The organism is Paracoccus fistulariae (genome assembly GCF_028553785.1).
GTDB lineage: Bacteria > Pseudomonadota > Alphaproteobacteria > Rhodobacterales > Rhodobacteraceae > Paracoccus > Paracoccus fistulariae.
The window spans coordinates 967093-1023475 of sequence record NZ_CP067136.1; the positions used below are offsets into that span (position 1 = coordinate 967093).

Annotated in this window: 57 protein-coding genes and 1 tRNA gene (2 of these 58 running past the window's edge); 27 read left to right on the top strand and 31 right to left on the bottom strand. The window is 63.6% G+C overall.

What is annotated here, in order from left to right:
- Positions 1-40, top strand: partial view of a DUF1476 domain-containing protein gene (locus JHX87_RS04805; RefSeq protein ID WP_271882780.1) — the final stretch only. The gene continues 281 nt to the left of window position 1, outside the view; 40 of the gene's 321 nt are visible here — the last part of the coding sequence; its start codon lies off the left edge, out of view; it ends in the stop codon at positions 38-40.
- 53 nt (positions 41-93) lie between these two features.
- Here the strand turns inward: JHX87_RS04805 and JHX87_RS04810 are convergent, their stop codons facing one another.
- From JHX87_RS04810 to JHX87_RS04820, 3 genes are read right to left on the bottom strand one after another with little or no spacing between them, the layout of a single operon-like run.
- A complete protein-coding gene (locus JHX87_RS04810) occupies positions 94-1452 on the bottom strand; it encodes an MATE family efflux transporter (RefSeq protein ID WP_271882782.1) in 1359 nt (452 codons plus the stop codon).
- 3 nt (positions 1453-1455) lie between these two features.
- Positions 1456-1956 carry a PaaI family thioesterase gene (locus tag JHX87_RS04815; RefSeq protein WP_271882784.1) on the bottom strand — a complete coding sequence of 167 codons (501 nt, stop codon included), beginning with the start codon at positions 1954-1956 and terminating at the stop codon, positions 1456-1458.
- A 13-nt stretch (positions 1957-1969) separates the two neighbouring features.
- A complete protein-coding gene (locus JHX87_RS04820; protein ID WP_271882785.1) occupies positions 1970-2413 on the bottom strand; it encodes a PaaI family thioesterase in 444 nt (147 codons plus the stop codon).
- Positions 2414-2574: 161 nt separating this feature from the next.
- Between JHX87_RS04820 and JHX87_RS04825 the strand changes: the two genes are divergently transcribed.
- The 6 genes from JHX87_RS04825 to JHX87_RS04850 all read left to right on the top strand — a co-directional run bounded on the left by JHX87_RS04825 (position 2575) and on the right by JHX87_RS04850 (position 9588).
- On the top strand, positions 2575-2955 hold the full coding sequence (locus tag JHX87_RS04825) for a MerR family transcriptional regulator (protein ID WP_271882787.1): 381 nt from the start codon (positions 2575-2577) through the stop codon (positions 2953-2955).
- Between the two features lie 121 nt (positions 2956-3076).
- Positions 3077-3475 (top strand): MerR family transcriptional regulator, encoded by a 399-nt coding sequence (locus JHX87_RS04830; RefSeq protein ID WP_271882789.1) that lies wholly within the window; start codon positions 3077-3079, stop codon positions 3473-3475.
- A gap of 3 nt (positions 3476-3478) precedes the next feature.
- Positions 3479-5254: an acyl-CoA dehydrogenase C-terminal domain-containing protein gene (locus JHX87_RS04835; RefSeq protein WP_271882791.1), complete on the top strand. Its 1776-nt coding sequence runs from the start codon at positions 3479-3481 to the stop codon at positions 5252-5254.
- 285 nt (positions 5255-5539) lie between these two features.
- On the top strand, positions 5540-6166 hold the full coding sequence (locus JHX87_RS04840; RefSeq protein WP_271882793.1) for a glutathione S-transferase family protein: 627 nt from the start codon (positions 5540-5542) through the stop codon (positions 6164-6166).
- Between the two features lie 11 nt (positions 6167-6177).
- On the top strand, positions 6178-7389 hold the full coding sequence (locus JHX87_RS04845) for an acetyl-CoA C-acetyltransferase (RefSeq protein ID WP_271882795.1): 1212 nt from the start codon (positions 6178-6180) through the stop codon (positions 7387-7389).
- 15 nt (positions 7390-7404) lie between these two features.
- Positions 7405-9588, top strand: coding sequence for a 3-hydroxyacyl-CoA dehydrogenase NAD-binding domain-containing protein (locus JHX87_RS04850; protein WP_271882797.1), 2184 nt, complete (start codon positions 7405-7407; stop codon positions 9586-9588).
- 17 nt (positions 9589-9605) lie between these two features.
- On the opposite strand, the gene JHX87_RS04855 is transcribed toward JHX87_RS04850, so the two are convergent.
- On the bottom strand, positions 9606-10043 hold the full coding sequence (locus JHX87_RS04855) for a helix-turn-helix domain-containing protein (RefSeq protein WP_271882799.1): 438 nt from the start codon (positions 10041-10043) through the stop codon (positions 9606-9608).
- Between the two features lie 67 nt (positions 10044-10110).
- Here JHX87_RS04855 and JHX87_RS04860 point away from each other — a divergent pair, with 67 nt between their 5' ends.
- The 6 genes from JHX87_RS04860 (at position 10111) to JHX87_RS04885 (ending at position 17193) form a co-directional block, all read left to right on the top strand.
- Positions 10111-11316 (top strand): MFS transporter, encoded by a 1206-nt coding sequence (locus JHX87_RS04860; protein ID WP_271882800.1) that lies wholly within the window; start codon positions 10111-10113, stop codon positions 11314-11316.
- A 168-nt stretch (positions 11317-11484) separates the two neighbouring features.
- Positions 11485-12663, top strand: a complete 1179-nt coding sequence (locus JHX87_RS04865) for a toxic anion resistance protein (protein ID WP_271882801.1) — start codon at positions 11485-11487, stop codon at positions 12661-12663.
- Positions 12664-12670: 7 nt separating this feature from the next.
- On the top strand, positions 12671-13711 hold the full coding sequence (locus JHX87_RS04870; protein ID WP_271882802.1) for a DUF2927 domain-containing protein: 1041 nt from the start codon (positions 12671-12673) through the stop codon (positions 13709-13711).
- Positions 13712-13861: 150 nt separating this feature from the next.
- Complete coding sequence (locus JHX87_RS04875) at positions 13862-14995, top strand: SPFH domain-containing protein (RefSeq protein WP_271882804.1); 1134 nt, start codon at positions 13862-13864, stop codon at positions 14993-14995.
- Positions 14996-16255 (top strand): TFIIB-type zinc ribbon-containing protein, encoded by a 1260-nt coding sequence (locus tag JHX87_RS04880; RefSeq protein ID WP_271882805.1) that lies wholly within the window; start codon positions 14996-14998, stop codon positions 16253-16255.
- A 20-nt stretch (positions 16256-16275) separates the two neighbouring features.
- Positions 16276-17193 (top strand): carbohydrate kinase family protein, encoded by a 918-nt coding sequence (locus tag JHX87_RS04885; protein ID WP_271882806.1) that lies wholly within the window; start codon positions 16276-16278, stop codon positions 17191-17193.
- A 105-nt stretch (positions 17194-17298) separates the two neighbouring features.
- On the opposite strand, the gene hflX is transcribed toward JHX87_RS04885, so the two are convergent.
- Entirely contained in the window at positions 17299-18627 is a 1329-nt protein-coding gene (gene hflX / locus JHX87_RS04890) for a GTPase HflX (protein ID WP_271882808.1), read from the bottom strand.
- A complete protein-coding gene (gene hfq, locus JHX87_RS04895; RefSeq protein WP_271882810.1) occupies positions 18628-18861 on the bottom strand; it encodes an RNA chaperone Hfq in 234 nt (77 codons plus the stop codon).
- 61 nt (positions 18862-18922) lie between these two features.
- On the opposite strand from hfq, the gene JHX87_RS04900 reads away from it, so the two are divergent.
- Complete coding sequence (locus JHX87_RS04900; RefSeq protein WP_271882812.1) at positions 18923-19147, top strand: hypothetical protein; 225 nt, start codon at positions 18923-18925, stop codon at positions 19145-19147.
- Positions 19148-19154: 7 nt separating this feature from the next.
- Here JHX87_RS04900 and JHX87_RS04905 read toward each other — a convergent pair whose 3' ends face one another.
- Together JHX87_RS04905 and trkA are read right to left on the bottom strand one after the other, a co-directional pair.
- Positions 19155-20783, bottom strand: coding sequence for a TrkH family potassium uptake protein (locus JHX87_RS04905; protein WP_271882814.1), 1629 nt, complete (start codon positions 20781-20783; stop codon positions 19155-19157).
- 12 nt (positions 20784-20795) lie between these two features.
- Positions 20796-22172: a Trk system potassium transporter TrkA gene (gene trkA, locus JHX87_RS04910; RefSeq protein WP_271882815.1), complete on the bottom strand. Its 1377-nt coding sequence runs from the start codon at positions 22170-22172 to the stop codon at positions 20796-20798.
- A gap of 146 nt (positions 22173-22318) precedes the next feature.
- On the opposite strand from trkA, the gene JHX87_RS04915 reads away from it, so the two are divergent.
- Positions 22319-22858, top strand: a complete 540-nt coding sequence (locus tag JHX87_RS04915; protein WP_271882816.1) for a hypothetical protein — start codon at positions 22319-22321, stop codon at positions 22856-22858.
- On the opposite strand, the gene ntrX is transcribed toward JHX87_RS04915, so the two are convergent.
- The 5 genes from ntrX to dusB form a co-directional block, all read right to left on the bottom strand.
- Entirely contained in the window at positions 22859-24253 is a 1395-nt protein-coding gene (ntrX, locus tag JHX87_RS04920; protein WP_271882818.1) for a nitrogen assimilation response regulator NtrX, read from the bottom strand. It lies immediately after the preceding gene.
- Complete coding sequence (locus JHX87_RS04925; RefSeq protein ID WP_377776006.1) at positions 24250-26514, bottom strand: sensor histidine kinase NtrY-like; 2265 nt, start codon at positions 26512-26514, stop codon at positions 24250-24252. Before JHX87_RS04925 ends, ntrX begins: the two co-directional genes overlap by 4 nt.
- Before the next feature lie 76 nt (positions 26515-26590).
- A complete protein-coding gene (locus JHX87_RS04930; RefSeq protein WP_271882822.1) occupies positions 26591-28018 on the bottom strand; it encodes a response regulator in 1428 nt (475 codons plus the stop codon).
- 11 nt (positions 28019-28029) lie between these two features.
- Complete coding sequence (locus JHX87_RS04935; protein ID WP_271882824.1) at positions 28030-29148, bottom strand: two-component system sensor histidine kinase NtrB; 1119 nt, start codon at positions 29146-29148, stop codon at positions 28030-28032.
- Positions 29145-30161 carry a tRNA dihydrouridine synthase DusB gene (gene dusB, locus JHX87_RS04940; protein WP_271882826.1) on the bottom strand — a complete coding sequence of 339 codons (1017 nt, stop codon included), beginning with the start codon at positions 30159-30161 and terminating at the stop codon, positions 29145-29147. The genes JHX87_RS04935 and dusB overlap by 4 nt, the downstream gene beginning before the upstream one ends.
- A gap of 230 nt (positions 30162-30391) precedes the next feature.
- Here dusB and JHX87_RS04945 point away from each other — a divergent pair, with 230 nt between their 5' ends.
- From JHX87_RS04945 to JHX87_RS04960, 4 genes are all read left to right on the top strand, one after another.
- Positions 30392-31774, top strand: coding sequence for an L-serine ammonia-lyase (locus JHX87_RS04945; protein ID WP_271882828.1), 1383 nt, complete (start codon positions 30392-30394; stop codon positions 31772-31774).
- Positions 31775-31892: 118 nt separating this feature from the next.
- Positions 31893-32747, top strand: a complete 855-nt coding sequence (locus tag JHX87_RS04950) for a COG3650 family protein (RefSeq protein WP_271882830.1) — start codon at positions 31893-31895, stop codon at positions 32745-32747.
- A 151-nt stretch (positions 32748-32898) separates the two neighbouring features.
- Complete coding sequence (locus JHX87_RS04955; RefSeq protein ID WP_271882832.1) at positions 32899-35064, top strand: YjbH domain-containing protein; 2166 nt, start codon at positions 32899-32901, stop codon at positions 35062-35064.
- Positions 35061-35720: a YjbF family lipoprotein gene (locus tag JHX87_RS04960; protein ID WP_271882834.1), complete on the top strand. Its 660-nt coding sequence runs from the start codon at positions 35061-35063 to the stop codon at positions 35718-35720. The genes JHX87_RS04955 and JHX87_RS04960 overlap by 4 nt, the downstream gene beginning before the upstream one ends.
- Before the next feature lie 48 nt (positions 35721-35768).
- Here the strand turns inward: JHX87_RS04960 and JHX87_RS04965 are convergent, their stop codons facing one another.
- The 5 genes from JHX87_RS04965 to JHX87_RS04985 all read right to left on the bottom strand — a co-directional run bounded on the left by JHX87_RS04965 (position 35769) and on the right by JHX87_RS04985 (position 39030).
- On the bottom strand, positions 35769-36419 hold the full coding sequence (locus JHX87_RS04965) for a LysE family translocator (protein ID WP_271882836.1): 651 nt from the start codon (positions 36417-36419) through the stop codon (positions 35769-35771).
- A 149-nt stretch (positions 36420-36568) separates the two neighbouring features.
- Positions 36569-36772: a hypothetical protein gene (locus JHX87_RS04970; protein WP_377776007.1), complete on the bottom strand. Its 204-nt coding sequence runs from the start codon at positions 36770-36772 to the stop codon at positions 36569-36571.
- 198 nt (positions 36773-36970) lie between these two features.
- The gene (locus tag JHX87_RS04975) at positions 36971-37753 is read right to left on the bottom strand and encodes a metal ABC transporter permease (protein WP_271882838.1); all 783 of its coding nucleotides are present in this window, start codon (positions 37751-37753) and stop codon (positions 36971-36973) included.
- Between the two features lie 12 nt (positions 37754-37765).
- A complete protein-coding gene (locus JHX87_RS04980; protein WP_271882840.1) occupies positions 37766-38539 on the bottom strand; it encodes a metal ABC transporter ATP-binding protein in 774 nt (257 codons plus the stop codon).
- On the bottom strand, positions 38536-39030 hold the full coding sequence (locus JHX87_RS04985; protein WP_377776021.1) for a Fur family transcriptional regulator: 495 nt from the start codon (positions 39028-39030) through the stop codon (positions 38536-38538). The genes JHX87_RS04980 and JHX87_RS04985 overlap by 4 nt, the downstream gene beginning before the upstream one ends.
- Positions 39031-39125: 95 nt before the next feature.
- On the opposite strand from JHX87_RS04985, the gene JHX87_RS04990 reads away from it, so the two are divergent.
- Both JHX87_RS04990 and hemP read left to right on the top strand, forming a co-directional pair.
- A complete protein-coding gene (locus JHX87_RS04990) occupies positions 39126-40067 on the top strand; it encodes a zinc ABC transporter substrate-binding protein (protein WP_271882843.1) in 942 nt (313 codons plus the stop codon).
- 116 nt (positions 40068-40183) lie between these two features.
- A complete protein-coding gene (gene hemP / locus JHX87_RS04995; RefSeq protein WP_271882845.1) occupies positions 40184-40360 on the top strand; it encodes a hemin uptake protein HemP in 177 nt (58 codons plus the stop codon).
- Positions 40361-40434: 74 nt separating this feature from the next.
- Here hemP and JHX87_RS05000 read toward each other — a convergent pair whose 3' ends face one another.
- The gene (locus JHX87_RS05000) at positions 40435-41949 is read right to left on the bottom strand and encodes a pseudouridine synthase (RefSeq protein ID WP_271882846.1); all 1515 of its coding nucleotides are present in this window, start codon (positions 41947-41949) and stop codon (positions 40435-40437) included.
- A 119-nt stretch (positions 41950-42068) separates the two neighbouring features.
- Here JHX87_RS05000 and JHX87_RS05005 point away from each other — a divergent pair, with 119 nt between their 5' ends.
- From JHX87_RS05005 to JHX87_RS05015, 3 genes are all read left to right on the top strand, one after another.
- Positions 42069-42521: a nucleoside deaminase gene (locus tag JHX87_RS05005; protein WP_271882847.1), complete on the top strand. Its 453-nt coding sequence runs from the start codon at positions 42069-42071 to the stop codon at positions 42519-42521.
- Between the two features lie 3 nt (positions 42522-42524).
- Entirely contained in the window at positions 42525-43130 is a 606-nt protein-coding gene (locus JHX87_RS05010) for an HAD family hydrolase (protein WP_271882849.1), read from the top strand.
- A gap of 40 nt (positions 43131-43170) precedes the next feature.
- Positions 43171-43244 (top strand) — tRNA-Gly (locus JHX87_RS05015).
- Positions 43245-43348: 104 nt separating this feature from the next.
- Here JHX87_RS05015 and JHX87_RS05020 read toward each other — a convergent pair.
- Together JHX87_RS05020 and pheT are read right to left on the bottom strand one after the other, a co-directional pair.
- The gene (locus JHX87_RS05020) at positions 43349-44101 is read right to left on the bottom strand and encodes an alpha/beta fold hydrolase (RefSeq protein ID WP_271882851.1); all 753 of its coding nucleotides are present in this window, start codon (positions 44099-44101) and stop codon (positions 43349-43351) included.
- Positions 44102-44321: 220 nt separating this feature from the next.
- Complete coding sequence (gene pheT / locus JHX87_RS05025; RefSeq protein WP_271882852.1) at positions 44322-46709, bottom strand: phenylalanine--tRNA ligase subunit beta; 2388 nt, start codon at positions 46707-46709, stop codon at positions 44322-44324.
- On the opposite strand from pheT, the gene JHX87_RS05030 reads away from it, so the two are divergent.
- The 3 genes from JHX87_RS05030 (at position 46708) to JHX87_RS05040 (ending at position 48718) form a co-directional block, all read left to right on the top strand.
- On the top strand, positions 46708-46920 hold the full coding sequence (locus JHX87_RS05030; protein WP_271882854.1) for a hypothetical protein: 213 nt from the start codon (positions 46708-46710) through the stop codon (positions 46918-46920). The two genes, pheT and JHX87_RS05030, sit on opposite strands and share 2 nt — an antisense overlap.
- A 17-nt stretch (positions 46921-46937) precedes the next feature.
- Positions 46938-48284 (top strand): hypothetical protein, encoded by a 1347-nt coding sequence (locus JHX87_RS05035; RefSeq protein WP_271882855.1) that lies wholly within the window; start codon positions 46938-46940, stop codon positions 48282-48284.
- 119 nt (positions 48285-48403) lie between these two features.
- A complete protein-coding gene (locus JHX87_RS05040; RefSeq protein ID WP_271882857.1) occupies positions 48404-48718 on the top strand; it encodes a TM2 domain-containing protein in 315 nt (104 codons plus the stop codon).
- 56 nt (positions 48719-48774) lie between these two features.
- On the opposite strand, the gene JHX87_RS05045 is transcribed toward JHX87_RS05040, so the two are convergent.
- From JHX87_RS05045 to pyk, 10 genes are all read right to left on the bottom strand, one after another.
- Positions 48775-49131, bottom strand: a complete 357-nt coding sequence (locus JHX87_RS05045; RefSeq protein ID WP_272833846.1) for a DUF6173 family protein — start codon at positions 49129-49131, stop codon at positions 48775-48777.
- 121 nt (positions 49132-49252) lie between these two features.
- A complete protein-coding gene (locus JHX87_RS05050; RefSeq protein ID WP_271882860.1) occupies positions 49253-49516 on the bottom strand; it encodes a YrhK family protein in 264 nt (87 codons plus the stop codon).
- A 140-nt stretch (positions 49517-49656) separates the two neighbouring features.
- Positions 49657-50196 carry a hypothetical protein gene (locus tag JHX87_RS05055; protein WP_271882862.1) on the bottom strand — a complete coding sequence of 180 codons (540 nt, stop codon included), beginning with the start codon at positions 50194-50196 and terminating at the stop codon, positions 49657-49659.
- On the bottom strand, positions 50193-51272 hold the full coding sequence (pheS, locus tag JHX87_RS05060; RefSeq protein WP_271882863.1) for a phenylalanine--tRNA ligase subunit alpha: 1080 nt from the start codon (positions 51270-51272) through the stop codon (positions 50193-50195). The genes JHX87_RS05055 and pheS overlap by 4 nt, the downstream gene beginning before the upstream one ends.
- Before the next feature lie 106 nt (positions 51273-51378).
- Complete coding sequence (locus JHX87_RS05065) at positions 51379-52860, bottom strand: alanine/glycine:cation symporter family protein (RefSeq protein ID WP_271882865.1); 1482 nt, start codon at positions 52858-52860, stop codon at positions 51379-51381.
- Positions 52861-52962: 102 nt separating this feature from the next.
- The gene (locus tag JHX87_RS05070; RefSeq protein ID WP_271882867.1) at positions 52963-54306 is read right to left on the bottom strand and encodes a cytochrome P450; all 1344 of its coding nucleotides are present in this window, start codon (positions 54304-54306) and stop codon (positions 52963-52965) included.
- 142 nt (positions 54307-54448) lie between these two features.
- Positions 54449-54808, bottom strand: coding sequence for a 50S ribosomal protein L20 (gene rplT / locus JHX87_RS05075; RefSeq protein WP_271882869.1), 360 nt, complete (start codon positions 54806-54808; stop codon positions 54449-54451).
- 15 nt (positions 54809-54823) lie between these two features.
- On the bottom strand, positions 54824-55024 hold the full coding sequence (gene rpmI / locus JHX87_RS05080; protein WP_187793478.1) for a 50S ribosomal protein L35: 201 nt from the start codon (positions 55022-55024) through the stop codon (positions 54824-54826).
- 110 nt (positions 55025-55134) lie between these two features.
- A complete protein-coding gene (locus tag JHX87_RS05085; RefSeq protein ID WP_271882871.1) occupies positions 55135-55362 on the bottom strand; it encodes a hypothetical protein in 228 nt (75 codons plus the stop codon).
- 37 nt (positions 55363-55399) lie between these two features.
- Positions 55400-56383 carry the 3' portion of a pyruvate kinase gene (gene pyk / locus JHX87_RS05090; RefSeq protein ID WP_271882873.1) on the bottom strand. 462 nt of this gene lie beyond the right edge of the window, so only the last 984 of its 1446 coding nucleotides appear in the window; the start codon falls outside the window, past its right edge; it ends in the stop codon at positions 55400-55402.

Consider the following 56383-nt stretch of genomic DNA (forward strand, 5'->3'; position numbering starts at 1 on the left):
TCTGGCCCGCCGTCAGGTGATCGACGAAAAGGAAGGCTAAGGCCGTTTCGCAACAGAAATCGGGGCGGGGGCCACGCGGTCCCCGCCCTTTTTCTATGCCGCGGCGTGCGGGATCGGTGCCGCCGCAGCCTCGGCCCGCGGATAGCGGCGCGCCATGGTGATGCCGCGCGCGACGAACAGGATCATCAGCGCGGCCCACAGCCCGTGATTGCCGAAGATCGGCAGCAGCAACAGCAGCGCCGCCAGATAGACCACCACCGACTGGAACATCGCGATGCGCATGTCGCGGGTCAGCGTGGCCCCGATGAAGATGCCGTCGAACATCCAGCTTGCGATTCCCAAGAGCGGCGCAAGGCACATCCAGAACAGATAGACCCGCGCCTCGGCCCGAACCTCGGGCGCGGTGGTCAGCAGGTCGATAATCGCCCCGCCCCCGATCCAGAAGATCAGCCCAAGCGCCACCGCCCCCGCCAGACCCCATTGCGAGGTCAGGATCGAGGCGCGGCGCACCCGGTCGGGCCGATGCGCGCCGACTGCCTGACCGACAAGGCTTTCGGCCGCGAAGGCGAACCCGTCCAGCGCGAAGGCGGTGATCGACAGGAATTGCATCAGCACCTGATTGGCCGCCAGCGTCACATCGCCCTGCCCTGCCCCCAGAAACATGAATGAGGTGAAACAGGCCTGCAGCAGCACGGTGCGGATCATGATATCGCCATTCACCCGCGTCAGCCGGTTCAGCTTGTCCCGCGCAAACAGCGCCGCCGCGCTGCCCGCCGCCGTGACCGCCCGGCCCAGCACATCCCGCGCCAGCCACAGGCCCAGCACCAGCCCGGCCCATTCCGACACCAGCGTGGCCCAGGCCACACCGGTGACGCCCCATTCCAGTTTCAGGCCCAGAAAGATGCTCAGCCCGATATTCAGCCCGTTCTGGAACAGTTGCATGGCCAGCACGGTGCGCGTCCGCTCGACCGCGATCAACCAGCCGGTGATGGCATAAAGCCCGATTGTGGCGGGCGCGCCCCAGATGCGGATCGCCAGATAGTCACGGGTCAGCGCCTCGACCGCGTCCGAGGCCGGGGCCAGTTCAAAGGCCATCCAGAAAACCGGGATCTGGAACAGGATGAAGAACAGCCCCGCCGCCCCGGCAATGGCCAGCGCGCGCAGCAGATGCGCGCCCGATTCCGCCTCATCCCCCTGCCCGTGGCTTTGCGCGATCAGCCCTGTCGTGCCCATCCGCAGGAAGCCGAAGATCCAGTAGATCGAGGTCAGGATGATCGCGCCCAGACCGACCGCGCCAATCGGCTCTGGCCGACCAAGCTGGCCAACCACGCCGGTATCGACCAGCCCCAGCAAGGGAATCGTGGCATTGGACAGCACGATCGGAATTGCAATGTTCAGCACCCGCCGATTCGTCAGATCCGGCAAGGGCGCGCGGGTTGCTGTTTGCGTCATGCCTCAGCCTTGCGGCATCAGGAAATGACCGGTCGCCTGCGCGATCAGCCGGGTGCGGTTATCCTGCCAGGCCTCGACATGGACCGAGGCATAGCGCCGCCCCGACCGCACCACCCGCGCCCGGGCATAGGCATCGCGCGGCAGGCCGCTGCGCAGATAGTCGATGGTGAAATCGATGGTCTTGGGCAGGCGCGGCAGGCTGTCGGGCACCGCCGCATCGGGCGAGATCCGGCCCGATTCCATATCTTCCCACATCACCGTCCAGGACAGTTCGATAATCGCCGTCACCTCAAGAAAGGCGGCGGTGACGCCCCCATGCAGGGCCGGCAGCGCGGGATTGCCGATCAATTTGCGGTTATAGGGCATGACAGCAGTCAGCTCATCTCCGCGCCGGTCAAAACTGATGCCAAGCCAGTTCATGTAGGGCACGCCCGAGACCAGCGCCTTCAGCGCCGAATCGCGGCGGGACTTGATCTGATCCAGCGGTTCGTTGCGATCGATCATCCGTGATCCTTTCTCAGCGTTCGACCGTAAAGGCGCCGGTCGCGGTCGCCACGGGGTTTTCACTGTCCTCATCCACGGCCACGGCCCGGATGAAGGCGACATTCCGCGTCATGTGATAGCATTCGGCAGTGGCCACGATTCGCTGCCGTGGCGCCGCCGCGCGCATGTAATCAATGCGCAAATCGATGGTGGCGGTGGAACGCGGCCCGGACGGATGCGCCATCACCGCCGCGCCGGAACAGGTGTCCATCAAGGTCGAGACGACACCCCCATGAATCACCCCCGTGCGCGGATCGCCCACCAGATGCTCGGCCCAGGGCATGCTGATCTGGGCCTTGCCCTCGCCCAGATCCTCGACCTGCATGTCCAGCGCCTTGGCATGGGGGATGGCCTCGATGAACTGCTGCGCGATCCGGGCGTGCTCTTTCGAAGTTATTTCGGAACCATTCTTGGCCATCTTCCTTCTCCTTACGGCAGCGGCGCATATGTTGGCACAGGTTTAGCCCTCGCCCGCAGGAACGCTCAAGCCCTGTCGCTCGTGATGAACGAACGCGATAGTTGAGAACCATGTCGCAACGCGGTAGCTTTCTTTAGTTGCGCCATATTGAGGAGATGTTGATGCAGGACGAAGAGCTTATCAGCTTCAAAGATATGTGCGCGCGTTTTGACGTGACCCCTAGGACGCTTCGTTATTACGAATATATCGAGCTTCTGAAACCGTTTAAGGAGGGGCGCGCCCGTTTTTATGGTCCGCGAGAAGTGGCCCGCATGACATTGATTCTGCGCGGTCGGCGCTATGGTTTTTCATTGGAAGAAATTCGTCAGTGGTTGCTGATTTACGAACAAAAAGGCTCGAAAGAGCAATATCAGGTCTGGCTGGATCTGGCCGACCGCCAATTGAATGTGATGGGCGAGCAAATCGCTGAATTAGAAACAGCGCGCGCCGATTTGAAAGCGTTGCGCGAAACCGCTGCCAAAGAGTTGACGGACATGAAGTAACCAAACGTCACGATCTTCTTTGACTGGATCGTGACGTTGCGTTTTACTTTACGTTCGCGTCAACTTGACCCTATACCGGTCAGGCAAGGACGGCAGACGGTCAAGAGGAGATCCGCGTTCCATGTCCGAAGAACTGATGACGATCCGTCAAATGTGCGACGCCTTCGGTGTCACCCCCCGCACGCTGCGCTTTTACGAGGCGCGCGAACTGATCTTTCCCGAACGGCGCGGCCAGCACCGGCTGTATGACCGCCGGGACCGTGCGCGGCTGACCCTGATCCTGCGTGGCAAACGCTTCGGCTTCAGTCTGGAGGAAATCCGCCAGTTGCTTGAGCTTTACGAGCCCGGCGGCGCGAACCGCACACAGATCGCCGCGACCATCGATGTCGCGCGGCTGCGGCTGGACGACATGGAACGCCAATATGCTGAATTGAGTGAGGCGATCGTCGATCTCAAGGCACAGATCGTGGAAGCGGAGAAACGTCTGACGTCCGAATCAAAAGACAAGCTAACGGGGTAAAACATGCCGATCTACACGCCACCGATCCGTGATTTGCAATTCGCCTTGCATGACGTTCTGAAACTGTCGGAATCCGATCTTCCGGGCCATGATGAGCTGGACCGCGACTTTACCGAAGCCGTGCTGGACGCGGCGGGCAAGCTGTCTGCCGAAGTTCTGGCACCGCTGAACATTATCGGCGACCAGCAGGGCTGCAAGCTGGAAAACGGCGTGGTGCGTACCCCCGACGGCTTCGGCGCTGCCTTCGAGGCGATGAAGGAAGGTGGCTGGACCGCGCTGGATTGCGACCCGGAATATGGCGGCCAGGGCATGCCCTATGTGATGGGTCTGGCCACGGGAGAGTTGTTCGTCTCGGCCAATATGGCCTTCAACATGTATCAGGGCCTGACCCACGGCGCCTATTCGGCCATCCACGCCCATGGCACCGATGCGCAGAAGCAGACCTACCTGCCCAAGATGGTCAGCTGCGACTGGACCGGCACCATGAACCTGACGGAACCGCATTGCGGCACCGATCTGGGCATGCTGCGCACCAAGGCCGAGCCGCAGGAGGATGGCAGCTATCTGATCACCGGGCAAAAGATCTTCATCTCGGCCGGCGATCACGACATGGCGGAAAACGTCATCCATCTGGTGCTGGCCAAGGCCCCGGGCGGTGGTGAGGGCACCAAGGGCATCTCGCTTTTCATCGTGCCGAAATTCCTGGTGAATGAGGACGGCTCGCTGGGCGAACGCAACGGCGTTTCGGTCGGCAATCTGGAAGAAAAGATGGGCATTCACGGCAATGCCACCTGCGTGATGAACTATGATGGCGCGCGCGGCTGGCTGCTTGGCGATCTGCACAAGGGCATGCGGGCGATGTTCACGATGATGAACGAAGCACGCATGGGCGTCGGCCTGCAAGGCTATGCCGTTGCAGTGCCCGCCTATCAGAACGCGGTCGAATATGCCAAGGACCGGCTGCAGGGCCGCGCCGTAACCGGGGTCGAAAACCCCTCGGGTCCGGCCGATCCGCTGATCGTGCATCCCGATATCCGCCGCAGCCTGATGGACCAGAAGTCCTTCCTCGAAGGCGCCCGGATGCTGTCGGTCTGGGGTGCCCATCTGATCGACCGCGCCCATAATGGCGATGCGGATGCCGAAGGCATGATTTCGCTGCTGACCCCGGTGATCAAGGGCTTCCTGACCGATAAGGGGTTCGAGGCCACGGTGCTGGCGCAGCAGGTCTATGGCGGGCACGGCTATATCGAGGAACATGGCATGAGCCAGTTCGTCCGCGATGCCCGGATCACCATGATCTACGAAGGCGCGAACGGCGTGCAGGCGCTGGACCTGGTCGGCCGAAAGCTGGCGCAGGATGGCGGCAAGCATGTCATGGCCTTTTTCGAGATGGTGAAATCCTTCTGCAAGGAACATGGCGACAATGAGGCGCTGGCCGCAGATTTCATCGAGCCGCTGAAAGCCGCCTCGAAGGATCTGCAGACCGCGGGCATGTTCTTCATGGAACGCGGCATGACCAATCCCAATGACGCGCTGGCCGGGTCGTATGATTTCATGCATCTCTTCGGCCATGTCTCGCTGGGCCTGATGTGGGCCAAGATGGCCGTCGCCGCACAGGAAGGCCTTGCGGCTGGTCAGGGCGATGCAGAGTTTCTCAAGACCAAGCTGGCGACGGGGCGCTATTACATGGCGCGCCAACTGCCGATGACGGCGACTCACCTGGCGCGCATCAAGTCGGGCGCCGCACCGGTCATGGATCTGGGCGCAGACGCGTTCTGATCCGTTTCACGACCCCGCCGACCATAGGGCATGCGGCAAATGTCGGGTGCCTCCGGCGGGGATATTTAAACAAAGAAGAAACGGCCCCGGCACAGGGCCCGGCTATCCGCATATCGGCCCGGCCGGGGCTTTCTCCTTTGGCGGCCATCGGCTTCCCAGCCTGTTCCGCAGCGTCATAAATAGCGAAGAAAGGTTGCGCTAAAGTTAATCAGCCTTTCTTCTTTGCAGAAATATCCCACGGGGGTCCGGGGGCGTGAAGCCCCCGGTGGCAGGAGGAGCCATTCGATGACCGCGCAACTTTGGTGTTTTGGTGAAAGCGGCAATGCCTACAAGGCCGCGCTGACAATGGAACTGGCCGGATATGACTGGTCGCCCGTCTATGTCGATTTTTTCAATGGCGAGGCCCGCAGCCCGGAATTTCGGGCTTTGAACGAGATGTGCGAGGTTCCCGTCTTCCGCGAGGGCGATCTGACGCTGACGCAATCGGCCGTGATCCAGCTGCATATCGCCGAAACGACCGGCAAATTCCTTGGTGCTGACCGCAACGAGGTTCTGCGCTGGCTGATGTTCGACAATCACAAGCTGTCGGGTCAGGCGGGGCCGGTTCGTTTCCTGATGAATTTCCTGCCGCCCGAAAAACGCCCGCAACCCGCCATCGACTTTCTGCAGGGGCGGCTGAAGGCTACCTACCAGGTGCTCAACAGCCATCTGGAGGGTAGAGACTGGGTCGCAGACAGCGCTCCGACCATCGCCGATTTCGCCTGCTGCGGCTATCTGTTTTACCCCGAGCCCTTCGGCTTTGACCGCAAGGACTGGCCCCATATCGACCGTTGGCTGGACGGCATCGCGGCCCTGCCCGGCTGGAAACATCCCTATGATCTGATGCCCGGCAGCCCTGCCGACCGGGCGTAACAGGAGGACACATGACCGAAGCTTATATCTATGACGCCGCCCGCACGCCGCGCGGCAAGGGTCGCCCGGATGGCAGCCTGCACGAAGTCACCTCGCTGGCGCTGTCCGCCCGCCTGCTGAATGCCGTCAAGGAACGGAACAATCTGGAAGGCCATGCCGTCGAGGATGTGATCTGGGGCAATGTCACCCAGGTCAAGGAACAGGGCGGATGTCTGGCGCGCAGCGCGGTGCTGGCCAGCGATCTGGACGAATCGATCCCCGGTCTGGCAATCAACCGCTTCTGCGCCTCTGGCATGGAAGCCGTGAATCTGGCTGCCAACCAAATCAAGGGCGGCGCCGGTCAGGCCTATATTGCGGGCGGGGTCGAGATGATGGGCCGCGTCGCCATGGGCAGCGATGGTGCGGCGATTGCCGTCGATCCCAGCCTGGCGATGAAAACCTATTTCGTGCCGCAGGGCATCAGCGCCGATATCATCGCGACCGAATACGGCTTTACCCGGGAAGAGGCCGACGCGCTGGCCGTTGAATCCCAGAACCGCGCCGCCAAGGCATGGGAAGAGGGTCGCTTCGACAAATCCATCGTGCCGGTTCTGGATCAGAACGGCCTCGTCATTCTGGACCGCGACGAATACATGCGTCCCGGCACCAGCGTCGAGGATCTGGGCAAGCTGAAAGCCAGCTTCAAGGATATGGGCGAGGTCATGCCCGGCTTCGACAAGGTGGCGATGCTGAAATATCCGCATCTGGATCACATCAACCACATCCACCATGCGGGCAACAGCTCGGGCATCGTAGATGGCGCCGCCGCCGTGCTGATCGGCAACAAGGAATTCGGCGAAGCCCATGGCCTGAAACCGCGCGCCCGCATCCGCGCCACCGCCAAGATCGGCACCGACCCCACGATCATGCTGACCGGCCCGGTGCCCGTCACCGAAAAGATCCTGTCGGACAGCGGCATGTCGATCAGCGATATCGACCTCTTCGAGGTGAACGAGGCTTTTGCCAGCGTCGTTCTGCGCTTCATGCAGGCGTTCCAGGTCGATCCGGGCAAGGTCAACGTGAACGGCGGCTCGATCGCGATGGGCCACCCACTGGGCGCGACGGGCGCCATCATCATCGGCACCCTGCTGGATGAGTTAGAGCGTCAGGACAAGAATGTGGGTCTGGCCACCCTTTGCATCGCATCCGGCATGGGCGCGGCAACCATCATCGAGCGCGTGTAAGGAAAGGCGCAGGACATGACCGATTTTACCATGACAAAAGACGCCGACGGCGTCGCCATCATCACCTGGGACGTGCCGGGCAAGTCGATGAACGTGCTGTCGATGGAAGGCGCGACGGCGCTGGGCAGCCTGATCGATGACGCTCTGGCCGATGAGGCCGTCAAGGGCATCGTCATCACCAGCGGCAAGAAGGATTTCGCCGCAGGGATGGACCTGAACGTCATCGCCGATATGAAACAGGGCGGTGCGCAGGGCGTCTTTGACGGCGTGATGGGCCTGCACCATCTGCTGCGCAAGATCGAACTGGCCGGGATGGACCCCAAGACCAAGAAGGGCGGCAAGCCCATCGCCGCCGCCCTGCCCGGCACCGCGCTTGGCATCGGGCTGGAACTGCCGCTCTCCACGCATCGCATCTTTGCCGCCGACAACCCCAAGGCCAAGATCGGCCTGCCGGAAATCATGGTCGGGATCTTCCCCGGCGCGGGCGGCACCACCCGCCTGACCCGCAAGCTGGGCGCGATGACGGCGGCCCCCTTCCTGCTGGAAGGCAAGCTGTCCGACCCCGCGAAGGCCAAATCCGCCGGTCTGATCGACGAGGTGGTCGAGGATCCGCTGGCCGCCGCGAAGGACTGGGTGCTGAACGCGTCCGAGGCCGATCTGGTCAAGCCCTGGGATGCCAAGGGCTACAAGATGCCCGGCGGCGAACCCTTCCATCCGGCCGGCTTCATGACCTTTGTCGGTGCCAGCGCGATGGTGCATGGCAAGACCATGGGCGTCTATCCCGCCGCCAAGGCGCTGCTCAGTGCGGTTTATGAAGGCGCGATGGTGCCCTTTGATCAGGCGCTGAAGATCGAGGCGCGCTGGTTCACCAATGTCATCATGAACCCGTCCTCGGGCGCGATGATCCGCAGCCTCTTCATCAACAAGGAAGCGCTGGAAAAAGGCGCGAACCGTCCCGATCAGCCCGATCAGTCGGTGAAGAAGGTCGGCATTTTGGGCGCGGGCATGATGGGTGCGGGCATTGCCTATGTCAGCGCCATGGCCGGGATCGAGGTCGTGCTGATCGACGCGCAGCAGGCCTCGGCCGACAAGGGCAAGGCCTATTCCGAAGGCCTGCTGGACAAAGCCATCAGCCGCAAGAAATCGACCGAAGAGAAAAAGGCCGAGGTTCTGGGCCGCATCACCGCCACCACCGATTACGACAAGCTGCAGGGCTGCGATCTGATCGTGGAAGCCGTGTTCGAGGATCCGAAGGTCAAGGCCGAGGTGACCGCCAAGGCCGAAGCCGTGATCCCCGAGGATGCGATCTTTGCCACCAATACCTCGACCCTGCCGATCAGCGATCTGGCCCGCGCCAGCGCACGGCCCGGGCAGTTCATCGGCATCCACTTCTTCAGCCCGGTGGACAAGATGCTGCTGGTCGAGATCATCAAGGGCCGCGAAACCGGCCCGCGCGCCGTCGCCAAGGCGCTGGATTTCGCGCGCCAGATCAAGAAGACGCCCATTGTCGTCAATGATGCGCGCTTCTTCTATGCGAACCGCTGCATCATCCCCTATATCAACGAGGGCATCCGCATGGTCGGCGAGGGGGTGAACCCGACGCTGATCGAAAATGCCGCCAAGATGATGGGGATGCCTCTGGGTCCGCTGCAACTGGTCGATGAAACCTCGATCGATCTGGGCGTGAAGATCGCCAAGGCGACCAAGGCGGCGATGGGCGATGCCTATCCCGACGCGGCCGTCGATGAGCTGCTGTTCAAGCTCTATGACGAGGGCCGTCTGGGCCGCAAATCCAATGCCGGCTTCTATGACTATGACGAGAAGGGCAAGCGTCAGGGCTTCTGGGACGGTCTGGAAGCGAACTGGCCGGAATCGGACGAGCAGCCCGACCTGACCGAGGTGCAGCACCGCCTGATGTTCGCCCAGACTCTGGAAGCGGTGCGCGCGCTGGAGGAAGGCGTGCTGGAGGATATCCGTGAAGGCGATGTCGGCGCGATCCTGGGCTGGGGCTTTGCGCCCTGGTCGGGCGGTCCGTTCAGCTGGCTTGATATGCTGGGCGCGCCCCGCGCGGTCGAGATCTGCGACGCGTTGACCGAGGCCCATGGCGCGCGTTTCGCAACCCCGGCCCTGCTGCGTGAGATGGCCCAGAAAGGTCAGACCTTCTATGGCCGCTTTGGCCAGCAGGCCAAGGCCGCCTGAGGCCGGTCACATCACCATCAAACGGGGGCCTTGCGGTCCCCGTTTTTCGTTGCGCGCCGTTTCTGTACCCTGTCACTTGCCCGCATCAGGCGCTGAAAGCTGGGGCATTCCAGATGCGACGGCGCCGTGCAATCGGCCACATGGCGCAGCGCCCTGATCAGGACGGCAAGCTCTTGCATCTGCCGCTCCAACTGATCGGCGCGGCGGTGAAGCTCATCCCTTGGCAGGGCGGGCAGGCCGTCCTTGTTGAACATGGCCGCAATCTCGGTCAGCGAAAATCCCGCCGATTTCCCCATATTGATCAGCGTCAGTTGCATCAGCACGCCGGGCAGATACTGCCGCCGCAGCCCATGCCGACCCGCCGAGGAAATCAGCCCCTGATCCTCGTAATAGCGCAAGGTCGGGACCGATAGGCCGCTGGCCGAGGCGACCTCTGATATATCCAGAAGTTTCATGCTTGACCTGAAGTTGACTTGAGTTGCTAGCTTTGCCGCCGATCACCAAATTCGCAAGGGGACCGGCATGGAAATTTCAGCTTCTTCACCAGAAAACGCACTGATCCGGCGCGATCCGCGCGCCGTCGCGCTGCTGCTGGCGGCAACGCTGACCGTCATGGCGGCGGCCACGATCAGCCCGGCGCTGCCCGGGTTGCAGCAGCAGTTTCCGGCCACCGACAGCAATGCCTTTCTGATCCGGCTGCTGGTGCCTGCGCCGTCCATTGCCGTGGTGCTGACCGCCGCGATCTGCGGTCGCATCGCGGATCGACGGGGTCGGCGGCGGATGCTGCTGGCGGGGGTCGTGCTTTATGCGCTGGCGGGCAGTCTGGGGGCGCTGCTGACGGATCTGCACATGCTGCTGGCCAGCAGGCTGATCCTGGGCATCGCGCTGGCCACGATCATGACCGCGCAATCCGCGCTGATGGGCGATTATTTCACCGGCGACCGGCTGCAGGCCCTGTCGGGGGCGCAGGTCTCGGCCCGGAATCTGGGTGGGCTGCTGTTCATCACGCTGGCCGGGTTTCTGGCCATGATCTCTCCCCGCCTGCCCTTTGCGATCTACGCGCTTCCGGCGCTTCTGCTGCCCTTCTTCTGGCGCGTGATCGTGGAGGTCCAGCGCAGCCACGGCACCTCGACCGCCCCCCTGCCCGAGCCGCAGGGCTGGCGACTGCGGGTGCGGCTGCTGGCGCTTGGGCAGGTTGCGGTGACGGTGGTGTTTTTCACCATGCCGACGCAATTGCCCTTTTATCTGGAGTTTCGCGGATATCCGTCCCCGGCCATGACCGGCGCCGCATTGGGCATGATGATGCTGGCGGGGGGCATTGCCGGGCTGCGCTACAGCGCCATCTGCGGCCGGATCGGCCATGCCCGTGTCTGGGCGGTGGCGTTCGGGCTGATGGCGGCGGGCTTTGCCGCGTTGGCCGGGGCTTCGGGATTTGCAACGGTGCTGGCCGGGGCCGCGTCCATCGGCGCGGGCTATGCGCTGGCCATTCCCGGCTTAATTTCGCTGTCGCTGGCGGCCACGCCCGCGCATCGGCGCGGCTGGACCGGTGCGCGGCTGACCATCGCGGCCTTTCTGGGGCAGTTCCTGTCGCCCTTTGCCAGCATGCCCGCGCTTGTCCAGTGGGGCTGGCAGGCATGCGCCGGCGGGCTGGCCTTGGCGCTGAGTGGCGCGGCCCTTCTGGCGCTGCTGCTGAAACCCCGGACCATGGCCGCGCCCACCGGCACATAAGCGCCCATGGACCCGCGAAAGCCCCGCGGTTGTGACCCCTGTGCAAGGCCCCGCAACTTTCCGCCGGATCATCCGTTGATCCGCGCGGGATTCGGCATATGCTGCAACGCAACATCTTTGCCCCGCACTTTCTTTGCCCCATGGGGCGCAGACATACAGGAATTGACGATGACCGATGAAACGCGCCGCCGCGCAGAAGCTGCCTTGAAGGATATCGAAGAGGTCACCTCGGTGGTGCTGCCGGAACCGGAATCGGACAGCACCCCCGCACCGACCCACGATCCGCAGGTCGCAGCCGAAGTCCGCCGCCGCATGGATGAGATCAATCTGGAAGATACCGGATCCATCGTGCGGTTCGGCACGCGGGCGCAGGCGGGCCTGCAAGAGATCAGCCAGAAGATGCTGGCCGATGTCAAAAGCAAGGATGTCGGCCCGGCCGGCGAAAGCCTGCGCGAAATCGTCACCACCATTCGCGGCTTTTCGACCTCGGAACTGGATATGCGGCGCACGCGCAGCTGGTGGGAAAAGCTGCTGGGACGCTCGGCCCCCTTCGCGAAATTTGTCGCCAATTATGAAGAGGTGCAGACCCAGATCGACCGCGTGACGGTTGAACTGGAACGCCATGAGGGCGTTTTGCTGAAAGATATCAAGGCGCTGGATCAGCTTTATGAACAGACGCTGAATTTCTATGATGAACTGGCGCTGTATATCGCGGCGGGCAATGAGAAGCTGGCCGAACTGGACAGCACGACCATTCCCGCGCTGGAAGCCAGGGTCAAATCCGTGCCTGAAGACGATCAGGTGATGCAGGCGCAGGAACTGCGCGACCTGCGCGCCGCGCGTGACGATCTGGAACGCCGCGTCCATGACCTGAAGCTGACCCGGCAGGTGACGATGCAATCGCTGCCCTCGATCCGGCTGGTGCAGGAAAATGACAAATCGCTGGTGACCAAGATCAACAGCACGCTGGTCAATACCGTGCCGCTGTGGGAAACCCAGCTGGCGCAGGCCGTCACCATCCAGCGCAGTGGCGAGGCCGCCCGCGCGGTCAAGGAAGCCAGCGACCTGACCAACGAACTGCTGACCCGCAATGCCGACAATCTGCGTCAGGCCAATGCCACGATTCGCGCCGAGACCGAGCGCGGCGTCTTTGACATCGAATCCGTCAAAAGCGCCAATGCTCAGCTGATCGCAACCATCGAAGACAGCCTTCGCATCGCGGATGAGGGGCGCGCCCGCCGCGCCGCCGCCGAAGAGGATCTGGAAAAGATGGAATCCGATCTGCGCGACACGCTGGCCCGGGCCACCGCCGCGCGGCAGACGGATGGCAGCCAGCAACTCCGATAAGGGTATCATGTTCCACCGTTCCGCCCTGACCTCTTTGCGTCATCTGCCCCTTGCGGCGCTTCTGGCCCTTGCGGCCTGCAGCGAGGCGCCGCCGACCGATACGGCGCCGCGCCCGGCGCCGCGCCCTGCCGTCGCGGCCGGGGATGACCTGAAGGCTGCGGAACAGGCGCGGCTGCGCAAGGCCCGCGCCGAACGTAACCGCGCCGCCAATGCCGCCGCCGCAGTGGCGGCGCGCAATGCCAGCGCCAGCACCACGGCCAATCGCGAGTTCTATGCCCGGGCCGAGGCCGCCTTGCTGGCCGAGGGTCGGCTGCGCCGCGATCGCGTGCCGCAAGACGCCCCGATTACGGCCGAGCATCTGGCGCAGGATTTCATCGAAATCGCGCTCTATGACGAATATCGGCGTGATGGCGACCGGCTGGTGCCCGGCGCGACGTCGGCGCCCTTGCGGCGCTGGCAGGACGCGGTGCGCTTTCAACTGGAATACGGCGCCTCGACCGATGTGGCCACGCGCCGCGCCGTGCGGGTCGAGGTCAGCGATTATGCCGCGCGGCTGTCAGGCGTCACGCGCCATCCGATGCAGGTCGTCGATATCAGCGGCAATTTCGTCATCCTGCTGCTGACCGAGGATGAGCGTCGCAGCCTTGGCCCGCGTCTGGAACAGCTTGTCCCCGGCATCCCCGCCTCTGACGTGGATCTGATCCGCGATCTGGACCGTCAGAATTACTGCACGGTCTTTGCCTATTCGCGGGGCAATTCGGCGGTCTATGCGCGTGCCGTGGCGCTGGTCCGGGCGGAACTGCCGCCGATGCTGCGCAAATCCTGTTTCCACGAGGAACTGGCACAGGGCCTTGGCCTGTCCAATGACAGCCCGAACGCACGGCCCTCGATCTTCAACGATGATGAGGAATTCGCCCTTCTGACCCGGCATGACGAATTGCTGCTGCAGATCCTCTATGACCGCCGCCTGCGCCCCGGCATGACCGAGGTCGAGGCACGGCCCATCGTGCTGACCATCGCAAGAGAGCTTTTGGGAACCTCGACCTGACCGCGCGGTTTCGCAGCGGGCTGCCCACAGGACCGGCTTTCGCGACTTGACGATGGGGACGCAAATGGCGGTATCCTGCCCCGGACCGGGCGGCGCTGTCCAAAGACGCAGGGCCCGCCCGCATATGACGACACAGAAAAAGGAACGGCCATGGGTATTCTGGACATTCTTGGCGGAGAGTTCATCGAAATCATCGAATGGACGGACGATACCCGCAACACGATGGTCTATCGCTTTCCCACCGTCGGCAAGGCCATCAAATACGGCGCCAAGCTGACCGTGCGCGAAGGTCAGGCGGCGGTGTTCGTGCATGAAGGGCAGCTGGCCGATGTCTTTGGCCCCGGCCTCTACCTGCTGGAAACCAATAACCTTCCTATCCTGACACGGCTGCAGCACTGGGATCACGGCTTCCGCTCTCCCTTCAAATCCGAGATCTATTTCGTCAACACCACCCGCTTCAACGATCTGAAATGGGGCACGAAAAACCCGGTCATGGCGCGGGATCCGGAATTCGGCCCGGTGCGTTTGCGCGCCTTTGGCACCTATTCGATGCGGGTCACCGATCCGGCCCGCTTCATGGCCGAGATCGTTGGCACCGATGGCGATTTCACCACGGACGAAATCACGTTTCAGATCCGCAACGTGATCGTGCAGGAATTTTCGCGCATGATCGCCAGTTCGGGTATTCCGGTGCTGGATATGGCCGCCAATACCGACGAGTTGGGCAAGCTGGTCGCCCGCGCCATCGCGCCGGTCGTCGGCGAATACGGCCTGACCCTGCCGGAATTCTATATCGAGAATATCAGCCTGCCCGAAGCGGTCGAGAAGGTCCTGGACAAGCGCACTTCGATGGGGATCATCGGCGATCTGGACCGGTTCGGCCAATATGCGGCAAGCGAGGCGATGCTGAATGCCAGCCAGAATCAGGGCGGCGCCGGTGCGGGCATGGGGGCTGCGATGGGGGCCGCGATGGGCATGGGCGTCGGCGCGCGTCAGGCGTCGGGGCCATGGGGACCGGTTCCGCAGGCGGCCACGGGCGCGCCCGTGGCACCTCCACCCCTGCCGGGTCGGCAGGCCGAAACCGTCTGGCATATCGCGCTGGACGGTCAGCCGCAGGGGCCCTACGGGCGCGGCCATCTGGGCCGACTGGCGGGCGAGGGTCAGTTCACCCGCGACACGCTGGTCTGGACGCCCGGGCAGGATGGCTGGCAAAAGGCCGATGATGTGGCAGAGCTGGCCCAGCTTTTCACCACCATGCCGCCGCCCCTGCCGCCGCAGTCATAAATGCCCACGCCGCAGACCGAATATCGCTATCCCTGCGAGAATTGCGGGGCCAGCCTGCGGTTTCAGCCCGGGCAGGATGTGCTGGTCTGCGACTATTGCGGGCATGAGCAGCGCATCGGCGAGGGTCCCGGCCGCGCCCCCGCGCGGCAATCGCTCGGCGGGGCCGAGGGCGAGGCCGCGATCCTTGCCGATCCCGAAACCGGGCGTGCTTTGCAATGGGATGCGGGCCATAAATCCCCCGAACTGGTCGAGATCCCGCTGGAACAGGGGCTGCGGCTGGACAAGGGGTCAGAGATCGCGCTTGAGATCCGCACCCTGTCCTGCCCCAATTGCGGCGCGCAACTTGAACTTGACGGCGCAAACCATTCCGGCACCTGCCCTTTCTGCGCCACGCCCGTCGTCACCGACACCGGCACCACGCGCAAGATCAAGCCCCAGGGCGTGCTGCCCTTTCGCCTGACCGAGGAACAGGCCCATCGCGCGATGGAGGACTGGATGGGCGATCTGTGGTTCGCGCCTTCGGGGCTGGTGGCCTATGCCCGCAAGGGCGAAAAGCTGCGCGGCGTCTATTCGCCCTATTGGACCTTCGACGCCAATACGCAATCCGAATATTCCGGCCAGCGCGGCGATTATTATTACGAAACCGTCTATGTCACCCAGCTGGTCGACGGCGAGACGCGGCGCGTGGCGCAGCAGGTTCAGAAGATCCGCTGGCGTCGTGCGGCGGGCAGGGTCGCGCGGCGCTTCAACGATGTGCTGGTGCTGGCCTCGGCCTCGCTGCCACGGCGCTTTATCGACGCGCTGACCCCCTGGGATCTGTCGCATCTGCGGCCCTATCGCCCGGATTATCTGGCCGGGCTTGAGGCCGAGGGCTATACCATCCCTCTGGCCGAGGGGCATCAGAATGCGCGCCGCGAAATGGCCGGTGTGATCATGAACGACGCGCGCCGCGATATCGGCGGCGATGTGCAGCGGGTCGACCGGATCAGCACCCGGCATTCGGCCGAGACTTTCAAACATGTCCTGCTGCCGGTCTGGACCGCCGCCTATCGCTATAACGGCAAAAGCTATCGCTTTGTCGTCAACGGCCAGTCCGGTCGGGTCATGGGCGAACGTCCCTGGTCCGCCTGGAAAATCGCCGGCGCTGTATTTGCTGGACTGTTAGCGCTTGCAATCCTGCTCTATTTTGCCGCATCCAACGGATATGTCGATTTTGGTTCGGGCGTGCCATCGCCCGATTACGTTATTCAAGGCTATTGAAGGCCAGTTGGGAGGAAGACATGATCCTGTGCGCGGGCGAGTCGCTGATCGATATGGTGCCGCAGGACGGCAGTTTCACACCGCATCTGGGCGGGGCGGTCTTCAACACCACCGTTGCACTTGGTCGGCTGGGCCGCCCCACGGGCTATCTGTGGCCGCTGAGCCGCGATCCCTTTGGCGAACAGCTGTCGCAGCGCCTGCGCGAGGCCGGGGTCAGCATCGACCTCTGCCCGCGCACCCATCGGCTGACCACGCTGGCGCTGGTGACGCTGGATGACGGCAATGCGCGCTATTCCTTCTATGATGAGGGCTCGGCCGGGCGTCTTTTCGCACAAGAGGATCTGCCGTCCCTGCCCGCCGGGGTCGAGGCGCTGTTTGTCGGCGGCATCAGCCTTGTCCCCGATCCCTGCGGCGGCACGATCGAGAAACTGATCCAGCAGAACCATGCCGATCTGCCGGTAATGATGGATCCGAATATCCGCCCCTTCTTCGTGAATGACCCCGAGGCCTTCCGCGCCCGTCTGGACCGGCTGCTGGCGATGGTGGATATCGTCAAGCTGTCCTCGGACGACATCGAATGGCTGTTCCCGGATCTGTCGCCGGAACAGGCCGCGCAATCGCTGCTGACCAGCGGGCCGAAACTGGTGCTGCACACGGCGGGCGAACATGGCGCAACCGCCTATTGGTCGGGTGAACCGGTAAATGTGAAATCCATGCGCAGCACCGTGGTCGATACCATCGGCGCGGGCGATACCTTCAATGCGGGCTTTCTGGCCGGACTGCATCAGCAGGGCGCGCTCAGCAAGCAGGGACTGGACAGCATTGATGCCGATATCATCGGCAATGCATTGAAAACGGCGGTGCAGGCGGCGGCAATCGTGGTGTCGCGGGCCGGGGCAAACCCTCCCTGGGCGCATGAGATGCCAAAGGCCGACTGAAGCGTTCTGGGTTAAGGTCAAGGCAGTCCTGCTTCGCGTTGAGCGTCTGTCGCTGGCGCGACAGGCAGGCTAAGCGGAGATGTATCGACCTGACCCCGAAACGCTTTAAGCGTCGGCGCCAAGCGCCTCGAACCCGGCCTGCTGGCGTCTGGTCCAGCGGATGTGGAAGGTCAGGCCGTTTTCCCCGGCCTCTTCCCGCTCGACCACGCCGGCCTCGTGAAGCCAGGCGCGACGGCGGCCATCCGAAAATGGCAGGGTCACGGTCGCGGCTTCGCGCGGCTCATCCAGCGCGTCCGACAGTTGCGTGTCGATGGCCGCGATCAGATCGTCCAGCCCCTCTCCGGTCAGCGCGCTGACGGCCTGAACGCCCTGCCTGCGCGCATCGGTGCGGCGCAAGGCGGCGCGGGTATCTGCCGACAATGCGTCGATCTTGTTCCAGACCTCGATCAGCGCGACATCTTCTTCCACGCCCAGCGATTCCAGGATCTCGGCCACATCGGCGGCCTGTTCCTCGGTCTCGGGGTGGCTGATATCGCGCACATGCAGGATCAGATCGGCCTCCAGCACCTCTTCCAGCGTGGCGCGGAAGGCGGCGACCAGTTCGGTCGGCAGATCGCTGATGAAGCCCACCGTGTCCGACAGGATGATCTTGCGCCCCTGCCCGCCGCCCTGTGCATCGGGCAGACGGATTGCGCGCATGGTCGGGTCCAGCGTGGCAAACAGCATGTCCTTGGCCATCACCTCGGCCCCGGTCATGCGGTTGAACAGCGTCGATTTCCCGGCATTGGTATAGCCCACCAGCGCAACGATGGGATAAGGCACCTTGGCCCGCGCGGCGCGGTGCAGCGTGCGGGTCTTGACCACGCGTTCCAACTGCCTGCGCAGCCGGGTCATCTGCTCATCAATGGCGCGGCGGTCGGCCTCGATCTGGGTTTCGCCCGGACCGCCGACAAAGCCCAATCCGCCCCGCTGGCGCTCCAGGTGGGTCCAGGCGCGGACCAGACGGGTGCGCTGATAGGATAAGGCCGCTAGTTCCACCTGCAGCACACCTTCCCGCGTCCGGGCGCGATCGGCAAAAATTTCAAGGATCAGCCCGGTGCGGTCCAGCAGCTTGACCCCCCAGTCCTGTTCCAGATTGCGCTGCTGCACAGGCGTCACCGGGCCGTCGATCAGCACCAGCTCAACCTCGTCTTCCTTCAGCCGCGCGCCGATCTCGGCCAGTTTGCCCTTGCCGAACAGGCGGCCCGGATCGGGCTTGCGCAGGCGGGCGACATCGCTGCCGACAATCTCGATCCCCGGCAGCGCCTCGGCCAGGGCCACGGCTTCGGCCAGCGCATGCTTGGCCTCGCGGCGCTGCGTGCGACCCGAGGCAAGTTCGGGATGCAGCACGAAGGCGCGGGTCGGTTTCGCCTCGGTTGAGGTGGGTTCAGCCAATCAGTCGTCGCCTTCGTAAAGCGAGATCGGCTGTCCGGGCATGATCGTGCTGATGGCATGCTTGTAGACCAGCTGCGACTGCCCGTCGCGACGCAAAAGCACGCAGAAATTGTCAAACCACGTGATCACACCCTGAAGCTTGACGCCGTTGATCAGAAAGATCGTCACCGGCACCTTGGCCTTGCGCACATGATTCAGGAAGGCGTCCTGAAGGTTCTGTCTGTCGCTTGCCATGCTACGTTCCCGGTTTTGTTTTTTGTGTTTCTTTTCGATATCTAGGCCAGCGGTGCCAACCATGCAACAAGTTGCGACACTAGCCTATCAAGTCCGGGAATCACCCTACAACAGGAAGCAGGCCGATTTGCAGCTGATGCGGAAAATTCTTTTTGTTATCGCGCTAACTGCTGTGGTATTTGCCACAGTCCTGTCAGTCTTCATCGGCTGGCGAACGATCAATTATCAACCTGCGGCAGAGCAAGACGGCAGCAGCCAGACCGCGCCCGCCGCAAGCTCTGGCTGATGCGGACCTATTTGCGCCAGAATTCGGGCGACAGCAGCGCCAGGATCGCAAGCGTTTCCAGCCGCCCCAGAACCATCGCCCCCGCCAGCACCACCTTGGTAAAGACGGGCAGGCCCGACCAGCCCTCCCACGGGGCCGAGGCGACGCCGGCCGTGCTTTCGAATGCCGGGGTCAGCGGGATCGCGGCGGCCAGCGGCCCGGTATTCGTCAGCGCCGCCACGGACAGGATTGTGGCGGTTTCGATCTCCAGCTGCTGGATCGACACCAGCACCACCGTCAGCGCGATCGAAGCCGCAAAGAGCATGAAGAAGATGAAGGACAGATAGGCACCCTCGCGGCGCAGCCTGCGGGCAAAGCGGCCGCCGCCCGCGATCCCATGCGGGTGGATGATCTTTTCCATCTCGTGATGGCCATGCGAGGCCAGCGCATAGACCCGCAACAGCTTGACCCCGCCCGCCGTGGTCGCCACGCCGCCGCCCATCATGGCCAGCCCCGCCAGGATCAGCCCCGGAGAGCTGATGCCCGACCAGGCGCGCGCGCCCTGCCAGTCGATCGAGTTCCACCCCGTCGTGGTCAGAAAGCTCATGGCATTGAACAGCCCGCCCCAGAAGGCGGCGAAAGATTGTTGCAGATCGAACAGCATGCCCGTCTCTGGTCCGGGCTCTCCGATGGCGGCCGCAGCGCCCAGGAAATGGCGCAGGAACAGCACGATGGCGACGGACATGATCAATGCCGTGGCCAGCTTCAGTTCCGGATCGTCCCACAGCTGTTCAGTCACGCGCAGTTCATTCCCGCCTGGCCAGAAGCGGCGGGACAGCGCAAAGATCAGGAAGGCAAAGACCGCGAATTCCCCGACGAAGCCGGTATTGGCGCCCACCGGCCCGATCACCGGGGAAATCCCGCTGGTGGACATGGTGCCCATCGCGCGGCACAGCGCAACGAGCGAGTCGTCGCCCGCCATCAGCAGGATCACCCAAAGGGCCAGCGTCAATCCGCCGTAAATCGGAAAGACCGCCACCGCCAGACGCGTCAGACGATAGCGCGGATCGGTCAGCCGGGTGTGAAACTCGGGCGAGGACAGGTGCGGCTGCAGCGTCCGTGGCTGTTCCGATTGCGGCAGACGCTCGAAATATTCGTTGCGTCCATAGGGTGTGGCGACAATTTCAAAGCCGCCGATCCGCAGCGGTTCCAGAATGGCGACAGCGGCGACAAGGATCAGGAAGCCGCCCATCCAGCCCACCTGCGCCCGCCACAGATGCAGCGGCGTCGGCAGAAGATCCGCCGAATATAACGAGGCGCCGGTCGTGGTCAGCGATGACAGCATCTCCCACCAGGCGTTGAACACGCCGGTATCGGGCAGGCTTTCGGCAAAGGGCAAGGCCATGATCACCGGCAGCACGCAATAGACCGCCAGCATGTTCAGCAGGGTTTCGAAGGCCGACAGGCGCTTGCGGGTGGAAATCGCCGCCAGCCCGATCATGCCCGAGATGACGATGATCAGCAGCGCCCAGTAAAAGAAGCTGCGGGCGATGACATGGTGATCGGTGACCGAGGCATAGATGGCCGGGATCAGCATCGACAGCGCCGTGATGATGGCCAGCATCACCAGGATCGGAAGGCGCAGGAAGAAGGACACCGCCCCGCGCCCCTAGAAAAAGTCGATCGAGACCTGCAACAGGCGCTCGACTTCGGGAACATCGTCGGTCATGGCGAAGATCAGAACGATATCGCCCTCTTCAATGCGGGTGTCGGGCAAGGGCTTGATCACCTTGTCGCCCTTTTGCACCGCGCCGATCAGCGCGCCTTCGGGGAATTCGATATCGCGGATCGCGCGCCCCGCCATGGGCGAGGTGGACAGCACCTGCGCCTCCATCACCTCGGCCTCGGCATCGCCGATGGAATAGATATCGCGGACGCGGCCATGACGGATATGGCGCAGGATGGTCGAGACGGTCGTGGCGCGCGGGTTGATATAGGCGTCGATGTCCAGCGCGCTCATCAAGGGCACCAGCGTCGGGTCGTTGATCAGCGCAATGGCCATCTTGGCCCCGGCCTGCTTGGCGCGGATCGAGACGAGGATATTGGTCTTGTCATCCTCGGTCACGGCCAGCACGGCGTCGGTGGTCTGGACGGCGGCCTCTTCCAGCAGTTCGGCCGACAGCCCGTCCCCATTCAGGACAATGGTGCGTTCCAGATGATCCGCGGCATATTCGGCCCGGTGCCGGTCACGCTCGATCAGTTTCGTGCGGATGCGTTCGTGCCGGGATTCCAGCTTCTGCGCCACCACCAGACCGACATTCCCGGCCCCGACGATCACCAGCGTTTCCTGTTTCTGCGGCGGCTTGCCGAAAATCTCAAGCGTGCGGGTGACGTCGTCGGTATGGGTCAGGATATAGATCTGATCGCCCGCGAAGAGCTGGTCATTGGCCTCGGGCGCGAACAGGCGGCCATCGCGGCGCACGCCCGCCACAATGGCCCGCAGGCTTGAAAAGATCTCATCCAGCTGCCGCAGCGGGGTATTCAGCGCCGGGCAATCCTCATCTAGCAGGATGCCCAGAAGCTGAACCTTGCCTTTCAGGAAGGTCTCGACATCGAAGGTCGTGGGGGCGGACAGGCGTTGCAGGGCGGCCTTGGCCACCTCTCGTTCCGGGCTGATGACCACGTCGATGGGCAGGTGATCGGTGCGGTACAGATCCGAATAAAGCGCGTCCAGATAGGCCCCGCTGCGCAGGCGCGCGATCTTGCGCGGCACCTGAAAGACCGAATGCGCGACCTGACAGGTGACCATGTTCACCTCATCCGAATGGGTCGCGGCGATGATCAGATCAGCGTCCCTTGCTCCGGCCTGATCCAGAACGTCGGGATGGCTGGCAAAACCGGTCACGCCGCGCACGTCCAGCGCATCGGTCGCGCGGCGGATCAACTCGCCATTATTATCGATCACCGTCACATCGTTGCGTTCACCCGACAGATGCCGGGCGATCTGCCAGCCCACCTGCCCCGCGCCGCAAATGATGATCTTCATGCTGGCCCTCTTGCGCCGTTGGATATTTTGCAGATTAGTGCCTAAGCCCGCCAGAAGGAACACGCAACCACGGGTTTCGGTTCGGGCCGACCTGTTGCCTTGCACCAGCCGCGCAGGCCTGCCACCAGAACCGGATACCACGCCCCATGATCCGCACCACCCTGATTGCCTTCGCTGTGCTGAGCCTTGCCCCGCAAGCCCGCACGCAGATCACAGAGGGGCAAGAGGTCTATTCGGCCAACCCGCAATTCATCGAGACGGAGGATCTCAGGATCGCCGTCGAAGCCATTGACGACGTGACCTATCTTATCCTCACCACGAACAAGGCGAGGGGCGAAACACGTCAATTCCTGTGGGACGCAGGATCACCGATCCGGCCCGACCGCCTGTATCTGCAGCGCAGCCATCTGTGCGGGCGGGGATTTGTCGATCTTGTCCTGCACATCCCGCCGCCGCGTTATCGCGATATCCGCAGCTACAGCTATGAAAGGCTGGTCTTTTCCGACGATCTGTCGCAGATGGTGACACAGATGCAGGATGGCTCGGTCGCGGCGGCGAATGCGGTTCTGCCGCTGCAGGTCTTTACCCTGAACCCGGAGACGTCCGGTTTCGATTTCCCGGACACCCCGGTGACCTGCCAGAACGGGATCCCGAAGGGACCAGATCCGGTCTGGCAGGCCGAGTGATCATTTCCCTGCCATCATCTCTTCCTCGGCCCGCACGCCGCCCACGACGCCCAGCGATTTCAGCTTGCGATGCAGGGCGCTGCGCTCCATCCCGACGAATTGCGCGGTTCGGCTGATATTGCCGCCGAAGCGATTGATCTGGGCCAGCAGATATTCCCGCTCGAACATCTCGCGGGCTTCGCGCAGGGCCATGGCGGTGATCTGCGGGCCAAGGCTCAGCGCGTCACTGTTATCCGGTGTCGCACCCTGCGGTTCCAGCTCGGTCGGTTGGATCGGGCCAGAGCCCTCGGCCAGGATCAGGACGCGTTCGATGATATTGCGCAGCTGGCGGATATTGCCCGGCCAGCGCATGGATTGCAGCGCCGCCACCGTGTCTTCGGGCAGATCGCGCGGCGTCAGTCCCTGGCTGGTCTGAAACTGCTCGATGAAATGCGTGGCAAGAAGGGCGATATCCTCGCGGCGTTCGGCAAGCGAGGGCACCGCCACCGGTACGACATTCAGCCGGTCGTAAAGCTCTTGCCGGAAGCGCCCGGCGGCGATCTCGGTCGGCAGGTCGCGGTTGGTCGAGGAAATCACCCGCAGATCCACCCGCACCCGGTCCGATCCGCCTGCCCGCGTGAATTGCTGTTCTGTCAGGACACGCAGGATTTTCGGCTGCGTTCCCAAGGGCATATCACCCACTTCGTCGAAATAGATGACGCCGCCATGCGCCTCTTCCAGCAGGCCCGGCTCGACCCCGCGTTCGGGGCTTTCGCGGCCGAACAGAACCTCTTCCATCCGCTCTGGCTCGATGGTGGCGCAGGGCACGGTGATGAAGGGCGCATGCACGCGCGGGCTGTGGGCATGGATATAGCGCGCGGCCATTTCCTTGCCCGTGCCCGGTTCGCCGGCCAGCATCACCCGGCCATTGGATTTCGCGACCTTGTCCAGATTGTCGCGCAACCGCTTGAAGGCCGTGGACTGACCCAGCATCTCGCCCAGGCGTTCGCCGCCGCGGCGCAGATTGCTGTTTTCGCGGCGCAACCGGCTGGTTTCCATCGCCCGGTTGATCACCACCATCAGCTGGTCGATGTTGAAGGGCTTTTCGATGAAATCATAGGCCCCCTGCCGGATCGCGGCGACCGCGATTTCGATATTGCCGTGGCCCGAGATGATGATTACCGGCACATCGGGATTGTTGCGCTTGACCTGTTTCAGAATGTCGATCCCGTCCATCCGGCTGTCCTTCAGCCAGATATCAAGGATCATCAGATCCGGTTCACGCTCGTTCAGTTCATGGATCGCCTGATCGGAATTTGCTGCCAGGCGTGTGTCGAAGCCTTCATCCTTCAGGATATCGGCAATCAGTTCGCGGATGTCCCTTTCGTCATCGACGATAAGAATATCATTCGTCATATAGCCGCCTCATTGGTTTCTTGCTTGTTTTTGCGTTGAGCCCCACGCACCGGGTTTCGTTCCCGGGGCAAGCGGATCTCGGCCATGGCGCCGGTCCTGTCCGGCGCATCTGTCAGGATCAGGCTGCCGCCATGCTCCTCGACGATCTTCTTGACAATGGGCAGGCCAAGCCCGGTGCCGGTCGATTTCATCGTCACATAGGGTTCAAACAGGCGCGAGCGGTCGGCAGGCAGGCCCGGCCCGTTATCGATGATGCGGATGGTAACGCTGTCGTGATCAACCTCAAGGCTGACATCGACGCTGGCCTGCCAGTCCTCTGGCGGATTTTCTGCCTTCTCATCAACCGCTTCACCGGCATTCTTCAGAAGATTGGTAAAGGATTGCCGCATCATCCCGGCATCGCAATCGACGATCACCGGCTGATCGGGGATCTGCACCGACAGCGCCCCTTTCAGCGCATCCTGCTGCAACAGGACCACCTCGCGCAGCAGGGCCGCGATATCGGTTTCGCGGCGATCCGGTTCGGGCATGCGCGCAAAGCGGCTGAATTCATCGACGATGCGGCGCAGGTCGGTGGTCTGGCGGATGATCACATCGACATATTGATCGACCGAGGCTTTCTCATCCTCGCTGGTCACCATCGGCGTGAATTTGCGGCGCAGCCGTTCCGCCGAAAGCTGGATCGGGGTCAGCGGGTTCTTGATCTCATGCGCGACGCGGCGGGCGACATCGCCCCATGCGGCCATCCGCTGGGCGCTGACCAACTCGGTCACATCGTCAAAGGCCACCACATAGCCTTCCAGCTGCCCTTCCGCGTCCCGCCGCACCGCCATCCGCACCAGCAGGCTTTCCACCCGCCCCTCGCGGCTCAGCCGGATCTCATCCTGCACCGATTCCGCGACCGAGCCGGACAGCCGGTCGAAAAGCGGCGCGAATTCCGGCACGGCCTCGGACAGCAGCGCGTCGATATCGCCCCGCGCATCCAGCCCCAGCAGGCGACTGGCCGAGCGGTTGACGAAATCGATCTCTCCGGCGGCATCCAGCCCGATCACCCCCGAGGTGACCGAGCTCAGCACATTGTCGAACAGCCGTCGCTGTTCATCGGTGATGCGATAGCTGTCCATCAGTTCCAGCCGCTGCGCCTTGAGCTGCCGGGTCATGCGGTTGAACGCTTCGCCCAAAGTCTGGATCTCGTCCCCGGTCTGGGCTTCGGGGATCTGGAGATCCAGATTGCCGCGCCCGACCTGTTCGCTGGCGATGGCCAATTGGCCGATGGGGCGCGACAACCGGCTGGCGAACCACAGGCCCATCCAGATGGCAGCCGCGACCAAGAGCAGCGCAAAGCCCAGATAAACCAGAGAAAATTCCAGCAGAACCTGCCCGCGCGTCTGTTCCAGCTGCCGATAATCGCCCACTGTCGCGCGGGTATCGTCCAGCAGCCCCAGCAGATCGCCATCCACCACGCGGGTGATGTAAAGATAGCGATCGGCCAGCGGCGGCAGCGCGACAAGGGCGCGGAATTCGTTATTCGGCCAATCTTCGATCAGGGTCAGCCCCTGCGATTGCGCCTGATCCAGTTGCGTGCTGGTCGGTTCCTTGTACCAGAACAGATAGCTGCGTTCGCCCCGCGCCCGGATTTCGCCCGCGCCATTGATGATATAGGCCTCGCGCAGCCCGCGCTGGATCAGGCTTTGCCCCTGCACCAGCAATTGCCGCATCTGGCCGTCATCGATCAGCGCATTGGCCTGCCCGGCCTGCGTCAGGATCCCGGCCAGCGCGCGGGCATCCTGGCTCAGATCGCGACGATGTTCCTCTTGATAGGCCTCGGCCGCGGCCTGAGAGGTCAGGACCACCTGCTGAACCCGCCCGGAAAACCAGCCCTCCAGCCCGATATTCACCAAAAGCCCGGCGAACAGCGCGATCAGCACGGTCGGGATCAGCGCCACCAGCGCGAAGATCAGCACCAGCCGCGCATGCAGCCGCGACCCGGCAGCAGAGCGGCGCCGGTCCGAGATCAGCTTGGCCATGCGGATCACGACAAAGCAGGTGAGCACAATCAGATAGATCAGGTCCAGCAGCAGGATGACGCGCAGCATCCGGCTTTGCGTGCCCTCGGACAGCGGGCCCAGCACGGTCATGGTCGCGATGGCCAGAAAGGCCCCAAGCGACAGCATGCCGACGCTCATCACGCCGCGCCATTGCCTTGGCAGCCTGATCCGAGCAAGCCTGTCCCACCCTAGCCCAGTTGCGGACTCTGCCATAACCCTCACCACTGCCGTCTTCTGCGGCTTCAACTGTTGCAGGGCCGTTACGGTTCAACGACCTGCTGTGGCGGTTTTACATCAGTTTGCGCCTGCGTGTCACCTCGATATTCAGGTCGGTCAGCTTCTTGCGCAAAGTATTGCGGTTAATTCCCAGCAAATCGGCGCAACGAAGCTGATTGCCGCCGGTCGCGTCCAGCGCCACCTGCAGCAGCGGACGTTCGATTTCGCGCAGGATCCGGTCGTAAAGTCCCGGCGGCGGCAGCGAATCCCCGTGCAGATCGAAGTAACGCTGCAGATGCGCCTCGACCGTGTCCGACAGACGTCCCGTTGCCGCAGCCGGTGCCATGCCCGCCGCCGCGCCCCGGGTCTCGACCGGGGTGGCAGGCAGCGCGGCGCCCTGCTGGCCAAGCGCGCCCTGCATCTCGGTCCCCGAGATCGCCGCCGCGCTGGCGGTCAGCGCCAGCCGCCGCATCGTGTTTTCCAGCTCTCGCACATTGCCGGGGAAGCCGTGGGCCCGCAACAGGCTGGCGGCGGCATCGCCGAGGCTGCGTTCGGGCAGGCCCTGCGCAGCAGCGCGGGCCAGAAGATGGTTGGCCAAGGGCAGGATATCGTCCACCCGCGCCCGCAGCGGCGGCACCAGAACCGTGATCCCCGCCAGCCGGTAATAGAGATCCGAGCGCAATCGCCCGGCCGAGACATCCGCCATCGGATCCGGCCCGGTCGTGGCCACGATGCGCGGCGAATCCTCGCGGCCAACGGCGCTTTCCATGGCCTCGATCAGCCCGATCAGCCGGGCCTGCGCTGCCGGATCGAAACCCGCCGGATTTTCGACGATGATCGTGCCGCCGCGCGCCTTCTCGGCAGCGCGAAAGATGACCTCTTCCCCGGCATCGGCGGCGGTCAGAAAGGCCAGCCCGCGATCGCGCCGGTCCGACAGGTCATGGAAAGACCGCGCAATGGTGGTCTTGCCCACTCCGGCCTCGCCCGCGATCAGCACCGGCAGATCGGCATTCAGCACCCGTGCGATCATCCGGAACAGGGTCTGCATGGCCGGGGCACGGCCAATCAGTGGCATGGCGGGATCGGCGCTGTCCTGAACCTCGGGCGCGGGCTCGGGCGGCTGATCGGACCGGCGCGGGCGGCGGGACAGGGCCTGATTGGCCTTGCTCATCAGATCCGGCAGATCGAAGGGCTTGGGCAGATATTCGAAGGCCTCGGCCTCATTGGCGCGAATGGCCGTGACGATGGTATTCTGGGCCGAAATCACGATCACCGGCAGATCGGGCCGCGCCCGACGGATCGCGGGAATACGGTCGATGCCGTTGCCATCGGGCATCATCACATCGGTGATGACCAGATCGCCGCGGCCTTCCTCGACCCATTTCGACAGTTGCGCCAGACTGCCCGTGGCATGAACGCGGCAGCCCGCGCGGGTCAGGGCCTGGGTCAGAACGGTGCGGATTGTGCGGTCATCATCGGCGATTAGAACGGTTCCGTCCATGAAAGCGATCCTCAGGCTTTGGGTAGCGATATGCGAAAGATGGTGCGGCCGGGGCGGCTGTCAACGCGGATCAGCGCCCCGTGATCGGTGATGATCTTGCTGACCAGCGCCAGGCCAAGACCGGTGCCGTTTTCACGGCCCGAGACGAAAGGCTCGAACACCTGATCGGCGATGCTTTGCGGCAGGCCCGGCCCGTTATCCTCTAGCTCGATCTGCAGGGGCAGCGGGCGGCCCGTGGGGTTGTCGTCATCGGGCAGCTTGCGCAGCGCGTGATCGTAATAGCTGCGCAGCCGGATCTGCGGATTTGCGCTGCCCGCCAGCGCCTCGGCCGCATTCTTGATCAGGTTCAGGCAGACCTGCATCAGCTGATCCGCATCGGCCAGCGCCATGGGCAGCGAGGGATCGTAATCGGCCGCGATCGCGATATCCCTGGCAAAGCCCACCGCGGCCGAGCGGCGCACCCGCTCCAGCACGTCATGGACATTCACCGGCTGCAATTTGGGGGCCGAGGTGTCGCCAAAGCGTTCGACCTGATCCAGAAGCGCCACGATCCGCTGCGATTCGCTGACGATCATCTCGGCCATGTCGCGATCTTCGGGCGTGGCGCCCATCGCGATCAGCTGCGCCGCGCCCCGGATCCCGGCCAGCGGGTTCTTTATCTCATGCGCCAGCATCTCGGCCATGCCGATGGCGCTGCGCGCGGCGCTGCGGACGGCGCGCGATTGCAATTGCATCCCGGCATCGTCCATCGGCACCATCAACAGGCTGACCGCGCCGCCGCTTGCGCCTGCCGGTCCGGCATGGACCACCGCAAAGCGATCCAGATGCCCGCCCGCGCGGTCGCCGATCTCGAAACAGACATTGGGCTGATACAGCGCCTCATCCAGCGCCATGACGCGCTGAACCACCGGCGTGATGGAGGGCAGGATGCGCAGCCGCTTGGACATCTCATCCCCGGCCAGCTTCTTGCCCAGGGCGGAATTGCGCGACAGGTTCAGCCAGATTTCGGCGGCGTCGTTCATCGCCACCACGCATCCGTCCGGATCAAGGATCAGCGCGGGCAGCGGCAGGCTGTTCCAGCCGGGACCGGGTTGCGCCAGGGCAAGGCAGGACGGATCCGGGCGGGTCATGCGGCGCGCATCCCTGCACCCTCGCCCGGGGCGTCGGCAAAGGCCTGACGGATCAGGGCAATTGTCGCCGCCACGCTGTCGGCCCGCAGCAATTCCGCCCGCAGCGGGGCGTGGTTTTCCGTCGCATACCAGCCCAGATGCTTGCGCGCGACGCGCAGGCCCAGATCGGGGCCATAGAAATCCAGCATGTCTTCGTAATGCTCTTCGACCAGATCGGCCAGCGCCTGCCCGGTCGGCACCTCTGGCGCGGGCGTTCCGTGCAATTCATGCGCAATCCGCGCCAGACGCCAGGGCGCGCCCTGCGCGCCGCGACCGACCATCACCGCCTCGGCCCCCGAGGCCACCAGCGCCGCCCGGGCCGAGGCCGCATCGACGATATCCCCATTGGCCACCAGCGGCGGACGCCCGGTCAGCTTCGCCACCGCGCGGATCCGCGACCAATCCGCCTGCCCCTTGTAGAACTGGGCCCGCGTGCGGCCATGCACCGTCAGCATGCGCACCCCGGCATCGCGGGCGCGCCCGGCCAGATCGGCCGCGTTCAGGCAATCCTCGTCCCAGCCAAGCCGCATCTTCAGCGTGACGGGGACCGTGACCGCAGCCACCACGGCGTCGATCAGCGTCAATGCATGGTCCAGATCGCGCATCAGCGCCGCACCTGACAGCCCGCCCGTCACCTTCTTGGCCGGGCAGCCCATATTGATATCGATGATCCGCGCGCCCATGCCTTCCACGATGCGCGCTGTTTCGGCCATCGCCCCGGCCTCGCGCCCGGCGATCTGCACGGAAACCGGCAGCGCGCCCTCGGTCAGGGCCTTGGCGCGCACCGCCGCGCGGGTCGAGGGGCGCGGCGTCACCATCTCTGTCGAGGCGACCATTTCGCTGACCATCAGCCCCGCCCCGAACCGCGCCACCGCGCGGCGGAACGGCAGGTCGGTGATGCCCGCCATCGGCGCCAGAAAGACCGGCGCGCCCAGCGGCGTGTCACCAAGGATGATCGGGGCAGTTCGGGTCATGGCTTGTTCCTTTACGCGCCGCGCCCCCACCGCAAGGTCGAGGCGACAGGGCGAATATACGGATCACAGGACAATCGGAATCTCTGCCTAATAATTAGGCGCGCCGCCCAAATCAATGGCAGAAGAAAAGTCCCGGCCATGTCGTTCGCACCCCGTCATCGGGTCGCTTCGGCACTGGCGGGGTCCGGGTGCCCATGATTAACTGGCGGGCAAAGCAGCAAGGGGGTCTCATGTTCCTGTCCGTCTTTGACATGTTCAAAATAGGCGTTGGCCCGTCCTCATCCCATACCATGGGACCGATGGTCGCGGGATCGCGCTTTCTGGACGCGCTGCGGCAGCAGCCTTTCAAGCCGCAGGGGCTGAAGGCAAGCCTGCATGGCAGCCTGGCCTTTACCGGAAAAGGCCACGCCACCGATCGCGCCACGATCCTGGGGCTGGCGGGCTTCGTGCCCGCCACCATGGATGCCGAGGCCGCCGAGGCCGCGCTGGAGGAAAACCGCCGCACGAAGGTTCTGCCGGTCGAGGGGATCGGCGATCTGGCCTTCGATCCGGAACGCGATCTGCGCTTCGATTTCGATCAGGCCCTGCCCGGCCATGCCAATGGCATGACGCTGTCGGCCACCGATGCGCAGGGCGACGTGATTTATCACCAGATCTATTACTCGGTCGGCGGTGGCTTCGTGCTGACCGATGAGGAACTGGCCCAGAAGGCCGATCAAAGCCGCAGCGATGCGGTGTCCAAGGTGCCCTTCCCTTTTGCCACCGCCGCCGAGATGCTGGAAATGTCGCGCGCATCCGGCAAATCCATTGCCCAGATGAAGCGCGAGAACGAGTTGGTCTATCGCAGCGATGCCGATCTGCGTCAGGGGCTGGACCAGATCTGGCAGGTGATGCGCGACTGCATGAATCGCGGGCTGACACAGGACGGCATCCTGCCCGGTGGTCTGAATGTGCGCCGCCGTGCCAAGGGGATCCACGATAAATTGATGGCCGAGCGCGGCATGAACCTGACCGCGCCGCATGTGATCAATGACTGGATGTCCACCTATGCCATGGCCGTGAACGAGGAAAACGCGGCCGGCGGACAGGTCGTGACGGCGCCCACCAATGGCGCGGCGGGCACGCTGCCTGCCGTCATTCGCTATTGGCTGGATCACGTGCCCGGCGCCTCGGAACGCGACCTGCCCGATTTCCTGCTGACCGCCGCGGCGGTGGGCGGGCTGATCAAGCATAACGCCTCGATCTCGGGCGCGGAATGCGGCTGTCAGGCCGAGGTCGGCAGCGCCAGCGCCATGGCCGCCGCAGGTCTGGCCGCCGTTCTGGGCGGCACATCAGAGCAGATTGAAAATGCAGCGGAAATCGCGCTGGAACACCACCTTGGCATGACCTGCGATCCGGTCAAGGGATTGGTGCAGGTGCCCTGCATCGAGCGTAACGGTCTGGGCGCGATCAAGGCCGTCAGCGCCGCCAGCCTGGCACTGCGCGGCGACGGGCAGCATTTCGTGCCGTTGGACGCAGCCATCGAAACCATGCGCCAGACCGGCAATGACATGTCCGAGAAATACAAGGAAACCTCATTGGGCGGGCTGGCGGTCAACGTCCCGAATTGCTGAGACGGGGCACGGCCCGTGCTGGCGAAGCGTCGCTGCAGATCCCGCACCGCGCTTGCCCCGGATGGTGTAGGTTGCTAACGCTTGCATGACAGTGATCAAAATCAAAAAAGGTTCCTGAATGTCTTCGCGCCTTGCCCTTGTCGCCCTGATGATCTTGCCGCTTGCCGCCTGCGAAGGCACCGGTTTCAACCTCAGCCCTGATGCCCAGGCCGAAGCCCCGGCCACGCCGCGCGCGCCTGCCGTCTCGCCGCTGGAACAGCCGATCGAAACCGGTGGCGGCAGCCGCCCCGTGTCGACCGCCGAGCGGGTGACCTATAACACCCAGGCCTTCACCGCCCGCGGGAATGAGCCCTTCTGGTCGGTCGATGTCGCAGGCAGCACCGCGATCTACAAAACACCCGAAAATCAGCGCGGTCAGGCCATCCGGGTCGAGCGTCTGACCTTTGCCAAGGGCGTGGAATATATCGGCGTGCGGGGCGGTCGGCCCTTCGCGCTGAACATTCGCGGCACCGAATGCCGCGACTCGATGTCGGGTGAGCGTTTCCCGATGACCGCCGTGCTGACGACCGGCGGCAAGCGGGAAGAAGGCTGCGCGGGCCCGGCCTCGGCCGAGGTGGCGCAGGCTGTCGCGGCCACCCGCGCCCCTGCCCCGGCACAGCCCAAGGCCGCCACCCCCAAACGCCGCAGCGCGCCGAAACCTGCCGCCCGCCCGGCAGCGGCGCCCGCAGCCGCAAGCACGGCGGCAGCAAGCACGGCTGCAGCAAGCACGGCGGCAGCAACGGCCAGCACGGAGACGGAAGCCCCGGCCGAAAGCAGCACCCCCGCCGCCAGCACGGCCACACAGGACAGCACGACCGCCACCCCGGCGACCACCAAGCCCTCGGTCCCGGCGCCGACCATGGTCCTGCCCGCAACGCCACCGACCACCACGCCAGCCACCACTGGCGCGGACTCCGGCGAGGCGACCGAATAAGTCCAGCCCGTTCCCGACTGCGGCCCAAAGGACGCAACCTCTTAGCGAAGTTGCGTTTGCGGGCTGCAAAGGATGCGGCTGCCAGATATGATCCGCTCAAAAGCTTGACGAGGACTTCGCGATGCGCCGATCCAGAACAATAAGACGCCTGATGGCGACAACCCTGCCGGCCGCGCTTTTGTTCGGGTCGGTCAATTCGACCGCCGTGGCAGAGCCGCTGAAGGGCGACCAGATGTCCACCTATGGTCTGGCCGGCGGGATCGACACGCCGACGGCGCAGATGCTGGAGGATGGCACGCTGGGCGCCTCGGTCTCGTGGTCGGAATATGGCCGCCGCACCAATATCGTGTTTCAGCTGTTGCCACGCCTGACGACGGTGCTGCGCTATTCGCGGGTCGAGGGGATCAACGATTACCGCAATGACGGCTATATCTCGGACCGCTCCTTCGATCTGCGCTTACAGTTCCTGGACGAGGATCAGGACGGCTGGCGCCCGGCGGTGGCCGTGGGCCTGCAGGACTTCATCGGCACCGGCGTCTATTCGGGCGAATATATCGTCGCGACCAAGACCGTGACCCCGAAGGTCAGCGTTTCGGCCGGTCTGGGTTGGGGCGTGCTGGCGGGCAAGAACCGCACCATCGACGTCGATGATGAAGGCGGCACGCTGAATGCCGGTGACTGGTTCAGCGGCGGGCCAAAGCCCTTCGCCTCGGTCAGCTGGCAGGTGAATGACAAGCTGAACCTTGTCGCAGAATATTCCAACGACAAGTATCAGGCCCGCTACAATAACGGGAACTTCTTTCAGCAGGGCGATGCCGAGCCCGGCAATAACCTGAACCTGGCCGCCTATTACCGCTTTGGCGAAAGCTATCAGGCGGGGATCTACTCGATCGGCGGGGAAACCTTTGGCATGCAGGTGTCCATCGCGCTGAACCCGCGCGAGGCGCCCTATCCTTCCGGTCTGGAAAAAGCGCCCGCCCCGGTGCGTCCGCGCCCGGCACTGGCCGCCGATCCCGACGGCTGGGCGGGCACATGGGCACAGGATCCGACCGCACAACCGGCGATCCAGCAGGCGCTTGGCACGGCGCTGGATGACGAAGGCCAGATCCTGGAATCCATGGCGCTGAATGCCAACCGGGCCGAGGTCCGCATCCGCAACCAGCGCTATATCAGCCAGGCCGAGGCCATCGGCCGCACCGCGCGCCTGATGACCCGCGCCCTGCCGCCCTCGGTGGAAACCTTCGTCATCACCTCGACCGCAGACGGCGTGCCGACCTCTTCGGTGACGCTGCGCCGGTCCGATGTCGAGCGGCTGGAGAATACCGAGGCCAGCCAGATCGCCGCCGTCGCGCAGCTGACCGACGCGCCGCGCTCGGCCCCCGGTCTGGTGCGCACGCCCGATGTCTATCCGCGCTTCCGCTGGAGCATTCAGCCCTATTGGGATCTGGGCATCTTCAGCGCCGAGGACGGCCTGACCAACGAGGTCGGGGCCGAGGCCAGCGCCAGCTATGAGCTGCGCCCCGGTCTGTTCCTGACCGGCACGCTGCGCCAGCGCGTCTTTGGCGATATCGACCAGCGCGGCCCGGGCATTCCCGGCGTCCAGCGCGGCGAATATTACAGCGCCAAGGAATATGAATCGAACCCCGATCTGGCCAGCTATAACGGCATCCCGCGCGTGCGGTCGGACACGCGGATGTATACCGGAAATACAAGCCCGGTGATCCCGGAACTGACGCTGGCCTATTACGCCAAGGCCACCGATAACGTCTATGCCCGCGTGACCGGCGGTCTGCTGGAACGCGCCTATGGTGGCGTCTCGGCGGAAGTGCTGTGGAAGCCGGTCAATTCGCCGCTGGCCTTCGGGGCAGAGATCAACCGCGTGCGCAAGCGTGATTTCGACCAGCTGTTCGATTTCCGCGATTACGAGGTCACGATGGGCCATGTCTCGGCCTATTACGAATTCTCGAACGGCTTCACGGCGCAGCTGGATGTCGGCAAATATCTGGCCGGCGACAAGGGCGCGACCGTGTCGCTCAGCCGCGAATTCGCCAATGGCTGGCGGATCGGGGCCTATGCCACGAAAACCGATCTCAGCGCCGAGGAATTCGGCGAAGGCAGCTTTGACAAGGGCATCACCTTCTCGATCCCGCTGGGTTGGGCAACCGGCGTGCCGACACGGGAACGCGTCTCTGCCGATCTGCGCTCGCTGTCGCGCGATGGCGGTGCCCAGTTGAATGTCAACGGTCGCCTCTATGACCGGATCCGCGACAGCCATTCTGTCGAACTTTACGAAGGCTGGGGGAGATTCTGGCGATGAACCGCGCAATCAAGATCACGCTGGCGGCGTCCCTGCTGGCCGGGTTGACGGCCTGTGGCAATACCACGGGCGACGATGGCGATGTCGGCGCCCTGGGTGTCGTGACCCAGACCGCGGCCGAGATGATCGCCCAGCGGCGTCAGGCCGACACCACGGCCGCTGTCGCCAAGACCCCGCAAGAAGCCGCGGCCGAGGCGCTGCGCGTCAATCCCGGTCCGCTGATCCAGGCCGGGTTCGAAAATCTGGGGCGCACGCAGATCATGGCAATGACCGGCCAGAATGGCGGCCTGCGCACCTATATGACGCCCTCGGAAGAGGCGCTGATCCTGCGCGGTGGCATGTTGGTGGGCACGCGCGGTCTGGGCCATGACCTGTCCGTGGCAGAAGCCCAGACCGAAAGCCTGATCCGCGCCGGCGCGTCAGGCAGCGGCACGCGGATCATGCGCTATTACGGTGGCGATGGTCTGGAACGTCCGCTGCAATTCACCTGCTCGGTCGGGCCGGGTCCGCGCGCGGGCGTCACGGTCGAGAATTGCGAGGGCCACGGCGTCACCTTCCAGAACAGCTACATGCGCTCGGGCAACCAGATCGCCGTGTCGCGGCAGTGGATTGGTCCGAAGCTTGGCTATGTGACGATCCAGACGCTGCGCCCCTGAACGTCCCTGCGTTGACAAACAAACCGGCCCCGCCAAGGGCCGGTTTTTTCATGCCGGAAGGTCAGGCATTGCTGCGTTTCCATCCGGCTGCCAGCACCCCGCCCCGATCATCAGCGTTCCGCCGACCCGGTTCACCGCAGACTGCACCGACGGCTTGCGGATCGAGCGGCGCGCGGCCGAGGCCAGCAGCGCATAAATCGCCGCATTCAGGATGGCCAGCGCCAGGAATGTCGCCTCCAAAATCGCCATCTGCGGCAAGGCGGGCTGCGTGCTGTCCATAAATTGCGGCAGGAAGGCGACGAAGAACACGATGCTTTTCGGGTTCAGCGCCGTCACCGCATAGGTATGCGCCAGGATCCGCCAAGGACTGCCCTTGGGCGCGTCCTGTGGATCAAGGTCAAGCGGCCGGTCGCTGACCGGCGCACGCCATAGCTTGATCCCCAGATAGATCAGATAGGCCGCCCCGATCCATTTTAGCAGTGTGAACAGCGTGGCCGAGGTCGCCAACAGCGCCCCAAGCCCCAGCATCGAGGCCGTCATCGCCGTAAAATCCCCAAGCGCGGCCCCCGCCACCGTCGCCTTGGCGGCGCGCCTTCCATGGCCAAGCGCGTAAGAAATCACCAGAAGGATCGTCGGACCCGGAATTGCCAGCAGCACGGCCGAAGCCGCCGCAAAGGCCAGCCATTGTTCGAAAGACATCTTCACCCTTTCCGTTTGGAAAGCCAAGCAATCCACAGGCACGACAAGGGCGCAAGCATTTTTGCGGCATCGCATCCGCCAAAAAGAAAAGGGCTGACCCTAAGGTCAGCCCCTCAAGTTCAGACCGGTGAGACCGATCCTACTTGAAATTAGCTGTCGTCGTCGTCCGAAGCGACGGCAGCGATCACGCCCAGCAGCAGCAGAGCGGGAACAACCAGGCCGGCGTTCGAGGACGAGGGCTGCTCTTCGACAACGACGGGCTCGACGTCGACGACGGGGGCAACATAGCCACCGGCCAGAGCCGAGGTTGCGGTCAGGCCGAGAGCGGCAGCGAAAGTAGCGAATTTGGTCATGATCATGCTCCGTTTCGTTTGAAGGCTGCCGTATCCGGCAACATCGCTGCGACAGTCGCACAAACCCGCTGGGTTGAAAAGCAGCATTAATTCAATTCCCATACGGGTCTGCGGCAACTGTTGCATAATCGCCAACACTTTAGCCGCCCGCCGGTTCCTTCCTTATCGCCGCTGGGCAGAAATTGTTGCAAGACTGCACTAAGGGCGTCGAAATACAAAGAAAATTGCGAAAAACACGGCTGCGACGGCCACAATCGACGGTCCGGCCGGTGTGTCCAGATGCAAACTTGCCCCCAGTCCAAGCATGACTGAAAAGCAGGCAATCAGCGATGCATTGGCGGCCATCCGCTCGGGGGTGCCGGCAAGGCTGCGGGCGGCGGCTGCGGGAATGATCAGCATGGCCGAAATCAGCAGCGATCCGACTATTCGAATCGACAGCGCCACCACCACCGCCAGCGCGACCGACAGCAGCAGGCGCTCGATCCGCGGATCGATCCCGGCGGCCATGGCCAGTTCCTCATTCAGTGTCGCGGTCAGCAGGTTCTGCCAGCGCCAGATCAGCAGCGCCAGAACCGCCAGCGCGCCCAGCCAGATCAGCGCCAGATCCCCCCGCCCGACCGTCAGGATATCGCCGAACAGATAGGCGTTCAGATCGACCCGCGCCGAGGGCACGAAGCTGATCGCGACCAGCCCGAAGGCCAGCGCCGAATGGGCCAGCACCCCCAGCACCGTATCCATCGCCTGCCCGCGCGACACCAGCGCCGTGACCAGCAGCGCCATGGCCAGCGCGACCGTCAGCGTCCCCGCATAGATCGAGAAGTTGAAGGCAAGGCTCAGCGCGACGCCCAGAATCGCCGCGTGCGCCGTCGAATCGCCGAAATAGGCCATGCGCCGCCAGACCACAAAGCTGCCCAGCGGTCCGGCCACCAGCGCCAGCCCCAGACCGGCCAGCATCGCGCGCAAGAAGAAATCGTCCAGCATCCGTGTCGCCGCCTAGCCCTGTTGGGAATGGTGATGCGCATGATGCCCGTGGCAGCCATCATCCGAATGGTCGTGATCGTGGTCATGGCGGTGCTGATACAGCGCCAGCGCGCCATCCCCGCCCGCCCCGAACAGCGCACGATAGGCGGGCGCCGTGCTGACATGCTGGGGCGTGCCCTCGCAGCAGATATGGCCGTTCAGGCAGATCACCCGATCCGAGGCCCGCATCACGACCAGCAGGTCATGGCTGACCATCAGCACCGCCGCCCCGGTTTCGCCGCGGACCTCTTCGATCAGCTTGTAAAAGGCAACGATGCCGGGCTGGTCCAGACCTTGCGTCGGCTCATCCAGCACCAGCAGGTTCGGGTCATGCAGCAGCGCGCGCGCCAGCAGAACCCGCTGGAACTGCCCGCCGGACAGCTGAGTCAATTGCCGCGTTTGCAGGCCCTCGACCCCCGTCCGGGCAAGCACCTGCGCCGCCATCTGATCGCTGATCCGGCGCGGCAGGGACAGAAAGCGCCGCACCGTCATCGGAATCGCCGTATCGATCTGCACCCGCTGCGGCACATATCCGATGCGCAGATCCGCGCGGCGGCTGATCCGCCCCGAGGCCAGCGGCATATGCCCCAGCAAGGCCCGCACAAGCGAGGATTTCCCCGACCCGTTCGGGCCGAGGACGGTGACGATCTCTTGCGGGGCGATCTGAAAATCGATGTTTTCCAGCACGACGCTGCTGCTGCCCGGACGCAGGATCGTCGCGGCCTCGGCCCTGATGAATGGCGTCATTGGCCTGCCTCATCTGCGCAGCCGGGGCAAAGGCCCATGGCCTCGATCGTGACCCTTTCGACCGAAAAGCCAGAGGCCGCGGCAAGCTGTGACAGTGTCTCGCGCAGCGGTGCCCCCGGCAGTTCGGCCAGCCCGTCGCATGCGCGGCAGATCAGAAAGGCCGGCGCATGGTCGTGGCCCGGATGCAGGCAGGCCGCAAAGGCATTCAGCCGCTGCAGGCGATGGGCCAGCCCGTGCTGGACCAGAAATTCCAGCGCGCGATAGGCCACGGGCGGCTGGTTGCCAAAACCCTCGGCCGCAAGGCGCTGCAATACGTCATAGGCCCCCAGGGCCCGGTGCGATTCCAGCAGGATTTCCAGCACCCGCCGCCGCACCGGCGTCAGCCGCGCCCCGGCCTTGGCCAGACGGGCCTCGGCCTCATCAAGGGCATGGGCGCTGCATTTTTCGTGATCATGCGGCGCGAAGGCGGCTTGGGCAGGATCGGCGGGCAAGGGCTTCATCTATGTTACTTTATAACATTTCATTTGACTTGTTATCATATAACATCAACAACAGCGCCCCGACAACCAGATGACGGACCCTTCCCATGCGAATTTCCCCTGCCCTGACCGCGCTTCTGCTGGGCGCCGCCCCTGCCCTTGCCGCGCCCCAGATCGTTGTGGACACCCAGATCACCGCATCCCTTGTGCAGCAGGTGACCGGCGATCTGGCCGAGATCCATGTGTTGCTGCCCGCCGGGGCCAGCATCCACCACCACCAGATGCGCCCCTCGGATGCGCGGGCCTTGCAGGGGGCCGACCTGCTGATCTGGACCGGGCCAGAGCTGACGCCCTGGCTGGACCGGGCGGCGGAATCGGCGGGCCAATCGGTCGCGCAGCTGCGCCTGCTGGACAGCAAGGGGACCACGCTGCGCGATTATGAGGGCGAGCACAGCCATGCGCATGACGAGGACGAAGGGCACGACCACGACCACGACCACGACCACGACCACGACCACGACCACGGGAATATCGACCCGCATGCCTGGCTGAACCCCGAAAATGCGGCTGTGTGGCTGGGGGCAATCGCCGAAAGCCTGTCCTCTGCCGATCCCGAAAACGCGGCGACCTATGGCGATAACGCACAGGCCGCCGCGAAGGCGATCCGCGACATGGATGTGACGATTCGCGATGAGTTGGCAACCGTCGCGGACAAGAGCTTTGTCGTGTTCCACGACGCCTATGGCTATTTCACGGATCACTACGGGTTGGCGCCCGCGCTTGCCGTCAGTCCGGGCGATGCCAGCACGCCATCGGCGGCCCGGATCAGCGAATTGCACAGGCAGATCGGCGATAGCGGCGCAAGCTGCGCCTTTCCCGAATTCGCGCAGGATCCGAAATTGATCGCCGCAGCGACGCAGGGCACCGGCGTCAGGATGGGACAGGAACTGGATCCCGAAGGGCTCGGGATCGCGCCCGGGCCGGCGCTTTACGGGCAGGTCATCGCGGGTCTGGCCCGGCATCTGCATGACTGCCTTTCGGCGGATTAGTGCCTTTATTCAAGGGTTTGCTATTCCGACACAAAAAACTGACTCTTTTACTTTGACATTCCGAAGTAAATTAGTCAGGTTTACCCCACAGAAGTTCACACGCAATGAGGCCGACAATGACCGCCATCCGTCCTGCCGACTTTACGCAACCCTGCACCAGTGCTCTGTCGCGCCTGCCGCAGCATGACGCAAATGAATTGACGCGCGGGGGGAATCAGGCGCTGATCATTCTGGACGATCAAATTTATCAGCTGCGGATCACCCGCGCTGGAAAACTGATTCTGACGAAATAATCACCATAGCCGGACACGACGTCCGCCGAGGTTCCCAAGAACCGGGCAGGCCATGACGCCTGTCCGGTTTTTTGTCAGCCGCGCGGCTTGTCGCCACCGGGACGGCCGCCTGGACGACCACCGGGTTTGCCCCCGCCGCTTCTACCGCCGCCCGGTTTGCCACCACCCGGCTTCCCACCGCCGGGCTTGCCGCGAAAGCCGCCGCCCGCACGTGGACGACCCGGTCCGCCGCGCTCACTGCGATCACCGCCGAAAGAGGGCTTGCCACCGCGCTTGCCGTCAAAGGAGGCGCGCTCCCCCCCCGGTTTGCCGAAACGGCGCGGCTTGCGATCGTCGCCGCCCTCGCCCGCCTCGGCCGGCCGACGCGACCCGCCGCCATCGCGGCCCCAATTGCCTTTGGCCGGACGGCTGTCGTCGCGCGCGGACTGGCCGAAACGGCGCTCACCCGCAGGCTTGCCACCGAAGCGTCTGGGGCGATCTTCGCCTTCCGCAGATTTGCCACCAAACCGCCGGGGCCGGTCGCCGCCCTCTGCGGGCTTTCCACCGAACCGCCGGGGACGATCCTCGCCGTCAGATGGTTTGCCGCCGAACCGCCGGGGGCGATCCTGCCCCTCGGGCGATTGCCCGCCAAAGCGCTTCGGACGGTCGTCAGAGCCAAAGGGCTTCGCGCCGAATTTGCGGGGGCGGTCGGGACGCTCGCCACCCTCACCACGCTCGGGCCGGTCGCCCTGCGTGCGGAAGCTGCGGCGTGGGCCGCGATCCTCGCGCTCCTCTCGCGGTCCCCGGGGCGCATCGGCCCCGCGCGGGCGCATCGGGCGATCCTTCTCTGTCATCTCTCCGGTCAGCAAGCCGCCCAGCTGGTCGCGCAGCACGCGGCGCTTGACCTCGGTGACCTCGTTCTTTTCCAGCCCCGCCAGCTTGAAGGGCCCGTAACCGATGCGGATCAGCCGGTTCACCTGCAGCCCGACATGCGCCATCGCGCGACGGATCTCTCGGTTCTTGCCCTCGCGGATGCCGACGGTCAGCCAGGCATTCGCACCCTGCTGGCTGTCCAGCTTGATCTCCATTGGCGCAAATTCCTCGCCATCAATGGTGACGCCGCGACGCAGCGAGGCGAAGGTCAGATCGGTGGGGTTTCCGTTCACCCGCACGCGATAGCGGCGCAGCCAGCCAGTCGTCGGCAATTCCAGCCGCCGCTTCAATTCGCCGTCATTGGTCAGCAGCAGCAGACCTTCGGAATTCAGGTCCAGTCGTCCGACGCTCATCACCCGCGGCATGTCGCGCGGCAGGGCGTCGAAGACCGTCTGACGGCCCTTTTCATCCGCTTCCGTGGTCACAAGGCCCAGCGGCTTGTAATAGAGCCACAGCCGGGTTTCCTGCGGCTCTTCCAACCGCTTGCCATCGACGATGATCCTGTCGCTGGGACGCACGTCCAGCGCCGGGCTGTCGATCTTCTGACCGTTGACCGTCACGCGGCCTTCCACGATCATCCGTTCCGCCTCGCGCCGGCTGGCGACGCCCGCGCGTGCCATCACCTTGGCGATGCGTTCGGCAGTATCGGGGGTTTTGGGGGTGTTTTCATCGGTCATGCGAATTCTCCTGCGCATCTCTGCGGTGGGTTAAAGCGCCCTTCTAGGGCAGCGGTCCCGGGCGGGGAAGGATTATTTTGCCCGCTTGCGCAGTCGTGACCGGCTTGCGACAAGCGCATATGTCCGGGTTCACCTCTTATATGGATCGCGCCTTGGCCGAGGCACGCGCCGCCGCTGATCGCGGCGAGGTGCCGGTGGGCGCGGTTCTGGTCGCCCCGGATGGCCGCATCATCGCATCGGCGGGCAATCGCACGCGAGAACTGTCCGACCCGACCGCCCATGCCGAGGTCCTTGCCATCCGCGACGCCTGCGCCAAGATGCGCAGCGAAAGGCTGCCGGGGCACAGCCTCTGGGTGACGCTGGAGCCCTGTCCGATGTGCGCGGCGGCCATTTCGGCCGCGCGGATCGCCCGGCTGTATTACGGCGCCAGCGACCGGCGCATGGGCGGGGTGGAACACGGGGCGCGGGTCTTTGACCACCCGCAATGCCACCATCGCCCCGAGATTTATGACGGGCTTGGCGCGCATGAGGCGCGCGGGCTGTTGCAAGATTTCTTTGAAGGAAGGCGATAGGCGATGAAGACACATATCATCTTTGATCTGGGTCAGGTATTGATCAACTGGTTTCCCGAGGCCGCCTTTCAGCAGCATTTCGATGACGAGGCCGCGATGAAAGCGTGGTTCGAAAAGATCGATTTCAACGGCTGGAACAGAAAGCAGGATGGCGGACGCAGCTTTGCCGAAGGTCTTGCCGCCGCGCATGCGGCGCATGGCGATCTGGCCGCGCCGCTGGACGATTATCTGGACCGATTCGGCCTGACCATCACCCAATCCAATGCCGGAACCTGGGAGATCGCCGAAAATCTGAAGGCCAATGGTCACGACCTTTATGCGATCACCAACTGGGCAGCGGAAACATGGCCCGAGGCGCGCCGCCGTTATCCGCGTCTGGATGATCTGTTCGAAGATATTCTGGTCTCGGGCATCGAGGGGATGCTGAAACCGGATCCCGGGATCTACCTGACCCTGTGCCAGCGCAACGGTCTGCGCCCGCAGGATTGCCTGTTCATCGATGACAGCGCGGCCAATGTTCAGGGCGCAATTGATGTGGGAATGGACGCGATCCACTTTACCAGCGCCGGGGACCTGCGCAACGAACTGACGGTCAGAGGCATCGCATAGCTTGAACCCCGCATCGTTCCCGCCTATACGGTTCTGCGATGCGGGTGTAGCTCAATGGTAGAGCAGCAGCCTTCCAAGCTGAATACGTGGGTTCGATTCCCATCACCCGCTCCATCATTCCCGCCAGTCCAACTGCAAGGTACCGTCCCCAACGGGTCGCGACCTTCGGCGTGGCTGCGGCAGAGGGGCACTGCCGCGCGTCGCCCGGGCATCCCGCCCTATGCCAGATAGCTTGCGGCGCCCTGTTCGACAGGCATGTGGACCGGCATGAAACGGTCCCGCGCCATCAGCTGCGCCAAGGCCTCGCTGACCGCCTTTGGCTGTTCGATGGGGGTCAGGTGGCCGCTATCGGGCAGGATCACCAGTCGCGAATCGGGGATATCAACGGCCATGTCGCGATGCATGTCGGGGGGCGTCAGCACGTCGCTTTCGCCGCACAGAACCAGCGTCGGGCAATAGATGTCGTGCAGCAACGGCCGACTGTCGGGACGCTCGATCAGGCTTTGACGGATGAAAACCTCGGGGCCGAGGCGTTCGGTCATGCTGCGCACACGCGCCGCGATCCGGGCATCCTGCCGGTTGCCGGGGGCCACATAGATATCCAGCAGCCGTTCGCCAAAGCCGTGGAACTTGGATCCGTTATGCACCATCGAGATCAGGCGCTGGCGTTCGCGGTCGTGATCCGATCCGTCGGGCAGCATGGTCGTGTCCAGAAGCGCCAGATGGGTCACACGCTCTGGCGCGATGCGCATGATTTCCAGCGCCACGACGCCGCCCATGGAAAACCCGGCCAGCGCGAATTCCTCTTCCGCGTTTGCCAGCACGTCCTGCGCCAGTTCCCGCAGCGTGTTGCCCTGCGTGATATCGGCGACCATCGGCCGTGAAATTTGCGAGAGGGGTTTCAGCTGATCGCGCCAAAGTTCGCCGTCATTGAGAAGGCCCGGGATCAGAATCAATTGCGGTTTAGTCATGTCATGTCACCAAGTTCAATGGTTACCAACCAGGATCGTCCTACACTGCACGTCAGACAAATATATCTTATGATTACCGCTTCCAACGACTGACTATTGGGACAGGTTCGTTACCAAAACGACACATTTTCGTGCTTAAATGGTGAATCGATGGTGAATTGATAATGAAAATGCCCGGCAAATCGCCGGGCATCCGCCGTTTCGGGAAGATTCGCGAAGCCTAGCTTCGCAACGTGCCGCCGGTCGCTTTCGTGACCTTGTCGATGATCTTCTGGCTGACCGCCTCGATCTCGGCATCGGTCAGGGTCTTGTCGCGCGGCTGCAGCCGGGCGGTGATGGCGATGGATTTCCGCCCCCCCTCCAGCCCGGTGAACTGGTCAAAGACCGAGACAGAGTCGATCAGCGCCTTGTCGGCGCCCTGCGCGGCGTTGACAATGGTCATCGCCTCGACCTGCGGATCGACGACGAAGGCAAAGTCACGCTCGACCGCCTGCAATTCGGAACTGTCCAGCGCCGGGCGGCTGGCCGATTTCGATTTCGGGAAGGGCACATTGGCGATGCGGATGGTAAAGCCCACCGCCGGTCCCTTCACGTCCATCTGGCGCAGCACCTTGGGGTGCAACTCGCCAAAGCTGGCCAGCACATTCGGGCCAAGCGCGACATTGCCCGCGCGGCCGGGATGCCACCAGCCGTCCAGCTTGCGGTTGATCTGCGCCTTGGCCGGCGCCCCAAGCACCGACAGGATCGCCTCGGCATCGGCCTTGGCATCATAGAGATCGACCTTGCGGCGGCTGCCATAGGGATCGCGCGGCGCATTATGCCCGATCAGCAGGCCCGAGATCTGCGTCGCCTGTTCGCCCGGCTCTGCCCCCGAAAAGACCGGCCCGATTTCGAACAGCGCCAGATCCATGAAGCCGCGCGCCTGATTGCGGGCCGCAGCCGCCAGAAGTCCCGGCAGCAGATCCGGGCGCATATGGGTCATTTCGCTGCTGATCGGGTTTTCGACGCGCAGCGCATCGGTGCCGCCGCCGAACAGGCTCGCCGCATCCGCGTCGATGAAGCTGTAGGTCACGCATTCATTATAGCCCAGCGAGGCCGCCTGACGACGTGCCGCGCGTTCGCGCATCTGCAGGGGCGTCAGGATCGGCTTTGGCACACCGGCCTGCGGACGCGGCAGGGGCTTGCCTTCCAGCTTGGTCAGGCTGGCGATGCGGGCGATTTCCTCGACCAGATCGGCCTCGCCCAGCACATCGGGCCGCCATGAGGGCACATGCGCCATGTCACCTTCCATGCGGAAACCCAGTGCCTCCAACGAGGCGCGCTGCGTCTCGGCCGGGATATCCAGCCCGACAAGGCGTTGCGTGCGGGCGGGATCCAGCGGATAGGCGCGGTCGGTCTGGGGGATCGCACCGGCGCTGACCACATGAGAGGGCTCTCCTCCGCACAGATCCATCACCATCTGCGTGGCCAGATCCAGACCCTGCAATGTGAAGGCCGGGTCGATGCCGCGTTCGAAGCGATAGCGGGCATCCGAATTGATCTTCAGCGCCCGGCCCGCCGCCGCAATGCTGATCGGGTCGAAATAGGCGGCCTCGATGAAGACATCCACCGTGTCCTCGGACGAGCCAGAGATCGCGCCCCCCATCACGCCCGCAATGCTTTCCGCGCCATTGTCATCGGCGATGACCAGCGTGCCCGCAGGCAGGCTGTAGGTCTTGTCATCCAGCGCCACGATCTCTTCGCCGTCCTGCGCCGCGCGCAGCACCAGATCGCCCCGGACCTTGGCCGCGTCAAAGACATGCAGCGGTCGGTTCAGATCGAAGGTGAAGAAATTCGTGATATCGACCAGCGCATTGATCGGGCGCAGTCCGATCGCCTTCAGCCGCTGTTGCAGCCAGGCAGGGCTGGGGCCATTTTTCAGCCCGCGCACCATGCGACCCGCGAAGAAGGGCACCTTGTCGGCGACTTCTGGCCGGATAAAGACATTGATGCGGCTGTCAAAGCTGCCCTCGATCTTCGCCTCGGGCACCGGTTTCAGGCGGCCCAGACCACGGGCGGCCAGATCGCGCGCAATGCCATGCACGCCAAGCGCGTCGGGGCGGTTCGGGGTGATCTTGATATAGATCATCGGGTCGATCTTTTCCGGCGCGTTTTCGGCCAGCCAATCGACGAATTTCTGACCGACCTCGCCCGAGGGCAGTTCGATAATCCCGTCATGCTCGTCCGACAGTTCCAGCTCGCGCTCGGATGCCATCATGCCGTGGCTTTCGACGCCACGGATCTTGCCCACGCCCAGCGTCACGTCGATGCCGGGAACGTAATCGCCGGGCTTGGCCAGCACCACGGTGATCCCGGCCCGCGCATTCGGCGCGCCGCAGACGATCTGCTTTTCGCCCTCATCCGTCATCACCCGGCAGACCCGCAGGCGGTCGGCATCGGGATGCTGTTCGGCCTGCTCGACCTTGGCCAGGGTAAAGCTTTGCAGCCGCGCGGCGGGGTCCGAGACCTCTTCGACCTCAAGGCCCAGATCGGTCAGCGCCTCGGTGATCTCATCCAGGGTCGCCTCGGTTTCCAGATGCTCTTTGAGCCAGGACAGGGTGAATTTCATGACGTCTTTCCACTTCTTTGCCGACCGGCAGGAACGGACGGAACTGCTGCACGCCTTGAACCCGTCCAAGGCCGATTGGTCAAGCGCCTGCACGCAAGTTTTCGGTTTCGGCTGGCGTTTTGCCGCGAACTGTGGTCGACGGCATTGCCCCGGGCCCATGTTTACACCAGTTTGCATCAGGGAACTGAAACTGCTGCCGGATGCACGTTAAGAAAGGCAAAGAATTAGATGAGCGATACTGGTTTCACGAAATTTTTCGCAACTGTCGCCGCCGGATGTCTGGCATTCGGGCAACCGGCCTTGGCGCAGGAGGCCGACACGTCGGTGCAGCTGGAGCCTCTGGGCGGAACAGAGGAGCAAGCGGCCGGTGACGATCTGATGGAATGCGCCGACCTTGGCGCGGCCCGCTGGATCGCCGACAATTCCGACCTCTCCGACGTGATCTTCAGCGAGGTGCCCCTGTCGCGGCAGATCGCCGTGACGGGCAATCAGCAGGAGGTTTTCGCCTTTGTCATGTCCGAGGATGGCACCGCCCGGATCGAGGCGCGCGCGGATGAGGGCGACCCGATGATCCAGCTTGTCGCAGCCGACGGGACCGCGCTGGCGGAAAATGACGACACGCCTTCGACGCTGAATTCCAGCCTGCAGAAAGACCTGACTGCCGGGCGCTACTGCGTCGTGCTGTCCAATATCCGCAGCGAGAATATGGCCGCGACGCTGCAAATCAGCCGCCCCGAGCAGCCGCCTTTGCTGAACGAGGAAAGCACCGCCTCGGCAAGCGCCACCCTGGTCGAGACCTGCACCCCGGAAACAGAGGCAACGGCGCTGGCAGACGGACCGCTTAATGCCGCGCTGGCCCAGGGCCCGGTCTCTGTCCCCGCCGATGGCACCGCGACCAGCTATTTCCGCTTTACCCTGTCAGAGGCGACCCCGCTGACGCTGCGCGGAACCAGTCAGGATCTGGACCCGCTGATCAAGCTGTTCGGCGCCGATGGCGAGATGCTGGCCGAAGATGACGACACAGAGGGCACCAATGCGCGGCTGGATTACGCCGATACCCTTGCCGCAGGCGATTACTGCCTGGGCATCGCGGCCTATTCGGCGCAGCCGGGCGATATGACGGTCTTGGCCGAAAAGCTGGATCGCGAGGCATTCCTGCGCCGCGCCTATCAGCAAGGCAATCTGGTGCCGCCGATGGATGGCAGCTTCCCGATGGAAACAATCGACCTGACGTCCGAGCGTCGGGCAGTGCTGCTGAACAGTGGCGGGGCAAACTGGCTGCGCTTTACGCTTGATCAGCCGCGCATGCTGGTCGCGCATGCCCAGGGAGAGATGCTGGGCGTGGATACCAAGCTGGCGCTTTTTGCCGAACGCGGCGATCTTATCGGCCAGAATGACGACAATGACCGTGGCAGCACCGACAGCACGCTTGGCCCCGTCCTGCTGCAACCGGGCCGCTATGCCATGGCCGTCAGCGATCTGAACCGCGAGGGCCCGTCCGAGGGCGGCGTGGTGCGCCCGATCGGTATCTCGCTGGAGCTTTACGGCCTGATCCAGCCGGAACAGGCGCAGTAACAGAACACGGGGCGCGGAGCGATTTCCGCGCCCTCTTCTTGCCAAAACCGGCATCGTTCCTATGTTTTCATCGGCAGCGGCAAATCCGCCGCGACGATTTGAAAAGGACATGCACCAGGATGAACACGACCCAACAATTGCTGATCGAGCAGCGCGTCACGAATGAGGCGAAATCGCCCCTCGTCGCCTATCTGCTGCTTCTGCTGCTGTGGGGCTTCGGGGTGCACCGGATGTATCTGGGTCGCTGGGCCAGCGGGCTGATCATGCTGCTGATGTGGGGCATTGGCTGGCTGACCGCGCCGATCCTGATCGGCTGGCCGCTGATTGCGCTGGTCTCGGTCTGGGTGGTGATCGACATCTTCCTGATCCCCGGCATGATCCGCGACGATAACGCCGTGACGCGTCAGCGCCTGATGGCCGAAATGGCGCGCTGACCCCGCCGATATCTTGTGAAGGGCCGCTGCCGGATCACCGCAGCGGCCCTTTTGCGTCACAGATCGGCGCCAAAGCCGATCCGGTAGGGTTTCTGATCCGCAGGCGGTGGCACTGCAATCAGCAGGAAACTCAGCTGCGAGATATGCTGGATGATCAGCACCTGCTGCGCGCCGTTCAGCATTCCGGAAAATTCGATGATATTGGGGTTCTTGTAGCTCATCCCGCGCACATGCAGCGCCTGCCCTGCCCCCATATCGGCCAGTTGCAGCCCCAGTTCGTGATCCTCAGGCAGTTGCGCCTGAAAGGCTTTCACGCGACCAAGAATATGGTTGAAGACCTCTTCCGCGGCATAAAGCATGGCCGCCTGCTCTGCCTCGGCACAGATGGCCTTGTCGGGCGAGATTGCGGGCACTCCGCCATCCGCTGCCTGGCCTTTCGCGTCGTCAGAGGACTGGCTCATCGTCGTTGAAAATCGCTTTCTTCCGGGGTTTTCGAAGGGAACGGACAAGGCTTATCCGCCTTTTCCACCAATGTCACTTGCCCTGCGACATCCGGTACAGCCGAACTTCCCGCCACAGCTTGATCGTCGGCTTCAATGCGAACAGCACCGACCCGATGACGAAAAACCATGTCGCGGTGAACATCCAGCTTTGCCAGAAGAACATGATCGAGCCGATCAGAAAGCACAGCGCCGCCCCGAAATCGACGCCAGTATGCGCAATCTCGAACTGCTGCCTGACGCGTTCGGAGGCGTTGTCAGTGGGCTGATTGCGGAAAATGCTGTCGAAAAAGCTCAATGGTGACTCCTGTGGCAGTTCTCACTTTTAAAAGAACCGAAGCTATATCTTGTGTGACAAGTGTTCACCACACCTCGTTTCAAAGGGATAAATTTGACTCGCTGCAATAAGCTCTTTTAACAATTATCCGACAAAGCACGTCAGTCTCCTGATTGAGCTTCCTCATCAGGGCCTTGCTGAGCACGAGTGAACGCTTTCAAGATTTTCTCGCCCTCCTCCTCTGATGGGAAGAATTCTTTGCGAATAACAACGATATAGCGATCACGAGAGCATTGAAAGTTCTGCCACTGCCGCTTCCTCTCAGTATACTGCTTTCTACGCTCGTCTTCTTTTTCTTCTCTTTTGGCATCCGCCCATTTTTTAACGGCCTTGGCGTAGTCCTTTGCTGAGAAATATACAGCACCAAGCGCATCGACCTCTTTGCCATCAATATAAAGGGCGAGTCTTCTGGCTGCGACTTCAAAACGCGATTGAGTAAGTATTTCGTCCTCTCGCGCGCGTCTGTTATTGCTGTCGACGAAATCCTGAGCGGCCTCCAGAAACTCAATCGCAGCTTCACGTTTTTCGCTGCGCATCTGCAGCTGCCTGTCCAGTTCTTTCTGGTGCGGATAAACCTTATACGCGACCCACAAAGCAGCGGATGAAGCCATTAGAGCGCCTACGAGCGCAAATGCACTCACCTGCTTAACCCTCCCGCCACGCTGGGCACGTCGCCCGGAACGAAACCGTAATGGCGCAGCCAGCGCAGGTCGCTTTCGAAGAAGGCGCGAAGGTCGGGGATGCCGTATTTCAGCATCGCCATGCGATCGATGCCCATGCCGAAGGCAAAGCCCTGCCATTCATTCGGATCCACGCCGCCCGAACGCAGCACATGCGGATGGACCATGCCAGAGCCCAGAACCTCCAGCCAGTCATCGCCCTCGCCCACGATCAGCTTGCCGTCGACCCAGGAGCACTGGATATCGACCTCGGCCGAGGGTTCGGTGAAGGGGAAATGGCTGGCGCGGAAGCGGGTTTTGACGCGGGTGCCGAAATAGGCGCTGAAGAATTCCTCGACCGTCCATTTCAGCTGGGCCATCGAAATGTCGCGGCCAATGGCCAGACCCTCGATCTGGTGGAACATCGGGGCGTGGGTCTGGTCCATATCCATGCGATAGACGCGGCCCGGTGCAATCACCCGGATCGGCGCGCCGTGATCCTGCATGGCACGGATCTGGACCGGACTGGTATGGGTCCGCAGCACATGCGGCGGACGGTCATCGCCCGGGGCGCGGTGCATGAAGAAGGTGTCATGTTCCTGCCGCGCCGGATGTTCGGGCGCAATGTTCAGCGCGTCGAAATTATACCAGTCGGTTTCGATCTGCGGCCCCTCGGCCACGGCGAAGCCCATATCGGCGAAAATCGCGGTAACCTCATCGGAGACCTGACTGATCGGGTGGATCGTGCCCTGACGGCGGGGACGGCCCGGCAGGGTCACATCCAGCCATTCCTCGGCCAGTCGCGCCTCCAGCGCCGCATCCTCAAGCGAGGCCTTGCGGGCGCGCAGCGCGCTGTCCAATTCGTCGCGCAGGGCGTTCAGCGCCTTGCCGGTGGTCTGGCGTTCCTCGGGCGTCATCTTGCCCAATTCGCGCATTTTCAGGCTGATCTCACCCTTCTTGCCAAGGGCGGACAGGCGCACGTCCTCGATCGCGGCGGGATCGGCGGCGTCCTTGATACGGTCAAGCCATTGCTGGCGGAGGGGGGAAAGATCATCCATCGTCGTGCCTCGGCATTCTGGTCGGTCAAGCCGTTAGCATTTGTGGACGGGATGGAAAAGCCTTGGCCGCGATTTCGGCGGCCAAGGAGATGTTGAAAGGCGGATCCTATCCGTTATTGGCCGTCCAGATCGTCTTGTCGACGCCCGGCGCGATTTCCGGGTGATCGGCGACCACGAAGACCGGGTTCCTGCCCTCTTTGCGCTGACGGATATAGTCTCGGGTCAGGACCAGCACAGTGCCCGACAGCAGCACGATGGCCACCAGGTTGATCGTCGCCATCAGACCCATCGAGGCATCGGCAAAGCTGAACACGGTACCGACAGCCTGGATCGCACCCCAGACGACCATGCCCATCACCGCGACACGCAACATCATGATGCCGCCCTTGCCCGCGCCCAGATAGACGACCGCGTTTTCGGCATAGGAGTAATTCCCGATGATCGAGGTGAAGGCGAAAAAGAAGATCGCCACGGCCACGAAGATCTGGCCAAGGTTGCCAAAGTGATCGCCAAGTGCCGCCTGCGTCAGGTTCACGCCGGTCAGCTCAGCCGAGGGAATCACATCGGCCAGAAGGATCATCGTCGCGGTCGCGGTACAGACCAGGATCGTGTCGATGAAGACGCCAAGCGCCTGCACGAACCCCTGACTTGACGGGTGATGCGGCGCGGGCGTCGCCACGGCGGCGATATTGGGCGCCGACCCCATCCCGGCCTCGTTCGAGAACAGCCCGCGCTTGATCCCGTTCATCATCGCGGCGGTCACGCTGCCCGCAACGCCGCCCACGGTTTCCTGCAGGCCAAAGGCGTTCAGGACGATGCCGCTGAGGATGCCCGGAACGCGGTCGATATTCATGACCAGCGCGATGATCGCCGCCAGCAGGTACAAACCGGCCATGAACGGCACGACGAATTCCGCCACGCGCGCGATCTGGGGGATGCCGCCAAAGATGATGATCCCGGCCAGAACCGCGACCACGGCACCGATGATGGCCTTGGCGGCGGTAAAGGCCGCGGCGGTGCCTTCGGGTGTCGCCTCGAACATGCCAGAGCCGACCAGCATCGTTTCAATCGGGGTGGCCGCCGCTTCGGCGATGGAATTGGCCTGCACGGCGTTGAAGATCAACCCGAAGGACAGGATCAGCGCGACCGAAAAGACCGAGGCCAGCCAGGGCTGTCCCAGACCGCGCGCGATATAGGCTGCGGGCCCGCCACGATACATGCCATCCGGACCGTGGGTCTTGTAAAGCTGCGCCAGGGTCGATTCGGCATAAGCCGTCGCCATCCCGACCAGCGCGACCATCCACATCCAGAAAATCGCGCCGGGCCCGCCCAGCGTCAGCGCCACGGCGACGCCCGCGATATTGCCGGTGCCGACACGGCTGGCCAGCGAGACGGTCAGCGCCTGAAAAGGCGAAATCCCGTCCTTGTCGGATTCGCGCGACCCAAGCACACAGCGGAACATCTCGCCAAAATAGCGGAACTGGATGAAGCCCAGACGGATGGTGAAAAACAGCCCGACAGCCAGAAGGCCGTAAATCAGGATGTATCCCCAGAAAATATTATTCAGAAAATCTACGATAGCGCTCATCGTGGCACCTCCTCATTGCGCGACCATGTAACAGCCGCGTGAGGGCCGCAATAGCGGTCCTGACAACGCGCCGCGAAGATGTGGTGAAAATCCCTCGGCCTATCAACGGCGTTCCACGTTCAGCCAGACCCCGCCATGCGGCCGCAGCGTCAGGATCATGCGCGGCTGCGGATCCTTGTCGGCAATCGACGAAAAGCGGAACCGGGCCAGCAGGGTCGCCAGAATGATCACTGCCTCTTGCATGGCAAAGCTGGCGCCGATGCAGATGCGCGGCCCCGCGCCAAAGGGCAGGAAGGCGAAACGATCCGGGGTGGTTTCGAAACGCGAGGGGGCGAACATGTCGGGCTGGTCCCATAACTGCCGGTTTCGATGCAGGGCATAGATGGGCAGCATGACCTGATCGCCCGCCCGAACCTCGCGTCCGCAAAGCCTGTCCGGCACGCGCGCCGTGCGCAGCAGCAACGCGGCGGGCGGATAAAGGCGCAGCGCCTCGTTCACGATCCGGGTGGTCAGCGTCAGCCGGGGCAGATCCTCGACCGTGGCGATGCGATCGCCCAGAACCGAAGCCGCCTCATCTGCGGCCCGGTCCTGCTCTTCGGGGTCGAAGGCGCAAAGATACAGCGCCCAGGCCAGCGTCAGCGCCGTGGTTTCGTGCCCCGCCACGATGAAGGTCAGCAGGTTATCGCGCAACTCGGCCCGCGTCATCGCGCGGCCCGTTTCCGGGTCTTCGGCATCCAGCAGAAGCTCCAGCAGGTCGGGCACCTTCTCACGATCGGCGCGCGCCGCCCGCGCTGCGATAGTCTGATCGGCGATCCGCTTCATCTCGGCCAGTTTCCGGCCAGAAAACAGCCGACCCAGACGCGGCACCCAGGCCGGCGCCGCCATCACATCCAGAAGCGAGACCTTGGCGGTTTCGGAAATATAGACCTCGATATTGCGGTGAACGGTGTCGCGGTCAAAGCTGTCTCCGCCCGAAAGGGTCACGTCCGAGATCACCTCGAAGGTGGCGGCCACGGTCTCGGCAAAGATATCGACGGGACCGCTGGCCTCTGACAGCCTGCGGCAGGACGCCCGGGCTGCCGCGCTCATCACCGGGCCAAGCGCCTGCATGTGACGATGGGCAAAGGCCGGCGCGACGGCCCGGCGCTGCCACAGCCATTGCGCCCCCTCGGCCACGAACAGGCTGTTGCCGATGGCGGGCTTCAGGACCAGCTTGGTGGTCAGCGATTTCGGATAATCCTCGACCCGGTCTTTCAGCACATGGCGCAGGCTTTCGGGATCCATGATCATGTGAAAGCGCGAGCCGGCCTTTCCCGACACGATGGGCTGATACAGCGCCAGTTCGGGAATGATCTCCAGCACGTTGCGACGCGCCGTCATCGCCGTCTTGACGATGCCCAGCGGCTTTTTATTCAGCCGTGCCTTGACCGGTTCGCGCTGCTTCATGCCCCGAATATAAGCACAAACATTTCAGGAAACAGAGAAATGATAGGCCTGCCGCGTTTCGCCGCACCCTGTCACGAAAAAACCCTGCCGGACGTAAGTCAGACAGGGTTCAGTTGGAAACGGGTAGGAAAACCCGATCCTGTCAGGCCGCAGCCTTCGCCTTTTCGACGATTGCACCGAACGCGTCGGGTTCGTTGACGGCCAGATCGGCCAGAACCTTGCGGTCCACTTCAATACCGGCTTTCGACAGCAGGTTGATGAAGCGCGAATAGGTCATCTCGGCATCAACCGCGCGCACGGCCGCATTGATTCGCTGAATCCACAAGGCGCGGAAATTGCGCTTGCGGTTCTTGCGGTCGCGGGTGGCGTATTGGTTGGCCTTGTCGACCGCCTGCGTGGCGGTGCGAAAATTGCGCGAACGGTTGCCATAGTAACCTTTGGCCTTGTCCAGCACCTTCTTGTGACGGGCGTGGGTAACCTTACCGGATTTAACTCGTGCCATCTGTCAGTCCTCCGATCAGCGGTTATAGGGCATGTATTTCTTGACGATCTTGGCATCCGCATCCGACAGGACGGTGGTGCCGCGCGCATCACGAATGAACTTCGTGGTCCGCTTGATCATGCCGTGGCGCTTGCCGGCCTGGGCGGATTTCACCTTGCCCGAAGCCGTGAACGAGAACCGCTTCTTGGCGGCCGATTTGGTCTTCATCTTCGGCATTTTCGTCTCCTTCGATCAGAGTGAACGCGCGCCTCGGCAATGCCATCTGGCCGGACGCACGGGTCGGAAGCGCGCCGTATAAGCGCAGCCCCGGCTTTTGGCAAGGGGGATCAGGGGTTTTCTGGCACCGTTTCCGTCACTTGCGACCAGGCCTCACCGATATCCGAGACCTGAAACGGCTGCGGATCCAGATAGGCCGCCGCAAAGATCAGCACGATCCCCACGATCAACGTCACCGCCGCGGCCCGTGGCGGCTGAAGGCGCAGCAACTGCACCACCGCCAGAACCACCGAGATCACGCAAAGCGCGATCCCGCCAAGAAGCAAAAAATCCGTCATGCCATCCCCCTAAGCTCGCAACAGGATAGCGTCCTGCTTATTCCGGATCGCTGGCATAGATCAAACGCTCATCGCAGGGCGCGATCCGCACGATATTGGTCGTACCCGGCACGTTGAAGGGCACACCGGCGACGACCACGACCTGACGGGTCTCGTCTGCGAAACCGAAATCGCGCGCGGCGCGGGTGGCATTGACCACCGCCTCCTTGAAGCGCGACAGTTGCGGGGTGATCACGCAATGCGTGCCCCATGTCAGCACCATGCGACGCACCACGCCTTCCAGCGGGCTCAGCGCGATGATCGGTACGCGGGGCCGTTCGCGGGCGATCAGGCGGATGGTCTTACCCGACTGGCTGAAGGCGCAGATCGCGGCAACATCGGTGGTTTCGGCAATCTCGCGCGCGGCGGTCACGATGGCATCGGCCACGCTGTGCAACTCGGCATGGCGCGAGGCATCGATGATATTGCGATAGTTCTGATCCGCCTCGACCGAGCGGGCGACGTTATCCATCGTCGTCACCGCCTCGACCGGATAGCTGCCCGCGGCACTTTCGGCCGACAGCATCACCGCATCCGTTCCCTCATAGATCGCGTTCGCCACATCGCTGACCTCGGCCCGCGTCGGCATCGGGCTCTCAATCATCGATTCCAGCATCTGGGTGGCCACGATCACCGGCTTGGCCGCAGCCCGGCACTTGCGCACCAGACGCTTCTGGATCGGCGGCACCGAATGCACCGGCAGTTCGACGCCCAGATCGCCGCGCGCCACCATGATCCCGTCCGAGGCTTCCAGAATCTCGTCAAAGGCCCGCACGGCGGCCGGCTTCTCGATCTTGGACAAGACCGCAGCCCGGCCCTTGGCCAGCTTCTTGGCCTCTTCGACATCCTCGGCCCGCTGCACAAAGGACAGCGCCAGCCAGTCGACGCCAAGCTGACAGGCGAATTCCAGATCCGCGCGATCCTTTTCGGAAAGCGCCGCCAGCGGCAGCACCACATCGGGCACGTTCACGCCCTTGCGATC

Bases quoted from the DNA above. Each gene is read 5' to 3' on its own strand.
- JHX87_RS04810 (WP_271882782.1), bottom strand. From the start codon at position 1,452: ATGACGCAAACAGCAACCCGCGCGCCCTTGCCGGATCTGACGAATCGG.
- JHX87_RS04815 (WP_271882784.1), bottom strand. From the start codon at position 1,956: ATGATCGATCGCAACGAACCGCTGGATCAGATCAAGTCCCGCCGCGAT.
- JHX87_RS04820 (WP_271882785.1), bottom strand. From the start codon at position 2,413: ATGGCCAAGAATGGTTCCGAAATAACTTCGAAAGAGCACGCCCGGATC.
- JHX87_RS04825 (WP_271882787.1), top strand. From the start codon at position 2,575: ATGCAGGACGAAGAGCTTATCAGCTTCAAAGATATGTGCGCGCGTTTT.
- JHX87_RS04830 (WP_271882789.1), top strand. From the start codon at position 3,077: ATGTCCGAAGAACTGATGACGATCCGTCAAATGTGCGACGCCTTCGGT.
- JHX87_RS04835 (WP_271882791.1), top strand. From the start codon at position 3,479: ATGCCGATCTACACGCCACCGATCCGTGATTTGCAATTCGCCTTGCAT.
- JHX87_RS04840 (WP_271882793.1), top strand. From the start codon at position 5,540: ATGACCGCGCAACTTTGGTGTTTTGGTGAAAGCGGCAATGCCTACAAG.
- JHX87_RS04845 (WP_271882795.1), top strand. From the start codon at position 6,178: ATGACCGAAGCTTATATCTATGACGCCGCCCGCACGCCGCGCGGCAAG.
- JHX87_RS04850 (WP_271882797.1), top strand. From the start codon at position 7,405: ATGACCGATTTTACCATGACAAAAGACGCCGACGGCGTCGCCATCATC.
- JHX87_RS04855 (WP_271882799.1), bottom strand. From the start codon at position 10,043: ATGAAACTTCTGGATATATCAGAGGTCGCCTCGGCCAGCGGCCTATCG.
- JHX87_RS04860 (WP_271882800.1), top strand. From the start codon at position 10,111: ATGGAAATTTCAGCTTCTTCACCAGAAAACGCACTGATCCGGCGCGAT.
- JHX87_RS04865 (WP_271882801.1), top strand. From the start codon at position 11,485: ATGACCGATGAAACGCGCCGCCGCGCAGAAGCTGCCTTGAAGGATATC.
- JHX87_RS04870 (WP_271882802.1), top strand. From the start codon at position 12,671: ATGTTCCACCGTTCCGCCCTGACCTCTTTGCGTCATCTGCCCCTTGCG.
- JHX87_RS04875 (WP_271882804.1), top strand. From the start codon at position 13,862: ATGGGTATTCTGGACATTCTTGGCGGAGAGTTCATCGAAATCATCGAA.
- JHX87_RS04880 (WP_271882805.1), top strand. From the start codon at position 14,996: ATGCCCACGCCGCAGACCGAATATCGCTATCCCTGCGAGAATTGCGGG.
- JHX87_RS04885 (WP_271882806.1), top strand. From the start codon at position 16,276: ATGATCCTGTGCGCGGGCGAGTCGCTGATCGATATGGTGCCGCAGGAC.
- hfq (WP_271882810.1), bottom strand. From the start codon at position 18,861: ATGGCAAGCGACAGACAGAACCTTCAGGACGCCTTCCTGAATCATGTG.
- JHX87_RS04900 (WP_271882812.1), top strand. From the start codon at position 18,923: ATGCAACAAGTTGCGACACTAGCCTATCAAGTCCGGGAATCACCCTAC.
- trkA (WP_271882815.1), bottom strand. From the start codon at position 22,172: ATGAAGATCATCATTTGCGGCGCGGGGCAGGTGGGCTGGCAGATCGCC.
- JHX87_RS04915 (WP_271882816.1), top strand. From the start codon at position 22,319: ATGATCCGCACCACCCTGATTGCCTTCGCTGTGCTGAGCCTTGCCCCG.
- ntrX (WP_271882818.1), bottom strand. From the start codon at position 24,253: ATGACGAATGATATTCTTATCGTCGATGACGAAAGGGACATCCGCGAA.
- JHX87_RS04925 (WP_377776006.1), bottom strand. From the start codon at position 26,514: ATGGCAGAGTCCGCAACTGGGCTAGGGTGGGACAGGCTTGCTCGGATC.
- JHX87_RS04930 (WP_271882822.1), bottom strand. From the start codon at position 28,018: ATGGACGGAACCGTTCTAATCGCCGATGATGACCGCACAATCCGCACC.
- JHX87_RS04935 (WP_271882824.1), bottom strand. From the start codon at position 29,148: ATGACCCGCCCGGATCCGTCCTGCCTTGCCCTGGCGCAACCCGGTCCC.
- dusB (WP_271882826.1), bottom strand. From the start codon at position 30,161: ATGACCCGAACTGCCCCGATCATCCTTGGTGACACGCCGCTGGGCGCG.
- JHX87_RS04945 (WP_271882828.1), top strand. From the start codon at position 30,392: ATGTTCCTGTCCGTCTTTGACATGTTCAAAATAGGCGTTGGCCCGTCC.
- JHX87_RS04950 (WP_271882830.1), top strand. From the start codon at position 31,893: ATGTCTTCGCGCCTTGCCCTTGTCGCCCTGATGATCTTGCCGCTTGCC.
- JHX87_RS04955 (WP_271882832.1), top strand. From the start codon at position 32,899: ATGGCGACAACCCTGCCGGCCGCGCTTTTGTTCGGGTCGGTCAATTCG.
- JHX87_RS04960 (WP_271882834.1), top strand. From the start codon at position 35,061: ATGAACCGCGCAATCAAGATCACGCTGGCGGCGTCCCTGCTGGCCGGG.
- JHX87_RS04965 (WP_271882836.1), bottom strand. From the start codon at position 36,419: ATGTCTTTCGAACAATGGCTGGCCTTTGCGGCGGCTTCGGCCGTGCTG.
- JHX87_RS04970 (WP_377776007.1), bottom strand. From the start codon at position 36,772: ATGACCAAATTCGCTACTTTCGCTGCCGCTCTCGGCCTGACCGCAACC.
- JHX87_RS04975 (WP_271882838.1), bottom strand. From the start codon at position 37,753: ATGCTGGACGATTTCTTCTTGCGCGCGATGCTGGCCGGTCTGGGGCTG.
- JHX87_RS04980 (WP_271882840.1), bottom strand. From the start codon at position 38,539: ATGACGCCATTCATCAGGGCCGAGGCCGCGACGATCCTGCGTCCGGGC.
- JHX87_RS04990 (WP_271882843.1), top strand. From the start codon at position 39,126: ATGCGAATTTCCCCTGCCCTGACCGCGCTTCTGCTGGGCGCCGCCCCT.
- hemP (WP_271882845.1), top strand. From the start codon at position 40,184: ATGACCGCCATCCGTCCTGCCGACTTTACGCAACCCTGCACCAGTGCT.
- JHX87_RS05000 (WP_271882846.1), bottom strand. From the start codon at position 41,949: ATGACCGATGAAAACACCCCCAAAACCCCCGATACTGCCGAACGCATC.
- JHX87_RS05005 (WP_271882847.1), top strand. From the start codon at position 42,069: ATGTCCGGGTTCACCTCTTATATGGATCGCGCCTTGGCCGAGGCACGC.
- JHX87_RS05010 (WP_271882849.1), top strand. From the start codon at position 42,525: ATGAAGACACATATCATCTTTGATCTGGGTCAGGTATTGATCAACTGG.
- JHX87_RS05020 (WP_271882851.1), bottom strand. From the start codon at position 44,101: ATGACTAAACCGCAATTGATTCTGATCCCGGGCCTTCTCAATGACGGC.
- JHX87_RS05030 (WP_271882854.1), top strand. From the start codon at position 46,708: ATGACGTCTTTCCACTTCTTTGCCGACCGGCAGGAACGGACGGAACTG.
- pheT (WP_271882852.1), bottom strand. From the start codon at position 46,709: ATGAAATTCACCCTGTCCTGGCTCAAAGAGCATCTGGAAACCGAGGCG.
- JHX87_RS05035 (WP_271882855.1), top strand. From the start codon at position 46,938: ATGAGCGATACTGGTTTCACGAAATTTTTCGCAACTGTCGCCGCCGGA.
- JHX87_RS05040 (WP_271882857.1), top strand. From the start codon at position 48,404: ATGAACACGACCCAACAATTGCTGATCGAGCAGCGCGTCACGAATGAG.
- pheS (WP_271882863.1), bottom strand. From the start codon at position 51,272: ATGGATGATCTTTCCCCCCTCCGCCAGCAATGGCTTGACCGTATCAAG.
- JHX87_RS05065 (WP_271882865.1), bottom strand. From the start codon at position 52,860: ATGAGCGCTATCGTAGATTTTCTGAATAATATTTTCTGGGGATACATC.
- JHX87_RS05070 (WP_271882867.1), bottom strand. From the start codon at position 54,306: ATGAAGCAGCGCGAACCGGTCAAGGCACGGCTGAATAAAAAGCCGCTG.
- rplT (WP_271882869.1), bottom strand. From the start codon at position 54,808: ATGGCACGAGTTAAATCCGGTAAGGTTACCCACGCCCGTCACAAGAAG.
- rpmI (WP_187793478.1), bottom strand. From the start codon at position 55,024: ATGCCGAAGATGAAGACCAAATCGGCCGCCAAGAAGCGGTTCTCGTTC.
- JHX87_RS05085 (WP_271882871.1), bottom strand. From the start codon at position 55,362: ATGACGGATTTTTTGCTTCTTGGCGGGATCGCGCTTTGCGTGATCTCG.